Raw genomic sequence first — 56,430 nt, 5'->3', positions numbered from 1 at the left:
GGCCGCCGACGGTGTTCTCGCGACCGTCCTGATCGAACGGACCCCAATTACCGCCGACATTGTCGGCACCGTCGCCGTCCTTGTTCCAGACGTTGTTGTCGTTGCCGTTCGGCAGGCCGTCTTCGTCGATGGTGACCGAGGTCGTGCTGAGGTGATGCTTGACCAGCGGTTCGCCGTCGAGCACGTCGATCTCAAGCTTGGCCCAGTCGTAATCGCCGTCCACGTCCTCGAGGGCGTAGTGCAGCTTCTCTTCGATGCACAGCTCTTCGCAGGTCTTCACGCCGACCAGCATGAAATCCGAATTGTCGGAACCGTTCTGGCCGTTATTGACCGCATGCAGTTCGACGGTGTCGAACTCGACGCCGAGGTTGATGTAGAAATCGACCAGGCCGTCGGCATCGCCGAAGATCTTGCCGCGGCCGACTTCGACGCCGTTGTCGAAGGCAACCCATTCCAGCACTTCGGCGTTGTTGTTGTCGAAGTTCTCGATGCCGTCGCCGTCAACCGAGTTGAACAGCGTGCCGACCGTGATCTTGGCCGCCTGGGTATCGCCCGGCAGCTTGATGGTGAGCACTTCGCCACCGTCGACCTCGGCGCCGACCTGGCCGCCGCCGATGCCGATGCCGGCATAGGTCTTGCCGCCGACGGTGATTTCCTTGGTGCTGAACGAACCGCCCGACGCTTGCAGATCAAGGCCGTTCACTTCGAACTTGGCAAGGACCGCATTGAGGCTGCCCGGCAATTCGGTGCCGTTGGCATCCTGCTTAAGGCCGTAATATTCCTTCTCCGAGTTGTTGCCCGGATTGGCGGTGTATTCGTAATAGCCGAGCTCGTTGGTTTCCCACGAATTGTCGCCCGGGGCCACCGGATCCGCATGATCGGCATCCACCACGACCTTGAAGTGGCCGTGCGGGGTGTCGAATTCGACCACGCCGTTCACCAGCGTGACATTGCTGACGTCGCTGGTGGCTCCGTTCGGGAACACCGTCGTCGTCGCCGTGCCGGTGTCGAAGTCGAAGGTGATGATGGTGTTGCCATACTTCAGGGCCGAGATGGTGTGGTCGTGATCGACCGACAGCTTGTCGCCCTTGTTGTCGTTGTTGATGCCGTCATTGCTCTTGCCGAGCACCAGATTGCCGGTGACGGTGTTGAGCGTGCCGTCGGGATAGTACGATTCCTCGTCGAGGACCGCCTTGTCGTCCTTGGCGTCGGGGGCGTCATCGATGACCGCGACTTCCAACTGCGCCTGCACCGAGTCACCGTCGAAATCGGTCGCCTCGAAGAACACCAGGGCCTTGCCGTTGGCATCCTTCAGGGTCAGCGGATCGTTGGCCGAATTGTCCCAATCCGGGCTGGCGGCGTTGCCGTCATTCGGGTTGTTGATCTGGTGATACTGGACAAAGGTCAGCTCGCCCGAGCTCGGGTCGAGATGCAGCACGAACACCGGAACGGCCGTGCCCGTGCCATCGAGGCAATACTCGCCTTCTTCGTTCTGGACGAAACGGGCCGTATCACCGCCGCCATTGCCCTCGTCTTCGCTCGGCGGGGTCGCCATGCCGATGATGGTGTTGGCGTCGAGCTGGTAGGCCGTGACCTGCACCTGCACCGGCTGGCCGTCCACCATGATGGTGATGAACCAGTTGGTGAGCGAGCTGTTGATCACGTCGCCCTGGTTCTCGCCCGACTGGCTCTTCATGAACAATTCGAAGGCGCGCTTGTCGGTGCCGTCCTTGGGCGCCAGCGGCGTGCCGTCGGAAGCGTTGTTCCAGTTGCTCCAATCCTTGATGTTCGGATCGTCGACGTAATTGCCGTCCTTGTCGGTCGGCGTCGAGTCATCCTGGTCGAACAGCGTGTCGCCGGCCTGGTCGTTGCCGCGGGCCTTGCCGTCGGCACCGAAGCTCACCGACAGGGTGGTCTTTGCGGCACCCAGCGGATCGGCGCAGAAATTGCCGTTCTGCATGAATTCCGGGGCCAACTGCGACAGGATATCCTGCTGGTAGCCGATGTCGACGTTCTCGCCGCTGGCATCGCCATGGCCGATACCGTCCAGCATATCGTCGACGGCGTCGGCGGCTTCGCCGGCCTCGCCATTGTCGAGATCGTCGGTGTTGTTCCAGCCGCCGATCAGGTTGCCGTTGGCATCGTAAAGGGTGTGCTGCTCGCCCTTGCTCTCGTCATGGCCGAGCGTGAGGTCGGCCTTCACGATCGCGATCGGCACGTCGAAGCCACAGAAGCTCGCGTAGCAGACTTCGCCCAGGAAGGGCTTGTCGTCGATCTGTTCGAAGGTCAGGGGCGTGGGGAAGTTGGACGGCACGGGGCCGCTATCGCTGTCCTGCAGGAAGAACGGCACGTCGATCGAGAGGATGTCTTCGCCCTCATCCGGGTGATCGACCACGCCATACATCGTGTAGGTGATGCCGATCTCGGAATTGCCCGATTCAGTCGGCTCGGCGCCCGTGAACACATCGTCGTTCACGCCGATGGTGAAGACCACCACGTTGTAGGCGCAACCGTTGAACATCACGGTGTAATAGGCGACGACCATCTGGCCCTGGCCGTCATTGGCGCCCGGCGCGCTTTCCGGCACTTCCGGCAGCAGCGCATAGGTCAGTTCATGGCCATGCGAGGTCAGGCCCTTGGCAACCAGCTGATCGATCAGCGGCACATCGCCCGGGCCGTCATTGACGCCGTTGCCATTGGCATCGAGCACCAGCTTGCCGGGCAGATCGCCGAAGAAATTGATCTCGACCACCGCGGTGACCGAAAGCGGTTCGCGGTCCTGGTCGATGCCGCCCGGGAACGGGCCATTGTTGTCGTCGGAGATGAAGGGGAACAGGCCGCTCTTGCCGTCCGCGTCGCTGCCGAACCAGGTGTCGGTCTGGCTGCCTTCTTCATGGTCCTTGGTGTCGAACGGATCGTTGCCGTCGTCATATTGCTTGCCGAGCACCCATTTGGGCTCGCCACCTTCGCCCTCGCGCGCCAGCGAGGGGAGCTGCTCGCCACCCTCTTCTTCCTTCGGATTCAGGCGATCCAGCAGATCTTCATCGCAGCGCGGACCGTGCAGGTCGTCTTCGTTGACCGGATTGGCCTGGCGAATGTTGAGAACGATCGGATCGGTATCGCCGTCTTCCTCGACTTCCTCGAAGATGATGCCTTCGCGCTCGATCAGGCGATATTCAAGGGCCGTCGGGTCGAGACCGCCGATGCCGTTGAGGCCACCGATGCCCGCCAGCGGATCGAAGGGCGAGAACACGCCGCCATTGTTGTCCGGCCCCGCGCCCTGGTCACCCGCACCCGGGCCGGCTGCCGTTTCGATATCGAGGTTGGGATCGGTCGCTGCCACCACCGCGGCGACGTCGATCGACTGGCCATTCACGTCGATGAGGTTGACATCCGCTTCACCCGTCGCCGCGACGTAACCCTGCAGGATGACGGTGATGTCACCGACCTTCACCGCGAGGTTGCCGTTGCCGTCGTCGAGGCGCGCAACCATCGCGTCCTGCGGGAACGGCAGCTGGATCGTCTCGCCAGGCGTCACCTGGATGCGAACAACGTTCTCGCCCTGGGGCAATTGGACCTGGGTCGCACCCTGGGTCAGGTTTGCCCGCTCGACCTCGCCTTCGCGCACGGTCGTGGTTTCGGTCGAAATACCGGTGGTGTCGGTGGCCATGTCTCGCTCCCCAGAAAGACGAATATCCCAAAACTGCGAGCCCGGCGGTCGCGCTGGCGGCGTCAGGGACGCAGCCGGCAATGACAGCCTCTCGTTGCATGGGATACTGCCGGGGTCCCCCTGGAGAGTCTCCGGCCTTTTTAAGGAATTAAGATAAAATGGTGTGAGTATTTTAGTTTATTTTCGAAGACTCGTCGAAAAAGTGACTTGTTGCCGCAGATTGTTCTTAATTCTGACCGATTGGTTGGGAATTTTCCGAGAAAGTGATCGAAGCGGTTCATCACACCTTTTGGTCGAGAGATTCATGGATCGTGGGTGTAGTCGTGTAGAAATGAACTCCTTAATAATTGAATATCTACCTCTCTCTTCCCATCCTGAAAATGGCTTCAGCGCCCGATGGGCGCCTTGAAATCGGCAAAGACGTCTGGGCTGGAGACGAGATAGTTTGCGCTGTTGCCGCCAAGGAATGACCATGACCCAGGAAGATCTTAGTTTCAGCGCCGCCGACGATGCCGAAGATGCGCCGGACGCGCCGCCGCCAGGCACCAAGAACTACATCACACCCGCCGGCCTCGCCCGGCTGCAGGCCGAGCGGCAGCAGCTCTGGCGCGTCGAGCGGCCGGAGATCGTGCGCGTGGTGGAATGGGCCGCCGGCAATGGCGACCGGTCCGAGAACGGCGACTACATTTACGGCAAAAGGCGGCTCCGCGAGATCGACCGTCGCCTCCGCTTCCTCGACAAGCGCATCGCCGCCGCCGAGCCGGTCGATCCCGCGCAGCAGAAGAATCGCGCTCAGGTCTTTTTCGGCGCGACCGTCACCTATGCACGCGAGGATGACCGCGAGGTAACGGTCACCATCGTCGGTATCGACGAAACCGAGAGCGGCAAGAACTGCATCTCGTGGATTTCCCCGGTGGCGCGCGCCTTGATGAAGGCGCGCGTGGGCGACGTCGTCACCCTGCGCTCGCCCACCGGCATCGAGACCCTGGAAATTCTCGCAATCAGCTATCCGCCGGTTGAATCAGTGGGGAGCTGATCAGACCCAGCCGCCATCGACAGTGAATTCCTGGGCCGTACACATCCTGGAATCATCGGCAGCCAGAAACAGAACCATGCGGGCAAGATCGACGGGCATGACGCGGCCGGCGAGGCATTGCTGGCGGTCGATCTCCGCATCGCTCTCGGCATTGACCCAAAGCTGCAACTGGCGCTCGGTCATGACCCAGCCGGGCACCACCGTGTTGACGCGGATATTGTCCTTGCCGACATCGCGCGCCATGCCGCGGGTGAGGCCGTGGGTCGCCGCCTTCGAGGTCGTATAGGCCGGCATGCCGCCCTGCTTCGCCTTCCAACTCATCGAGCCGGTATTGATGATGGAACCGGCCTTTTTCCTGATCATGCCCGGCAGCACCGCCTGCATGCAGAAGAAGTATTGCTTGATGTTGATGGCGGTGCGGTCGTCCCAGTATTCCGGTGTCACATCTTCCCATTTGTGGCGCTGGTCATGGGCGGCATTGTTCACCAGGACGTCAATATCGCCGAGGGCTGCCGCAATATCCTTGACCGCCTGCCGCAGGGCATGGGTGTCGGTGAGATCGCATTTGATGAACAGCGGTTTGACGCCATATTGCGCCTGCAGATCTTCGACCAGCTTGGTGCTGCCTTCGACATTGACGTCGACGAAGGCGACCTTGGCACCCTGATCGACAAAGGATTCGACGATCGCGGCACCGATGCCGCTGCCACCGCCGGTAACGAACACCACCTTGTCCTTGAGCGAAGGGTAGTGGCCGAGATTGCTGAGATCCATTTTATTGCCTTGTGGTCTGGAATCGGTTGAACGGAGCTTCTTTAAGCAGCCGCGACGGGGCGGCGGGTGGTGGGTCGTTTCCGGCTGGCCGCCACCAATTGCACGATTCGTCGGGTATCGCGCAACAGGCCGCGGACGGCAAGCCGCGCCGCTTCCGGCTTGCGTGCGCGGATGGCCAGCAGAATCTTGCGGTGCCCCGGCAGCGTGCGGCCGATATCGCCGCGCTGGCTGGCAGTATAAGTGAACATGCTGCCCAAAGCGGATTCAATAACGAGGCCCAGCGGCGCCAGCAATTCATTGCCGGCGGCGAGCAGGATCGCCTGATGAAACAGAACATCGGCATCGTTCCAGGCGCTGAGGGTTTTCGCCTCAGCCATCTGCTGGAAGGCCGCCTCGATTTCCATCAATTGGTCCGCCGTGCGATTGGCGGCGGCGAGCGCTGCCGTCTCCGGCTCCAGGATTTCCCGCACTTGCTGCATGTGCACGAGAAAATGCACCGGATTTGCTGCGGCGCAATACCAGCGGAGCACATCGCGATCCAGCAAATTCCATTGCGCCCGGGGCAGCACGCGCGAGCCGATTTTCGGCCGCGACTGGATCAGGCCCTTGGCCATCAGCATCTTGATCGCCTCGCGTACCGCGGTGCGGCTGACGCCGAAACTTTCGCACCATTCCGCCTCATTGGGCAGCAAGGTACCGGGCGCGAACTCGCCATTCAGAATGCGCGCGCCGATATCCTGGGCCAGGCCGCGGTGCAGGCTGCCACGCACTTGCGGCAGCGCCGCGGCGCTGCCTTTAATTTTTTTTCTGACCCCTGACATAACTCCCAGTTTCCCTTTATTCGCGGGCGTTTCTTTTTCTTTGCCCGGCCCCTGATCGATCTTGAATCACGCCTGTATAGCACGCGCCGGCGAGAGCGCCAGACAGCATCGAAAATACTCTCTACACCCCGGTTATTTATCATACAAACGAAGATTGCCGCTCCATATTTTGTATGATAAAAGCCAAAATCAAGTCGGCTTAAGCGCCCATAAAAACCGGGCGCGGCCATCCTCCGGGAGGAACCATCATGAGGTCAGTGCGCCAGCGGCGCCGGCGCGGCGCCCCGATTTTCTCGCCCCTGATTTTTTCACGGGGAGAACCTTCTTCAGCAAAATATTTCAACCGCGGCGTCGCGATCACCGGAATGTGTCGCGCGGCGCGCCTGGGTTGTCCCTAAGATCACCCAATTCTACCGGACCATAACATTCGCCTATCAACACTTGGGAGGAACAACGTGAAGAAACTGCAAACTTTCCTGGCGGCGGCCGCTGTCGGCCTGATGGCCATGACGGCACCGGCGATCGCCCAGGACAAGGGCACGATCGGCATTTCCATGCCGACCAAATCCTCGGCGCGCTGGATCGATGACGGCAACAACATGGTGAAGGTGTTCACCGACAAGGGTTACGGCACCGATCTGCAATACGCCGAAGACGACATCCCGAACCAGCTCGCCCAAATCGAGAACATGATCGCCAAGGGCGTCAAGGTCCTGGTGATCGCGGCGATCGACGGCACCACGCTCAGCCAGGCGCTGCAGCAAGCCGCCGATTCCGGCATCAAGGTGATCGCCTATGACCGCCTCATCCGCGATTCCGGCAATGTCGATTACTACGCGACCTTCGACAATTTCCAGGTCGGCGTCCTCCAGGCCACCACGCTTACCGACGCGCTGGGCCTCAAGGACGGCAAGGGCCCGTTCAACATCGAGCTTTTCGGCGGTTCGCCGGACGACAACAACGCCTTCTTCTTCTATGACGGCGCCATGTCGGTTCTGCAGCCCTATATCGACAGCGGCAAGCTGGTGGTCCAGAGCGGCCAGATGGGCATGGACAAGGTCGGCACGCTTCGTTGGGACGGCGCCGTGGCGCAGGCCCGCATGGACAATCTGCTTTCGGCCTATTACGCCGACAAGCGCGTCGATGCCGTGCTCTCGCCCTATGACGGCCTCTCGATCGGCATCCTCTCCTCGCTGAAGGGTGTCGGCTATGGCAGCGCCGATATGCCGATGCCCTATGTCTCGGGCCAGGACGCGGAAGTCCAGTCGATCAAGTCGATCCTCGCGGGCGAGCAATATTCGACGATCTTCAAGGACACCCGCGAACTCGCCAAGGTGACGGCCGAGATGGTTGACGCTTTGCTGGCCGGCAAGGAAGTCCCGGTCAACGACACCAAAACCTATAACAACGGTGTCAAGGTCGTGCCGTCCTACCTGCTGAAGCCGGTGGCCGTCGACAAGACCAATTGGGAAGAAATCCTGATCGGCAGCGGCTACTACACCAAGGATCAGGTTCAGTAACAATTCGACCAGGTGCGCTCGGCCGGCATGGCCGGGCGCACCTGTTTTCTTTGATTGAATTCTGGGGCCAGCTCTGTTGTGGTGAAAGTCGACCAGGAATATTGGCCGACTTTTTTCGTTTAGGCTGGCTGGGACAAACGCCACCAATGGACACATTCGCAGACCGCGCCGGTACGGCGCCCATCCTTGAGATGCGGGGAATCACCAAGACCTTTCCCGGCGTCAACGCTCTCGACAACGTCAATCTCAGCATCCGCGCCGGCGAAATCCATGCCGTGGTGGGCGAAAACGGGGCCGGCAAATCGACCCTGATGAAGGTCCTCTCCGGCGTCTATCCCCATGGCAGCTATTCCGGCGAAATTTATTTCGAGGGCGAGGAGCGGCGCTTCCGCGACATCGGCGACAGCGAGAAGCTCGGCATCATCATCATCCATCAGGAACTGGCTTTGGTGCCCCTGCTCTCGATCGCCGAGAACATTTTCCTCGGCAACGAGCCGGCCAGGAACGGCATCATCAACTGGCCAATTGCCTTCAAGCGCACGCAGGAGCTGCTGAAGAAGGTCGGCTTGAAGGAATCGCCCGACGAGCTCATCACCAATCTGGGTGTCGGCAAACAGCAATTGGTCGAGATTGCCAAGGCGCTGGCCAAGGAAGTGCGCCTCCTCATCCTCGACGAGCCCACGGCCAGCCTCAACGAAAGCGACAGCGACGCGCTCCTCGCTCTGCTGATGGAATTCCGCCGCCAGGGCATCTCCTCGATCCTGATCTCGCACAAGCTCAACGAGATCATGAAAGTGGCCGACCGGGTCACGGTGTTGCGCGACGGCGCCACGGTCGATCTGATGGATTGCCGCGGCGAAGAGGTGAACGAGGACCGCATCATCCGCTCGATGGTCGGCCGCGAATTGAAGGACCGCTATCCGAAGCGTGACCCCAAGATCGGCGAACCGATCCTCGAGGTGAAGAACTGGGTAGTCTATGACGCCCAGCATGCCGACCGGCAGAAGATCAAGGGCGTCGATTTCCACGTCCGCCGCGGCGAAGTCGTCGGCATCGCCGGCCTCATGGGATCCGGCCGCACGGAACTTGCCATGAGCCTCTTCGGCCGCTCCTATGGCCAGAAGATCAGCGGCGAGGTCGTCATGCACGGCAAGCCGATCGATGTCAGCACGATCGAAAAGGCGCTGAAACACGGCATCGCCTATGCGACCGAGGACCGCAAGACCTACGGCCTCATCCTCATCGACGACATCAAGCGCAACGTGACTCTGGCCAATCTCGGCGGCGTCTCCACCCGCGGTGTCATCGATGACGGGCGGGAACTCACCGTCGCCAACAAATACAAGCGCGAGCTCAATATCCGGGCACCCTCGGTGTTCCAGCAGACGGTCAACCTCTCGGGCGGCAACCAGCAGAAGGTCGTGCTCTCGAAATGGCTCTTCGCCGAGCCGGAGATCCTGATCCTGGACGAGCCCACGCGCGGCATCGATGTCGGCGCCAAATACGAGATATACACCATCATCAACCGCCTCGCCGAAGCCGGCAAAGGCGTCATCGTCGTTTCATCCGAGATGCCGGAATTGCTGGGCATTTCCGACCGCATCTATGTGATGAACGAAGGCAAAATGGTCGGCGAGATGCCAGCCAGGGAAGCGTCGCAGGAAAAGATCATGCGCGCCATCATGAAGTCTTGGGAAGATTGATATGACTCAGCAAACGGCCACCAGCGAAGACACGCGGCACGGCAGCCTCGGCGCCTTCATCAAGAGCAACATCCGCGAATACGGCCTGCTGTTGTCGCTGATCGTGATCATGGTGTTCTTCCAGGTCGCAACCAACGGCGCGCTCTTCAAACCGCTCAACCTCACCAATATCGTCCTCCAGAACAGCTACATCGTCATCATGGCGCTGGGCATGCTGCTCATTATCGTGACCGGCCATATCGATCTCTCTGTGGGCTCGGTGGCGGGCTTCATCGGTGCGGTAGCCGCGGTCCTCATGGTCCAGCAGGGCATGCATTTCGTGCCGGCGGCCATCATCTGCCTCGCCGCCGGTGCGCTCATCGGCGCAGCGCAGGGCTATTTCGTCGCCTACCAGAAAATACCGTCCTTTATCGTGACGCTGGCCGGCATGTTGGTCTTCAAGGGCCTCGCGCTCTACATCCTGGAAGGAAAGTCGGTCGGTCCCTTCCCGCCGCAATTCCAGCTCCTGAGCTCGGGCTTCATTCCGAATTTTCTGCCGACCACCTTCCACACCACGTCGATGCTGATCGGCATCGCCGTCACCCTGCTGGTACTTTATTTCAATCTCCAGGACCGGCGCGGGCAGCAGGCCCATGGCCTTGCCGAGGAACCGATGCTGTTCTTCGTCGGCCGCAACGCTTTGGTGGCCATCGGCTTCATTCTGTTTTCCTATCTGCTGTCCTCCTACAAGGGCCTGCCGAACGTGCTCATCGTCATGTTCGCCCTCATCGCCCTCTATGCCTTCATTACCTCCTCGACCACGATCGGCCGGCGCATCTATGCGCTGGGCGGCAACGAAAAGGCGGCGCGGCTGTCCGGCATCAAGACCGAACGCCTCACCTTCTACACCTTCATGAATATGGGCGTGTTGGCGGCCCTGGCCGGCCTCATCTTCGCCGCCCGCCTCAACACGGCGACACCCAAGGCCGGCCTCGGCTTCGAGCTCGACGTCATCGCCGCCGTCTTCATCGGCGGCGCCTCGGCCTCGGGCGGCGTCGGCAAGGTCATCGGCGCCGTGATCGGCGCCTTCATCATGGGCGTCATGAATAACGGCATGTCGATCCTGGGCATCGGCATTGATCTCCAGCAGCTGATCAAGGGCCTGGTGCTGCTGGCCGCCGTCTTCCTCGATGTCTATTACAAAAAGAAATCGTAAGGGTCACCGACATGCGCCTTATCCAATTCAACAAGAACGGCCGGCGCGGTGTCGCGCGCATCGAGAACGCAAATGCCATCGTGGTACCGCTGGCGGACCGGGTGATCGATCTCGCCAATGCGGCCCTGGCCGATCGCCGCGGCCTCGCCGCCGAAGTGACGGCACGGGGCGATGGCGAGACGCTTGATTACGCAGCTTTGCTCAAGGACGGCGCCGTACTCTCGCCGGTCGATCATCCCGATCCCACCCATTGCCTCGTCGCCGGCACCGGCCTTACCCATCTGGGCAGTGCCGATACACGCGACAAGATGCACCAGAAGGTGGCGGGCGCCATCGAAGACCTCACCGATTCCATGAAGATGTTCCGCATGGGCCTCGAGGGCGGCAAGCCGAAGGGCGGCAAGCCCGGCGTGCAGCCGGAATGGTTCTACAAGGGCGACGGCTCGATCGTGGCCAAGCCCGGCGCGGCGCTCGACTTTCCCTCCTTCGCCCTCGATGGCGGCGAGGAGCCGGAAGTCGCCGGCATCTATCTCAATGACATGCAGGGCAAGCCCTGGCGCCTCGGCTTTGCCATCGGCAACGAATATTCCGACCATGTGACCGAGCGGCAGAACTACCTTTATCTCGCCCATTCGAAATTGCGCGCCTGCGCCATCGGCCCGGAATTGCTGCTGGGCGATCTTCCCGACAGCGTCGAAGGCGAAAGCCGCATCTGGCGCGACGGCAAACTGCTGTGGAAGAAACCCTTCGTCAGCGGCGAACGCAACATGTCGCATACCATCGCCAATCTCGAATACCACCACTTCAAGTACAAGCAATTCCGCCGCCCGGGCGACCTTCATATCCATTTCTTCGGCACGGCGACATTGTCGGTGGGCGACGGCATCGTGACCCAGCCCGGCGATCTGTTCGAGATCGAGGCACCGGTTTTCGGTGCCCCCTTGCGCAATGCGCTGGGTGCCAAACCGAATGACGATTTCCCCCTGGGCGGGGTCGGGTCGCTCTAGCGTGTCCATCGCCTGCATCGCGGTCGATTGGGGCACCAGCAACCGCCGCGCCTGGGCGCTGGATGCCGGGGGCAATGTGCTGGAACGCCGCGCCGATGATCAGGGCCTGATCGCGATCGGTGCCAATGGCGACTTCAAGGGCTCGCTGCAGGCCTTCACCCAAGGCTGGCTCACCGGCGCCCCCGTGATCATGGCGGGCATGGTGGGCAGCCGCGCCGGCTGGCGCGAGGCACCCTATCTCGAAACCCCCGCCCGGCTCGACGATCTCGCCACCAGGCTGATCGCGGTTGACGGCATTCCGGGGACAGAGATCCGCATCGTGCCCGGGATGGCCAGACGCGATGCCGGCCAGCCCGATGTGATGCGCGGCGAGGAATGCCAATTGCTGGGCGCGAAACTGACCCGCGGCATCGAGGACGGCATCTTCCTGCTGCCCGGCACCCATGCCAAATGGGCGCGGGTGGAAGGCGGGCGCCTCACCGATTTCCGCACCTACATGACCGGCGAACTCTTCGGCCTGCTCAGCCGCCAGGGCAGTTTGTCCCAGGTGATCGGCGGCGACACGCTCGATGCCGCCGCTTTCGATCGCGGCCTTGCCCGAGCGCAGCACAGCGAGGACGGCGCCCTCACCCATCAATTGTTCGGCGTGCGCAGCCTCTCTCTGTTCGGCGAGTTGGCGCCGGGCAATGCGGGCTCCTATCTCTCAGGCCTGCTGGTCGGCACCGAAATGCAGGATGCGCTCACCTGGCTGCGCCGGCATTCCAGCATCTCCCATCTCATCGCCATCGGCTCGGCCTCGCTGCTTGCGACCTATGCCGCCGCATCGGCGAGGTTCGGAATCACCCTCGAGCGGCTCGACAGTGATACCATCCTGCCGCCCGCTTTGTTCGCGCTCGCCAAGCGCGCGAAGCTCTGTTGAGGACCATCGGAATGAAAGATCTGCGTGCCTGGTTCCAGGATTTGCCTCTGATCGCGATCCTGCGCGGCATCACCCCTCCGGAGGCCGATGCCGCTTTGGAGGCACTCGAAGAGGCGGGCTGGCGGGTGGTCGAAGTACCGCTCAACAGTCCCGACGCCCTCACCACCTTGAAGCGCATGGTGGCCAAAGGCGGCGACAGGCTGCTGGTCGGCGCCGGCACCGTGCTCACCACCGATGAGGTCTCAGCCATCGCCGATGCCGGCGCCCGATTGATGGTGGCGCCCAATTGCGATCCCGCCGTGATCAAGGCCGCCAAGGCGCGCGGCCTGTGGACCGCGCCCGGCGTCGCCACGCCGAGCGAAGCCTTCACGGCGCTCGCAGCCGGTGCCGATGCCCTGAAGATGTTTCCCGGCGAATCCATGCCGCCCCAGGTGGTGAAGGCCTGGCGCGCCGTGATGCCGAAGGGCACCTTGCTGCTGCCCGTAGGTGGTGTGAAGCCCGACAACATCACCGCCTATACCCAGGCGGGCGCCAATGGTTTCGGCATCGGCACATCGGTCTACAAGCCCGGCATGACAATCTCCGACATGGCCAGGGCCGCGCGTGATCTCGCCACCGCCTATCGCCAGGCCGTGGCTGGCCTCGACAGATGAGCGTCACCCGCTTCGGCCTCCTCGATGACGGCAGCGCGATCGAACGCGTAAGCCTTTCCGACGGTGGCCTTCAGGTAAACCTGCTCTCGCTGGGCAGCATCATCCAGGACCTCACTTTCGATGCGGGCAAGGGACCACAACGCCGCGTGCTGGGTTTCGAGCAGCTTGGCGATTACGTGGCTCATTCGCCCTATTGCGGCTGTGTCGCCGGGCGCTATGCCAACCGCATCGCCGAGGGGCGTTGCGTCATCGACGGCCAGACCTATCAATTGACGCGCAACGAAGCCGGCCGCACCCATCTCCATGGTGGCGAGATCGGGTTCAGCCACCGTGTCTGGCAGATCCTGGATCACGGCCCGCAGCATGTGACGCTGGAGCTTCTCTCGCCCGATGGCGAACAGGGTTATCCCGGGAATCTCGCCGCGCGCTGCACCTATCGCATCACGGGCGAGGGCGAACTGGCAATCGAACTCTCGGCAACCACGGATCGGGCCACCATCGTCAATCTCGCCACCCACAGCTATTTCAATCTGGATGGCACGGAAGACATCCTGGATCATGTGCTGGAGGTGCCGGCCACGCATTATCTGCCGGTGGATGCACACCGGATTCCCACCGGCGAGATCGCCCCGGTCGACGATACCGTCTTCGATTTCCGCACCGGCCATGCGCTCCGCGCGGCACCGGGCAAGATCCAGCCGGCCTATGATCACAATTTCGTCCTGGGTCGGGCGCGCAGCATGGCGCCGCGTCTGGCTGCCCGCCTCATTGGCCCCTTGAGTGCCACGCAACTGGAAATCCGCACCACCGAGCCCGGCCTCCAATTCTATGACGGTGCCCGAATCGGCCCGCTGGTGCCGGGCCATGGCGGCCGGCGCTACGGCGCCTATGCGGGACTGTGCCTGGAGCCGCAGATATTTCCGGATTCACCCAACCACGCGAACTTTCCCGATGCCGTTTTGCGGCCCGGCGAAACCTACCGGCAACTCACCCTCTATCGCTTCAGCCGCGTCTAGGCTGCGTCCCAGGCCGGGGCGAGGCCAAGCGGGCTGACGATGCGGCCCTTCGGGTTCGCCAGTTTATGGATCGCCGCCATGTCTTCGGCGGAAAGTTCGAAATCGAAGATCGCGAGATTTTCCCTGGCCCGTGCCTCGCTCACGGTCTTCGAGAGTGCAACGACACCCTTTTGCTGGATGAGCCAGCGCAAGGTCACCTGCGCGGCCGACTTTCCATACTTCTTGCCGATCGCCTGGAGAATCGCATCTTGCGGCACCTTGCCGTCGGCCATGGCGTAATAGGCCGTCACCGACATGCCGGCGGCGCGCGCGGCATCGAGCACGGGGGTCTGGTCGAGATAGGGATGATATTCGATCTGGTTGGTGACCAGCGGCGCCGCACTCAGCTTCACGGCCTCCGCGATCAAAGCGCGGTTGTAATTGCTGACACCGATATGCCGCGTCTGGCCCTTCTGCCGGACCTCGTTCAAGGCGCCGATCTGCTCGGCCAAAGGCACGTCATTGTTCGGCCAGTGAAGGAGCAGGAGATCGACGTAATCGGTCTGGAGCTTCCCGAGGCTGTCATCGACCGATTTCAGGAAATTGGCATGGCGGAAATTCTTCACCCAGACCTTGGTGGTGAGGAAGATGTCGGCGCGCGCGACGCCCGACGCCGTGATTCCTTCGCCTACATCGGCCTCGTTGTTATAGGCCTGCGCGGTATCGATATGACGATAGCCGATATCGAGGACATGCTTGACCATGCGCCGGGTGTCGCCGGCATCGACACGGAACACGCCGAAACCGAGGGCCGGAATATCCGCGCCGTTTGCGGTGACATTGAACATCGGGCAACTCCGTTCGTGAATTTATTCGGCCGGGCAGGCGGCGGCGATTCTCGCGGGGCGAAAATCGAGGCGCCAGCTAATGAGCGCCACGGCAAGACCGCCCAGACTTATCAGAGCCGCGAGCCAGAAGACAGAGGTGAGGCCGGCTCCCTGGTCGATCGCGAAGCCACCGGCCCAGGCGCCGATCGCATTCCCGAGATTGAAGGCCGCGATGTTGAGCGCCGAGGCAAGATTGGGCGCCCCACCTGCTTTGCCGAGGACTCGCATCTGCAAGGGCGGCACGGTCGCGAAGGAGGCCGCCCCCAGCAAGGCGACGCCGATGATGGCGGGGATGGTTTCATGGGCGCCCCAGACCATCGCCACCAGCACCGCGGAGAGCGCCATCAGCGTGCCGACGAGGGCCGGCATCAGCGCGCGATCGGCGAGCTTGCCGCCCAGCAGGTTGCCGGCGATGAGACCGAGGCCGAACAACAGCAGAATGGGCGCCACCCAGCTTTCGGGGAGGCCTGTGACCTGCGTCAGGATGGGGGCGATATAGGTGAAGGCGGTGAAGAGGCCGCCGAATCCCAGCACCGTCATCAGGAAGCCCAGCAGTACCTGGGGCTGCAACACGGCGCGGAGTTCGTCCTTCAAGCGTGGTGCCTGGCCGCTATCCTTGGCCGGGACCAGCAAAGCAGTCGCCGCCATGGCAACGAGGCCGATCGCGGTCACGGCCCAGAAGGTGGCGCGCCAATCCAGGGTCTGGCCCAGCCAGGTCCCGAAGGGCACGCCCAGGATGTTGGCCGCGGTGAGGCCCGTGAACATGATCGCGATGGCACTGGCTTTCTTCTCGGCCGGCACCAGCGAGGTCGCCACCACCGAGCCCACGCCGAAAAAGGCGCCATGGGCGAAGGCCGCGACCACGCGCGCTGCCATCAGCGACCAGTAATCCGGGGCGAGGGCGCAGGCGAGATTGCCGATCGTGAAAAGCGCCATCAATCCGAGGAGCACCTTCTTGCGCGGCCAGGTGCCGGTAAGAACGGTGAGAAGCGGGGCACCCACCACCACGCCAAGCGCATAGCCGGTGATGAGGAGGCCGGCGGCGGCGATGGTGACGCCGAGATCGTTCCCGACCTCGAGCAGCAGGCCCATGATGACGAATTCCGTGGTGCCGATGCCGAAGGCACCGGCGGCGAGGGCATAGAGAGCGGCTGGCATGATGCGATTCCTGACGAAAATGGCTCGACCTGCCGGGGAAGATGGACGTTCCGGCCAGTTTCGACTACAGTTCGCAAGATAAAATCACTTATGAAACAAATTCCTCAATCTTATGCTGCAGAACAAGGCCGCCGAAATGGAGATTTTCGTCCGGGTCTATGAGACCGGCGGCTTCTCGGCGGCGGCGCGTTCCCTCGGCCTCACGCCCTCGGCCATCGCCAAATCCGTGGCGCGGCTCGAGCAGCGTCTGGGCACCACCCTCTTCCAGCGCTCGACAAGGAGCCTGCGCGCGAGCGCCGAGGGCGAGATCTATTACGAGCGCGCTCGCGCCATCCTGAGTGAGATCGAAGCCGCCGATAGCAGCGTCGGCCAGCAAGCGGTGGCGGCGCGCGGCCGCATCCGCGTCAATTCCACGATCCCCTTCGGAACCCATGTGCTGCTGCCGCATCTGGGGGAATTCCTGAAAGCGCATCCGCAGGTGACGCTGGATCTCAGCTTCACCGACGATGTCGTCGATCTGCTGGCGGAACGGACCGATGTCGCGATCCGCGTCGGTGCCTTGAAGGATTCGCGACTGATGAAGCGGAAGCTCGGCTCATCGCCGCTGCTGCTCGTGGCCGCTCCGTCGTATCTGAAAAAGATGCCGCCCTTGCGCAAACCCGCCGACCTCGCGCGCCACAACTGCCTCAACTTCAATTTCCGCCGACAGGTCGGCGAGATCACGCTACTCGAGAACGGCACCCGCAACACCTATCCGGCGCCGGGCAACATCCTGGTCAATAATGGCGAGACCATGCGTCATTTGATCCTGGCCGGGATCGGCATCGGCCGCCTCGCGCATTATCATGTGGCAGCGGATCTCGCCGCGGGCCGACTGGCGCGAGTGCTGCCGGATGTCGATCCGGGCGAGCGCGAGGACATTCACGCGGTCTTTCTGGGCGCCGGTGGGCGTTTCTCGCTCCCCGTCCGCACGCGCCTCTTCATCGATTTCGTGGCCACCCAGGCACGTCTGTGCCTGGGCGGAACCACGTAACCACACTCATTTTTTCGCGGTTTCAATCCGCACCAGCACATCTGTCGGCTGCGGCTCGTGCGGGGCCAATGTCGTGCGGTTCATGTCGGCCCAGCTTGCCAGCTTGACGATGTTGCAGGTGGCGGTGCCGTCTGGGAGATCGCCAGTCTTCTCGACGATCTCGAGACCTTCTTTGTCCAGGAAATAGGTGTGATGGCCGAAAAGGGGGATAAGCTCGGCCATCATCGGATGGTCTTCGGGCAAGGCCTGGGCGCTGATCTGTTCGGTGGTGTCTTCGATCTGTCGGGCGGACAGCTTCATGCAAGATCTCCGTCGCGGGATGTGGTTGACGTTTCGGGGAAGGTGTTCCCCCATGTCGCCCGACCCCATCATCGCGCCGGACTTAGGTGTTAGGTGGAGTCCGTATCTCTTCGATCAACCCCGGGAGATGTGACTTCGGGACCGGCGCGCATCACCGCCTTGTCACCGCAAGAACATGCTCACCCATGCAGCGCGAGCCCCTTGGTCACCTTGTCGATATCCTTGCGCGCGGCATGGAAACCCAGGCCGACCAGATCGAGTGCATCCGTGATGACTCCCGCCACGGCGGCGCGGTTATCCGCATCATGGCCGGTCGTGAATAGTTCCGCCGTATAGAGCGAGCAATCGAGGCCGCGCTCGATCGCGCGCGACAAGCTACGGGTGAGTTCCGACCCGGTTGCCGCGAAGATCAGGATCGGCTGGCGCACCAGCGGCCCGTAGAGCCGTCCGGAGCCATCCCGATAGCGCTCGCCTGCCAGTTCGGGATAGGATCCGACCAGGCCACCCGCCAGGAAACTGGCGACGTTGAGCTTCTGCCAGATAGCGAGATCGTCGCGCACGATGATGGCGATCTTGGTGTCGAAACGCATTTGCTGCCCCGTGGATGACCGATGTGGATGACCGATGTCGCGAGAACCTGCCGCGCCGACAAATTCCGATCTTGAACGATCCTGCGGAAATGCGGGCAGGAGCTGGCTGCGCCTCGGCCCGTCGGCCCCCGGCATCGAGCGCATCGAGGCCTTCTTCACCGGCCATGCCTATGACGATCATCGCCACGATACCTACGCCTTCGGGCTCACGCTCTCCGGTGTGCAATGCTTCGATTATCGCGGCGCCCGGCGCGATTCCATCACCGGGCAGGTCATCGTCCTTCATCCCGACGAATCCCATAACGGCCGCGCCGGAATCGAAGAGGGCTTTCGCTACCGCATGATCTATGTGGCTCCGGATCTCATCGCCGATGCGCTGCAGGATCGCGCCCGGCATCTGCCGTTTCGGCGCGACGTGGTGAGCGATGATGCCCGGCTCTTTACTGCCTTGCGCGATGTCCTGGGCGATATCGACCAGCCGCTCGAGGAACTCGCCTGCGATCACGTCATCGCAACTCTGGCCGACGCCCTGCTTGCGACCGATCAGGCGATGCGCCGGCCGGTTCGCGGCCGGCCGCTCAAGGTGGACATCCAGGCCGTCGACCGCGCCCGGGAATTTCTCGATGCGCATCCGATTGGCTCACCGGATTCCGCCACCCTCGAACAGGTGAGCGGCCTCGACCGTTTCACTTTGGCGCGGCAATTCCGGCGCCGCCTCGGCACCAGTCCCTATCACTATCTGATCATGCGCCGCCTGGAACGCGCGCGGCACCGGCTGCAGGTGGGCGCATCTTTGGCCGATGCCGCCTTGGCCGAGGGCTTCGCGGATCAAAGCCATTTCACCCGGCATTTCAAACGTGCCTTCGGCCTGACACCCGGCGCCTGGCGCGGGCTCGCCAGGCGCGCACCCTGATCAGGCGCCCACCCAGAGCCCGCGTTAGCGCAGTGTCTTCAGATAGGCGATGATGTCGGCGCGCTGCGTGGCATTGGTGATGGCCACCGCCATGCTGGTGCCGGGTACGGCTTTCTTCGGATTGGTGAGATAGGCGTCGAGCTGCGCCTCGTCCCAGGTGATGCCGGCGGCCGGCAGGGCCTGCGAATATTTTGCGCCCTCGACGCTGCCGGCGGCGCGGCCGAGGATGGCGGAAAGATGCGGCCCCATCTTGTTCTGCCCGGCTTCGACACTGTGGCAGGCGGCGCAACGCTGCTTGAACAGGGTCTCGCCCTTGGCGGCATCCTGGGCCAAAGCCGATCCTGCGATCACTGAACCCGCACTCATCGACAAGGCGGCGGCAAGAACAAGGCGGGTAACGGGCATGCGGGCTCTCCTGCTGGCATAGGACGGCGGAAGAGCGATATGGCGGCAGCCGCCGGTACCGGCAAGGGGCCGCCATCGCAGCGTCACATGAACGGGCAAATCAAACCGAGAATCGGGCAAGACCCGGTTCAGATATTGAACCCGCCATCGATGGTCAGCGCCGTCCCCGTGATGCCGCGTGCCTCTGGTCCGGCGAGATAGGCGACGCCCCCGGCGATCTCGGCCGGTGTCGCAAAACGCGGGATGGACATCTGCCCCAACTGCCCCGCCGCCATCGGCCCATCGGCCGGATTCATGTCGGTATCGGTCGAGCCCGGCTGCACCAGATTGACCGTGATGCCGCGCGGCCCCAGATCCCGCGCCAGGCCCCTGGTAAGACCGATGAGCGCCGTCTTGCTCATCGTATAAAGCGTGAGGCCGGGAAACGGGATGCGGTCGGCAAGGTTGCTGCCGATGGTGATGATGCGGCCGCCATCGCTCATGACCTTGGATGCCGCCTGCGATGCCAGGAACACGGCCCGCACATTCACGGCCATCAGCCGGTCATATTCCGCGACCGGAATTTCGCCAAAGGGTGTCATGGTGGCGATGCCGGCGGAATTCACCAGGATGTCGAGCCGTCCCATTTCGCGGACAACCCGGTCGATGCTGCCGGTCACCGCTTCGGGTTCCCCGCTATCGGCCTGGATCGCCAGCGACCGGCGGCCGGCCTGCCCGATCTTCTCCTCCACCGTTCGCGCCCGCTCGGGCGAGGCATGATAAGTGAACGCCAGATCGGCGCCTTCCGCCGCCAGGCGTTCCACGATGGCGGCGCCGATGCCACGGCTGCCGCCGGTCACCAGGGCCACTTTTCCAACCAGACGGGACATGTCTCTCTCCTTTATGTATCGTTTGATACATAAATAGCTAGGGGCCTTGCCCAGGCTGGTCAAGTGAATTATGTATCGACAAGAACAAAAATCGGATGGATTTGAGCGAACATGGCTGAAAGAGGCCGCCCCCGGGCTTTCGACCGCGATCTCGCTCTCCGGCGCGCCATGCGGGTGTTCTGGGAAAAGGGCTATGCCGGGGCCAGCCTTGCCGATCTCAAGGAAGCCATGGGCATCAACGGCCCCAGTCTTTATGCCGCCTTCGGCTGCAAGGAAGCCCTGTTCGAGGAAGCCGTCGATCTTTATGCCGATCTCGAAGGCACCCAGCTCTGGGCGCATTTCGGAGAAGCGCCAACAGCCCGGGAGGGCATGGCCGCGCTCCTCAGGGCCTCGGCCGAAACCTATACCGACCCGGCGCGGCCCCATGGCTGCATGGTCGTGCTTGGCGCTCTTGTCGGCGGCGAGGCGGAAGCCAAGGTCGCGGCCGGCCTCGCCCGGCGGCGCCAGGACGGCATCGCCCAGATGACGGCGCGCCTCGCCGCCGATGTGGCCGCCGGTCGCTTGTCGGCCGGCATCGATTGCCGCGCGATCGCCACCTTCTACACCACGGTGCAGATGGGTATGTCCTTGCAGGCCCGCGACGGCGCCAGCCGCGAAACGCTCCTCGCGGTGGCCGATGCCGCCATGGCCGCCTGGGACAATCTCGTCCGGCCGGTCGACCCCTTCAAGCCTCGCATATTTCCCGCTTGATTTTGGGGGGCTGCGCCCCCACTTTGCGCGCCGGAATCCTTACCCCCGATAGCTGGCGAGCGAAGGCCTGACGATGAGCATCTCGGACACCAAATACTGGCTGAAGACGGCGCAGACCCTCACCGAAGCTCTGCCCTATATGCAGAAATATGCCGGCAAGCGCTTCGTCATCAAATATGGCGGCCATGCCATGGTGGACAAGGAACTGGCCCGCGTCTTCGCCCGCGATGTGACGCTTCTGCGTCAGGTCGGCATCCTGCCGGTGGTCGTCCATGGCGGCGGCCCGCAGATCGGCAACATGCTGAAGCGGCTCAACATCGAATCGCGCTTCGTCGACGGCTTGCGCGTCACCGACGCGGCGGCGATGGAAGTGGTCGAGATGGTTTTGGCCGGCTCGATCAACAAGGAAATCGTGGCCGCCATCAACGAAGCCGGCGGCAAAGCGGTCGGCATTTCCGGCAAGGACGACAATCTGCTCCTCGCCCGCAAGACCGAAATGACCAAGGACGGCGAGCGCATCGATCTCGGCCTCGTCGGCGAACCGGACAAGGTCAATCCCGGCATCATCCGCTCGCTGGAACAGGCGGGCGTCATCCCGGTCATTGCCCCGGTGGGCTTCGGTCCCGATGGCCAGACCTACAACATCAACGCCGATACCGCGGCCGGCGCCATCGCCGCAGCGATCGGTGCCGCGCGTCTCCTGATGCTGACCGATGTTCCTGGCGTGCTCGACAAATCCGGCCAGCTCGTCCAGCAGCTCACCGCCGGCGAAGTGCGCGCACTCGCGGCCGACGGAACCATCTCCGGCGGTATGATCCCGAAACTGGAAACCTGCCTCGCTGCGGTCGAGAGCGGTGTGGAAGCCGCCGTCATCCTCGACGGCCGCGTGCCGCATTCGATGCTCCTGGAAATCTTCACCCCGCAGGGCATCGGCACGCTGGTCACCCGCGGCTGAGAACGTCAATAAGGCGTGCTGGGCTGCAGACCGTAATATTCCAGCACGGCGACATAACCGCCGTCATTGCGCTTGCGGCCCAGGACAGATTCGAAATCGCCCAGCCTGTTCCGATGGGGTGACGTCTTGCCCAAGCACAGCACATATTCGAACGTATCCAGCACCAGCGGCAGCATGATGAGATCTTCCGCTAGCCCGAGTTCCTTGAGGTAATATCCACCAGAGGTCGGCGTCACCAGGGCAATATCGCCGCGACCGAGAGCCAGTCCTTTCAGATGTGACGCATAATCGTCGGCAAAGAAGACGTCGAAACCGGCCCTCGCCAGATTTTCCTTCGCCCAGCCATTGCCGAAATAGCTGATGAAGCTGTAGCGCCGCAGATCCTCAAGATTTCCGGCCGCTTCGATTGCCGCCAGTGATTTATGCCCCCGCCGCAAGAGGGGATGGAGCGGGGCGCGAAGCACTGGCAAGGTCCCGCAATCGGCATATGCACGGCGTTCCGCGGTCGAGACCGTGATGAAGCCGTCGGCCTCGCCTCGGCGCACCATCTGTTGCGCGCGTTCCCAGGGATAGGTTCCCACCTCGACCGCCAGGCCTAACTCGCGCTCGAAAATATCGGTGGCGACGTCGACCAGAATGCCGCGCGTTTCGCCATTATGGTCGAATGACAGCGGCGCGAGGCTTTCGGCAAAGACGAGACGGATCGATGTATCGGCGAGAGCCGGCCCGGTAAAATGGAACATGGCCGGAAGCAAGATCGCCAGGATCGCCAAGCGGGCGAGCAGCGAATTTGTCACAAGCGACCTTTGCCATGTCCGGGACATCGTCCACCCTAGCAAAGGCATGCCCATCGGTAAATTGACTGTGTTCAATGCGGCGCAGGGGGGCGGTCACACGATCGGGCTTTGCGGCGATGCAGCGGAGGTGGTTATAGTACGGCCACCGCCTTGCCACTGCTTCGGAGCCGCAGAGCACCTTGGAATTCATCAACCAGATCATCTTCCTGGGTGCCGTTCTCGCGGTCATCAGTATCCTGCTGGGGCAGCTCTCGTCCCGTTTGGGTGCTCCCTTGCTGCTGGTCTTCCTGCTGCTGGGCATGCTGGCAGGCGAGGACGGACTCCTAGGACTGCCCTTCGATTCCTACCGTGCCACCTATGCCGTCGGCTCGATCGCGCTTGCGATCATTCTTTTTGAAGGCGGGCTGCGGACGCCGCGCGAAGTGGTGCGCCTGGTCTTCTGGCCCAGCATCACCCTGGCCACCATCGGCGTGGTATTGACCGCCCTCTGCACGGCGGGAATCGCCGTGGCCCTTCTCGACATGACGCCGCTGGAAGGCATCCTCATGGGGGCGATCCTCGCTTCCACCGATGCCGCCGCCGTCTTCATGCTGCTCCACGGCCAGGGTGTGGCAGTTAATGCTCGCGTCGGCGGCACGCTGGAACTCGAATCCGGCATGAACGACCCGATGGCGGTGATCCTGACATTGACCGCCGTCAAACTGCTGCAGCTCGAAGCCGCGTTCAGCGGCTGGCAGGAAGCCGGCATCTTCGTTCTCCACATGGCAGGTGGCGGCCTCATCGGCGCCGTCGGTGGCTATGGCCTGCGCTGGCTGTTGCAGCGTCTCAATCTCTCCGCCGGCCTCTATCCGGTGCTGGCCACTGCCGGTGCGCTCCTCATCTTCGGCGGTGCCAACGTTGTCCATGCCAGCGGCTTCCTCGCGGTCTACGTGGCTGGCGTCATGCTGGCCCGGGCCCCCTACCGGGCGCAGCAGGTCATCATGCGTTTCCTGGATGGTCTCGCCTGGCTGGCGCAGATCGCCATGTTCCTGATGCTGGGCCTTCTGGTGACGCCCACGGATCTGCTCTCCGATCTCCTGGCAGCCCTCGTCCTCTCCGCCGGCCTCATTCTGGTGGCACGGCCGGGAGCCGTGCTCCTTTGCCTGCTGCCCTTCCGCTATAACTGGCGCGAACGCGGCTTCGTCGCCTGGGTGGGCTTGCGCGGCGCGGTACCGATCTTCCTCGCCTCGATCCCGATCCTGGCCGGTGTCGAGAATGCGCAGATTTATTTCAACGTCGCTTTCGTCGCCGTCATCACCTCGCTCCTCATCCAGGGCTGGACCGTGAGCCGCGCCGCGCGCTTCCTCGGCCTCGAAGTGCCGGCGACCTCGCCCGGCGATATGGATCTCGATATCAGCCTCGGCCATGGCGCCACGCGCGAGCTCGCCGGCTTCCGCGTCGCGGCGGGAGCCCGCGCCCTCAATCACAATTACGGCGATCTCAATCTCCCCAGCCTGGTCGAGATCGTGAGCGTCATCCGCGAATCCAATCCCATCGCCGATTTCCGCGCCACGCGGCCCAGGATCGACGATTACGTGATCGCCATCGCGCCGCCCGCCGAGATCGCGGGCCTCCATCAACATTTCGTCCACCGCGATTCGGAGGTCAGTTCCGGCATCGCCGGCTTCGGCGAATTCGTCTTCGGCGCCGAAACCCCTGCCGACGATCTCGCCCTCATGTACGGCATCGATCTCGGCCCCACCGCCAAGGGCCGCAAGATCGGCGATGTGCTGCATGACGAAATGGGCGATCAGGTCGTCGCCGGCGACCGATTGAAATTCAACGAGATCGAACTGGTCGTGCGCGAAGCCAAGGACGGCCGCATCCGCCGCATCGGCCTGGAGCTTGAAGACACCCGCATTCATCTTCCCGTCACACGGGCGCTGCGGAAGCTGAAGCATCCCCTGAAAAGCTGGCGCGCCTTCCGCCGCCTCAGCCGGATGTGACGTCAAGAGATGTGACGGTGGTCGCACCTTCGGCGTGATCGCCGATGCGTTTGTGTCCGCCGTCACTGAACCTTTTCCGAATATGCCCCAGATGGAACTGACCGGCCGCCGGTTCGGCGGTTCGCTTGTCAGGAAAATCATGTTTTCCGGCCGTATCGGCTTCGTTGCCATCCAGCAGGGTCTCGGTCTTTTCGGCCAGGCCCAAACCGAATACCAGAATGAAGATTACCGCGCCGCCGCCGAAGCGGCCAATGAGATCTTGGCGGATCCGCCGCCGGCCAAACCATCGGACCGGGCCCGCCATCTCTTCGTCAGCCTGCTCGCAGCGGTTTTCTGAGCCTCAGCCGGTGAAGAGTTCCAGCTGCCATTCCATCTCGCGCTCGGTCAGCGGGTAATCGCTGCCGCCGCGGGGATTCAAGGCCTGGTGCGGCGGAATGCCCGCGATCTTCAGCTGCAATTGCAGGGCCTGGCGCATGCTGAGCTTGGCTTTCCAGGCCAGCGCCGTCACCGCCTTGGCGCTCATCGAGCCGATGATCTTCTTGACGATCACGGCATTGAGGGCCGCATCGCGGGCCAAAGCGGCCAGCACCTGATCGCTTTTGCCGCCAGCGATGGCCGCCGACATCGCCTCGGCATCGCCGGGCGGCGGCGGCGCGCTGCTCCCGGCGGCGTCGCGCTGCTTCGCCTCGGCGGCGAGGCGCTTCTTCACTTGCTTGGCAACCGCCTTCGCCGTCGCCTTGTCGAGATCGGGCCGCGCCTGCAGCAGGTCGAAGAGCGAAGACGAGACGAAATCGGCGAGGCGCCGGATCGCATTCATCGGCAGAAAGGGCCGCCGCACCAGCGGCTCCTGCCAGACCTCGATCGCCGGTGCCCGCTCGAGGATGAGGTCCAGCGTCTCCTCCCGGATCTGGGTGCTGCCATTGTTGAGCAATGCCGTGATCGTGTCGGTTTCCTCGGGCGCCTCGATCGCCGCCGCGACGATCGCATCCGCCAGGCGGTCGCCGACATGGCGCCGTTTGGCGATGGCGGCCAGCGCGCCGTGGATCGGGCCGCTGCTGATGATTTCCAGCAAATCCTCGTCGGTGAGGATCGGCGAATATTGCAGCACCGGGCCGGCGACGCGGATCTCCAGATCCCGCGCCAGTTCCTGGATGACGTGATGGGGCGCGTTGGTGAGATCCTTCAAGGCCTCGGCAACGATGCGCCGGACTTTCACCGCCTCGTCGCGCGCCAGCTTCTCCAGCACCTCGATGGTGAGATCGCGGATCTGGGCACGCGTCTCCTGCGGCAGATTGGGGGCGAGCCGCGCGATCTTGGCGGCCAGCAATTCCCGCACGCCCTCATCCTGATCGCCGGCCAGAAGCAGATCGGCCTGGCGCGGCGTGGCATTGTTGCCGGCAATGGCGCGACGCACCTCGCGTGACTTGTCCTCGGCCAGGAAATAGAGAAGTTCCGGACGCAAATCGTTGCGGCCGGCGAGTTCCCGGCGCTCGCGTTCGTTGCCGGCGGCGGCCAGCTTCTTTGCTTCTTCGTATTCCATCATTCCACCAGCACGAAGCCGCCCTTTCCGCCATGCTTGATCCGGTACATCGCCTCGTCGGCCCGGGCCATCAACGTCTCGATATTGTCGTCCTGTCCCGCATCCTTGCGCAGCAAGGCGATGCCGATGGAAAAGCCGAGCTTCTTTTCAGCACTCGGTGCGAAGCGCCAGAGGGCCGTCGCCGCCCGCTGCAGATCGACGGCCTTGGCCTTGGCTTCCTCCGGCCCCAGACCTTCGAGCCAGGCCACGAATTCATCGCCGCCCAGGCGCCCGATCGGATCGCGGGTACGCAGGTTCTCGCGCAGGATGTCGGCCGTGGCGACCAGGGCGGCATCGCCCTGGGCATGGCCGAAGCGGTCATTGACCTGTTTGAAATTGTCGAGATCGACATACATCAAGGCCCCGGCATGACCGTCGAGCCGGGCCCGCGTCACCGCGCGCGCCAGCACGCTTTCGAAGCCGCGGCGGTTGAGAAGGCCGGTGAGGGCATCGGTGGTCGAAAGATGCCGCAGCGCCTCCTGCCCTTTCAATTGTTCGATCAGCACGGCCAATTGCTCGGCAAGCTCGCCCAGCAGGAAAAGATCGTCGGCCGCCCAGGGGCCGCGCACGGCCTTGCGCCAGAGGACGAGCAGGCCGACGCCGCGCCCTTCATACCGGCACAGGAGGGCGATGCCCAGGCGATGCCCGGCATGCCCCATGGCGAGGCCGTTATCGGATTCGAGTGCCGTGGCGATGAGGTCATCGTCGGCGGGATCCGGCTGACCGGTCAGGCATTCGGCCAGTACCCCGTCCGGCCCCACGCGGCGGACATGGCCCAGTTCGGCGCCCACGGCCTGCATCGCGGTATTGAGCGCGGTGGCGATCGCCGCCTCGGGATCGATGGTCCGGCGCAGCGAGCGCATCAGATGCAGCACCAGGCGTTCGCGGTGGCGTGCTTCGGCAAGATCCGTCTCCCGCGCCTTTTGCGCGGTGATGTCGCGGGCAAGGCCGCGCGCACCCCGGAACGGGCCGCTCCCCGTGGCGTTCCCCGGGATGTTCCCCGAGATATTCAGGGGCTGGCCCTGGACCAGCAGGCAAAGCGGCCTTTTATCCGGCCCCAGCATCCAGATTTCGCTCCCCGCCTGCGGACCGGCGCCGGAAAAGGCCGCGGCGACGTCTTCCGAGATCGCAAAATCCTGGGGCGATTGCCCGACGAGATCGGCGGCTGCGCGGCCCAGGGGCGCCTCGCCGGCAACGAAGCTGAACCGCCCCGCATCATCCACCTCCCAGGTGAAATCGGCGGCGCGGTCGATGAGATCCTTGAAGCGCTGCCGGGAATCGATGAGGGCACCCCGGAGGGCGCGTTCCAGGCTGATATCGCGCCCGAGCAGCAGGATGGCATCGCCGCTGGGCAGCAGGGAAAGATCGAGCGAGACCGGCTTGCCGCTTTCGTCCAGGCCATCGAGGGCCGCCAGGCGCCGCGGCTTGCCCCTACGCGCCTCGCCCAGGGCCTGCCCTAGTTCGGCGGGTGGCCGTGCCAGCATCAGGCGCAAGGTGCCCGCCGCTTCATTGGCGGCCAGCACCTTGCCGTCATGGGCCAGCAGCAGGGCCGGATTGGAATCGAGGGCCAGCGGCCCGTCCGGCGCAAAGAGCCGGAGCGCGGCTTTGATCGAATCCTCGGTCGTCTCTGGCGGGGTTGGAAGAGTGGGCGGGCTCATGGCGCCTGAGGGTGCCGCAGCATCCTTAATTCCATGTTAAGTTCCGAAGAGGAACACGCGCCCTCATTGGCCCCTTGCCACCCCCAGCTTCCAAGCCATAAGGTCGCCCGCGCGTTTGATCCATGCTGGAAATGACTGAATCCCGGACCCGAATATGCCCCCGAACATGCCATCGGCCGTGACATTTTCCAGGGCGCTAGCGTCTGCCGGGGCGCCTATCGGGGCGTCTGGCGGACAAAAACCGGTCGGTACCTGGATTTTCGACCTCGACAATACCCTCTATCCTGGCTCCTGCCGGCTGTTCGACCAGGTACAGGTCAAGATCCGGCAATTCATCCGGGGGCATCTGGGCTTGGACGAGGCCGGCGCCCTTGATCTGCAGAAGCGGTATTTCCGGGAACACATGACCACCTTGCGCGGCCTGATGATCAATGACGGTGTCGATCCGCACGCCTTCCTGGGTTACGTCCATGACGTCGATCTGTCCGGCGTTCAGGCCGATCCCGCCCTCGATCGCGCCATCGCCGCTTTGCCCGGCCGCAAGGTGATCTTCACCAACGGCTCGGTCCCGCATGCGACGCGCATCCTGGAAAAGGTCGGGATCGGCGATCATTTCGACGGCATCTTCGACATCGTCGCCTCGGATTTCATCCCCAAGCCGGATATGGGCGTCTATCGCCGGCTCTGCGGCGCCTATGCGATCGAACCCGAGACCGCCGTCATGATCGACGACATGCCGCGCAATCTGGTGCCGGCGCATACCCTCGGCATGACCACCGTCCTCATCCAGGACGGCGACGTCTTTGCCACCCTGGACGATGCCGCCGCGATGGCCGAGAGCATCCATCACAGCACCGGCAACCTCGCCGAATTCCTCGCCGCCTATCTCGCAACCCGACAGGTGGCAGCACGCAACACAGCGACAGTGGAGAGTTGAGACATGAGTGACCTTGTGAGCGTCATCGACGCCGCCTGGGAAAACCGCGCCGAGATCAATGCCGGCACCAAGGGCGCCGTGCGCGACGCCGTCAACATGGCGCTGGCCAAGCTGGACGAGGGCAGTCTGCGCGTGGCGGAGAAGATCGGCGGCAAGTGGCAGACCAACCAATATCTGAAGAAGGCGGTGCTGCTCTCTTTCCGCCTCAACGATTCCTATATCGTGACCGGCGGCGGTTCCTTCCCCGGCGGCGAGGCGACCTGGTTCGACAAGGTGCCCTCGAAATTCGCCGGCTGGGACCAGGCCAAGTTCAAGCAGGCCGGCTTCCGCGCCGTCCCCGGCGCCGTCGTGCGCCAGAGCGCCTATGTGGCCCCCAGCGTCGTTGTGATGCCGAGCTTCATCAATGTCGGCGCCTATGTCGACAGCGGCACCATGGTAGATACCTGGGTGACCATCGGCTCCTGCGCCCAGGTCGGCAAGAACTGTCACATCTCCGGCGGCGTGGGCCTCGGCGGCGTACTCGAGCCCCTGCAGGCCGGCCCCGTCATCATCGAGGACGATTGCTTCGTGGGTGCCCGCTCGGAAGTGGTCGAGGGCGTCGTCGTCGAGACCGGCTCGGTCATCTCCATGGGCGTCTTCATCGGCGCCTCCACCAAGATCATCGACCGCGCGACCGGCGAAGTGCATTACGGCCGCGTGCCCGCTTATTCCGTGGTGGTGCCGGGTTCGCTGCCGGGCAAGCCGCTGCCCGACGGCACGCCCGGCCCCAGCCTCTATTGCGCGGTCATCATCAAGCGGGTCGATGAAAAGACCCGTTCGAAGACCTCGATCAACGATCTGCTGCGGGATTGAGCATTTTGGATCCGGTTGAACTCGCGCGCGATCTCATCCGCCGGCCCTCGGTCACCCCGAAGGACGAAGGCGCCATCGGCGTGCTCGAAGCGGCGCTGAAGCCCCACGGCTTCGTCGCCCACCGTCTGGGCTTCGAGGCGCCGGGCACGACGCGGATCGAGAATCTCTACGCCAAGGTGGCGGGCGACCGGCCGGGGAAAAATCTCTGTTTCGCGGGACATACCGACGTCGTGCCGCCGGGCCGGGTCGATGCCTGGAAAGTCGATCCCTTCGCCGCCCAGGTGATCGATGGCGAGCTTTACGGTCGCGGTGCCGCAGATATGAAGAGCGCCATCGCCGCCTTTGCCGCGGCTGCGGCGCGTTTCGTCAAGAAACGTGACGGCAAGTTCGCTGGCGCCATCTCGCTCCTCATCACCGGCGACGAGGAAGGTCCTGCGGTCAACGGCACCAAGCCGGTGTTGAATTGGCTGAAGGAACAGGGCGAGAAGCTTGATGCCTGCATCGTCGGCGAGCCCACCAATCCGATGAAGCTCGGCGAGATGGCGAAGATCGGAAGGCGGGGCAGCTTCACCGGTCGCCTCACCGTGCACGGCATCCAGGGCCATACCGCCTATCCGCATCTGGCCGACAACCCGATCCATCGCCTGGGTAGCATGATCGCGGCTTTGACCGAGCCGCTCGATCACGGCTCGGCGCATTTCCCGGCGACGACCTTGCAATTTGCGACCGTCGATGTGGGTAACCCCGCCAACAACGTCATCCCGGCGGAAGCCAAGGCGGTCTTCAACGCCCGCTTCAACGACCATTACACGGCCGCGAGCCTGGAAGCCGAGATCCGGCGCCGCCTCGATGAAGTGGGCGGGCATTATGATCTCACCTGCGAATGCTCCGGCGAATCCTTCCTCACCCCGCCGGGCCCGCTCTCGGATCTCCTGGTGGCGGCGGTGAAGGCCGAGACCGGCCTGATGCCGGAGCTTTCCACCACCGGCGGCACCTCGGATGCGCGTTTCATCAAGGATTTTTGCCCCGTGATCGAATTCGGCCTCGCCGGTTCCACCATGCACAAGGTCGACGAGCGCGTGCCGGTCGCCGATATCGAGGCCTTATCGCGCATCTATGAGCGCGTGCTCGACAGCTATTTCGATGCCTAGCTGGCAGGAGGCGCTGGCCGCCATAGAGGGCTTGAAGCGCCTCCTCCGGTTCGATCCCGGCTTCGCGCAATGGTTCGACCGCAGCGCTACCGGCGCCAAGCGCTCCTTCGGCCTGATGCTGCCGCTCCTGCCCTGCTTCCTGATCCGCTTCTTCGTCGGTGCCGATCTGCGGCCCGAACTCGATCCACTGCATGTCTTCGGCGCCGCGGCGGTCGCCTATGTCCTCAGTTGGGTGATGTTCCCGCTCCTGCTGATCGTCATCGGCCGCGCCATCGAACGCGAGAATCAGGCAATCGGCGCGATCACCTTCTACAATTGGTTTGGCGCCGCGTTTACGCTCGTGCTGACGGCATTGCACCTCATCGCCTCGGCCGGCATTTTCAGCGAATCGTTGCTCGTCCTCACAAACATCCTGGTGCTGGCTTCGCTGGTCTTCGAAGCCTTTGCCCTGCGTGTCGTGATGGGAATCGGCTATGGCGGCGCGATCCTGCTCACCGTGCTCGACTTCATCCTCAACTGGAGCCTCTCGGTCCTGCTGCTGATGCCGCTCTATCAGCCGATAGCGACCTGAACGGTCTTACGCCGCCGCCCTTGCCTCACGCTTCGCGCGCAGCACACGGAGGCGGCTCTCGACATCTTCCTTGTTGAGATAGGCGCCGGCCAGGCGCCGGTAGCCGCTATAGGCATCGCGGGCGTGGAGCAGGCGCCAATTGTCGAAGAGGACCAGCGAGCCCGGCGCCAGGCGGCGGCGGTATTGCAGGGAGCGATCATTGGCGTGATGCGCGAAAGCCGCATAGGCGGCGGCGAACAGTTCCTGGCGGATGGGCTCCAGCGCAAAGGGTGCGCGGTCGAGATTGTTGAAGCTCACCTGCGCGAGGCGTCCGGTCGCATCGAGCCGCAGCAAGGGCCGCCGCGCCATCAGATGGATGCCGCGCTCATGGTCGATATATTGCCCCGGCACCTCGACCTCGGTCAGCACGCGGTAAAGCTCCGGCGTTTCCCGCCGCATGATCTCGGCGATGCGGAAACCGTCGACGAAGACATTCTCGCCGCCCACGCCGTCGAAGGCGAGGCAATGAAACATCTGATAGCCGGGCGCGTCGAAGCTGTAGGTGCCGTCGGTATGCGGCCCGATCGCCAGCGTCGTATAGGCCGTGTCCTTGTGCTCCATATTGGCGGTGAAATCCCAATAGCCGCCGAAGATGGTCTCGCGGATATAGGCGATGCGCTTCGCCACCGCCTGGGTCGCTTCGGGTGTCGCGGGGGTGCCCTCGACGAAGCAGAAGCCGAAGCGTTCCAGCTTGTCGAGATAGGTTTCGAGCGCGGCGTCGTCCCCGATCACCGCGTCATAGGGCATCTGCGGGAAATCCACCGCGATCTCGGCATCGTTCCAGGTGGTGATATCGCTGGCGAGAAGGCCGACCGGCGACAGGGCCGCGAAAAGATCGGCCGCCTCAAAGGCGCTGCGATGACCGTCCGACCAGGTCACGTCCAGGATTCTGCCGCCCGCGCCCAATTCGATCGCGGTGGCCAGTAGGCCAGCGGGTAGTGCAAAAGTATCGAGCAGCCGTTGCTGGGTTTCGGGGTGGCGGCACTGTGTACAGGTGCAATGATCGCGCAGCCAGGTCTGGGTGAAGACGTGAATCGTATTGCTGGCAAACGCGATCTCGATGCCGTCCCGCTGGATCGCGGCATGGGTGATGTGGATCATGACGAGCTACCCTTGTAAAAAATGTCGACACAAGGATTATTATACGTTTGTATAATACACAAGCAGATTTTATTCAGGTATGGATGAAACCGATTCACGGCATATGAAAAACTGAGGATGGGCTCCGTTGGCTGACAAGGCACCGAAATTCACCCGCGACCTGCCGGAGGCACGGCGCAGGCAATTGATCGAGGCAACCGCGCGCTCGCTGGCGCGCCATGGCCTGGAAGGCACCACCGTGCGCGTGGTGGCGGCGGAGGCCGGCGTTTCGCCCGGCCTCGTGCGGCACCATTTCGCCGGCATGCACGATCTCATCGCCGAGACCTATCGCTGGACCGGCAAGGAGCTCGACAAATCCCTGCGCGCGGCTTTGGCCGCCGCGGCGCCGACACCGGAAGGCCAGCTCCACGCCTTCGTCGATGCCAGTTTCTCGGAACCGATGCTGGACACGGATCTGCTGGGCGTCTGGCTCACCTTCTGGAGCCTCACCCGCACCGATTCCGAAATCCATGCGATCCACGGCAAGGTCTATGCCGGCTATCGGCGACGGCTGGAGGAATTGCTGGGCGCACTCGCCGCCGAGAAGAAGCTCGGTTTCGATCCCCGCCTCGCCACCCTCGCCTTCACCGCCCTGTTGGACGGCCTCTGGCTGGAGCATTGCCTCGATTCCACCACCTTCACCGCAAGGGAAGCAGCATTGATCGCCCATGACTGGCTGGATTCCCTCATCGCCGGGAACTTCATGGCCAGGGCAAGAGTGAAGGCCTAATACGTAACCCGCGTGAGGTAGAGTCCGTCGGGCGGCGCGGTCGGGCCACCTTTGGCGCGGTCGCGTGCCGCCAAAGCGGTGCTCACGTCATCGGCCGACCATTTCCCCTCGCCCACCAGGCGCAGCGTCCCCACCATGTTGCGGACCTGATGATGGAGGAACGAGCGCGCTTCGACCGCGCAGCGTATCTCGTCGCCCACGCGCGTGATGTCGAAGCAATCGAGGGTCTTCACCGGCGATTGCGCCTGGCAGAGGCTGGCGCGGAAGGTCGAAAAATCATGCTTCCCGACGAGGTGTTGCGCTGCTCTGTGCATCGCCGCCGCATCGAGTTCGGGCGCCACCCACCAGACATGGCCGCGTTCGATCACCGGCGGCGCGCGGCGGTTGACGATGCGGTAGAGATAGGCGCGCCCCGTTGCGGAAAAGCGCGCATGGAAATCATCGGCCGCGATTGCGCAGGCCGTGATTGCGACGGGGTTGGGCTTCACATGGAAATTGAGCGCCGCCATCAGACGGGCTGGCTCGATCTCCTTCAGGATATCGACATGCGCGACCTGGCCGGTGGCATGGACACCCGCATCGGTGCGCCCGGCGCCATAGACATGGGTCACTTCCTGCACCGTCGCCAGCACGGCTTCCTCCAGGCATTGCTGCACGGAAAGGCCGTTCTCCTGGCGCTGCCAGCCGACGAAGGGGCCGCCGTCATATTCAAGCGTGAGGCGGAAGCGGGTCACGCCCCACTCCTCATGACAACACGCTGCCCCGGACGAGCTTCACCCCGCGCTGGAACTCGTCGGCGCGCATCGGCTTCTTGCCGGCCTTCTGCACCAGCAGAAGACGCAAGGCGCCCGACCCGCAGGCCACACTCAGATTGTCGTCGAGCAAGGTACCCGGCGCACCGGAACCCGGCACCATCTCGGCTTCCAGCACCTTGAGCCTTTCCCCATCGGGCAGCAGGCACCAGGCACCCGGCACCGGCGCGAAGGCGCGCACCGCACGCTCCAGCATCGTCGCTGAAATCTTCCAGTCCAGCTTCGCCTCGGCGGGCGAAATCTTTGCGGCATAGGTGACGCCGTCCGCGGGCTGATCCGTGGCCGGCAAAGGCAACTCGGAAAGTGTCTCGACGATGAGCTTTGCCCCCAAACCGGCCAGCGCGTCGTGCAACGCGCCCGCATTCATCTCATGCGCGATCTTCACCACGCCGCGTTTCAGCATCGGCCCGGTATCGAGGCCCACATCCATCTGCATGATGGTGATGCCGGTCTCGGTATCGCCCGCCAGGATCGCACGCTGGATCGGCGCGGCCCCGCGCCAGCGCGGCAGAAGCGAGGCATGAATATTGAGACAGCCGAATTTCGGTGCTGCGAGAAGCACGCGCGGCAGCAGCAATCCATAGGCCGCAACCACGGCGACATCGGCCCGGTGCGCCACGAAAGCGGCCTGCGCCTCTGCGTCTTTCAGCGAGTGGGGCGTGAACACGGCCAGGCCGTGTTTCTCGGCCAATTGCTGCACGGGTGATTTGCGCAAGCTCTGGCCGCGGCCCGCCGGTCGCGGCGGCTGCGCATAAACGGCGACGATTTCGTGGCCCGCCTCGATCAGCGCTGCCAGAGCGGAAGCCGCGAAATCCGGCGTGCCCATGAGGACCACGCGCATCGGCGACGTCGCCTGGGCCGTCATCAGGCCGGCACGCCGGCGCCGAGCTTCTTCGCCTTCACCAATTTCCGGAGGATGATGTTGCGTTTCAGCGAGGTGAGATGATCGATGAAGAGCACCCCGTCGAGATGGTCGATCTCGTGCTGCACGCAGGTCGCGAGCAGACCCTCGGCCGCCAACTCCTTCACCTCGTTGTGCTCGTCGAGATAGCGCACGCGGCAGGCGGCCGGTCGCACCACATCGGCGTAATGTTCAGGCACCGACAGGCAGCCTTCGTTGTAGCTGGCATCGTCATCGGAAACCCAGACGATTTCCGGGTTCGCCATCTTCAAGGGGGCGGGCGCCTCGCCCTCGGGGGCGATGTCGAGCACGATGACGCGCTTCAAGACACCGACCTGGGGGGCTGCGAGGCCGATCCCGGGCGCCTTGTACATGGTCTCCAGCATGTCGGCCATGAGCTGCTGGATCTCGGAATCCACCGCGACGACGGGTTCCGATTTTTTCAGCAGCCGCGGGTCCGGTGCCACAAGGATGGGTAGCTGGGCCATGATGGGGTCTGATGCTCCTCGCTTTCGGGCTTTACCTATGGATTCCCGGGGCTATCGTCAAGCGGAGCGGGGCCGAATCGGGCCGCCGCCCATATAGCCACACCTGTGCTTGAGAGGAAAACGCCATGGAATCCAGCCCTATTCTGCTGGTCCTGCTGGGGATCATCACCCTGCTGCTGGTGGCGGTATTGGTGGTGGTTTTCCGCCGCAATCAGGCCCCGGCAGCGGCCCCAGACCCACGCCTCGACCAATTGGCGGGCCAGCTTCAATCCCTCTCCGCCGCCCAGGCCGCCGCCCAGGCGGCGATCGACCAGCGCCTCGACCAGCGCCTCAATCTGCTCTCCGACCGTGTCCATGAACGCCTCGCTTTGTCGGCGACCGAGGCCGGCCAGTCGTTGGGCGAGCTCAAGGAGCGCCTGGCCGTCATCGATGCCGCCCAGAAGAACATTGCCGAGCTCTCGACCCGCATGGTGAGTTTGCAGGACATTCTTTCCAACAAGCAGGCGCGCGGTGCCTTCGGCGAGGTGCAATTGGCCGACATCGTCCGCACCGTGATGGCGCCGGTGAATTACGAATTCCAGGCCACACTCTCGGGCGGCAAGCGCGTCGATTGCCTGCTGAAACTGCCCAACCCGCCCGGCGCCATCGGCATCGATTCCAAATTCCCGCTGGAATCCTACCGGGCCATCCGCGATTCACAGGACGATGCCGCGCTGGTGCAGGCGCGGCGCGAGTTCTCGGCGGCGATCCGCCTTCATGTGCGCGCCATTGCCGAGAAATACATCGTCGCCGGCGAGACCGCGGATTCGGCCCTCATGTTCGTGCCCTCGGAAGCGGTCTATGCCGAGATCCACGCCAATTTCCCGAACCTGGTCGAGGAAGCCGGCCGCGTCCGTGTCTGGATCGTCTCGCCCACCACCCTGATGGCGACGCTCACCACCATGCGCGCGGTCTTGAAGGATGTGCGCATGCGCGAGCAGGCCCATGTCATTCAGGCCAAGGTCGGCGAACTGGCCAAGGACATCGAACGCCTCGACGAACGCGCCGGTCGGCTGCAGAAGCATTTCGACCAGGCCGTCGACGACGTGCGCCAGATCCGCATCTCCACCGACAAGGTGGTGAAGAAGGCCGACGATATCGAGAAAGTCGGTCTCGAGGCGCCGGAAGCGGCGGCCGGATTGGAGAATCCCCTGCCGAAAATTCCGGTCGCAAGCTGAAGGCGTCGCGCCAGTTTCACTTGCAACCGGCGCAAAGCCCCCTACATTCTTGAGGCGGTCGGTCGCGATCTGGCAGATCGATGCGTTATGGGGGATTTTATGGTCATGAGCACCTTTGCGATTTTCGTCATCGTCCTGCTGGTCCTTGCAATCCTGCTGGTCTTCATGGGCATAAAATCGGTGCCGCAGGGCCGCGAATGGACCATCGAGCGCTTCGGCCGCTATACCCAGACCCTGCGCCCGGGCCTCAATTTCATCATCCCCTTCGTCGACCGCATCGGCGCCAAGATCAACATGATGGAATCGGTGCTCGACGTGCCGACCCAGGAAGTGATCACCAAGGACAACGCGATGGTCAGCGTCGACGGCGTCGTCTTCTATCAGGTGCTGGACGCCGCCAAGGCCGCCTATGAGGTGAACGATCTCGAGAACGCGGTCCTCAACCTCACCATGACCAATATCCGCACCGTGATGGGCGGCATGGATCTCGACGAACTCCTTTCACTGCGCGACAAGATCAACGCGCAGCTCCTCCATGTGGTGGATGATGCGACCCAGCCCTGGGGCATCAAGGTGACGCGCATCGAGATCAAGGACATCGCGCCGCCGAAGGATCTGGTCGAAAGCATGGGCCGGCAGATGAAGGCCGAGCGCGACAAGCGCGCCGCCATCCTGGAAGCCGAAGGGTTGCGGCAATCAGCGATCCTGAAGGCCGAGGGCGAGAAGCAGGCCGCGATCCTGCAGGCAGAAGGCCAGCGCGAAGCCGCCTTCCGCGAAGCCGAAGCCCGCGAACGTCTCGCGGAAGCAGAAGCAAAGGCAACCGCGGTCGTCTCGGAATCGATCGCCAAGGGCAGCGTCCAGGCGGTCAATTACTTCCTCGGCCTCAAATACACCGAGGCATTGCAGAAGATCGCCAGCGCCCCCAATCACAAAGTCATCCTGATGCCGCTCGAAGCCAGCAATGTGCTGGGTGCGCTGGGTGGCATCGCCGAGCTCGCGAAATCCGCTTTGGGCGATCGCAGCGGCGGTGCCGGCGGCACCGGCCCCTGGCAGAAACCTTGAGCTGGGCGAGGGCATGATGAACGAGGTGACCTTCGTCTTCGAACTGGAATTCTGGCACTGGATGATCCTGGCGGCTTTGCTCGCGGGACTGGAAATCCTGACGCCGGGCTTCTTCTTCCTGTGGCTGGGTGGGGCAGCACTCCTCACCGGCATCGTGGCGCTGATCGTGCCCAGCCTCGGCTGGGATGTGCAGGTGCTGATCTTCGCCATCCTCTCCGGCGCCTCGGTCCTCGCCTGGTACAAATTCCGCCACAAGCTGGTGATCGCCAGCGACGACAACACGCTCAACCGGCGCGGCGAGCAATTGCTGGGCCGTGTCGCCACTTTGTCGGAGCCGATCGTCAACGGCCGCGGCCAGATCCATATCGACGATACCGTGTGGCGCTGTGAAGGCGCCGACATGCCGGCCGGCACCCGCGTCAAGGTGACCTCCGTGCGCGGGAGCATGCTGTCGGTCGAAGGGAGCAACTAACAGGCGCGGCCAAGACGCCGTCAGAGATGGGGCGCCATCTATTGAGAGGGAATGTCGAAGCATGAAGATTCTTGTCGCCACGGATTTGTCGCCGCGCTCGGACCGCGCCCTGGATCGCAGCTATGCGCTGGCCCGGGAACTGAAAGCCGAACTGACGATCCTCTACGTGGTCGATACGGATCTGCCGCTGGAACTGAAGACGCATTCGATCGAATGGGCGCGCGCCGCACTCGCCAAGGAAATCGCGGCGCAGGCCGCCAAGACCGGCATCACCGCCCATGCCACGGTTCTTGCCGGACATCCCAAGACCGACATCGCCCGTCAGGCCGCCGCCATCAAGGCCGACCTCATCGTCCTCGGCGTGCACAACCAGGCGGCCATGCCGACACCGCGCTCCTTCGCCGCGACCACCGCCGGCCAGATCGTGAAATCAAGCCACCTCCCGATCCTGCTGGTCAAGCAGGAGGCCGACCGGCCCTACCGCCAGGTCGTGATCGGCGTCGATTTTTCGGTCTATTCCCGCGCCGCCTTGCGGGCCGCGATGAAGCTGGCCGAGGGCGCCCAGTTCCATCTGGTCCATGCCTTCCACGTCCCCTTCAAGGGCTTCATGGCGAGCAATGCCGCGGCCGAGGAAGTGGCACTCGACCAACGCCTCGCCTTCGACACCTTCCTCGAAGATGAAATGGAGATCCTCGCCCGGCGCGGTCAGGAGAGCGGCATTCCGGCCGCCAGCCTCACCAAGGTCGTGCGCGAGGGCGAACCGCATATGCTGTTGCCGGCCGCCTGCGCCGAGCTCAATGCGGATCTGCTGGTCATCGGCACCCATGGCCGCACCGGCGTCTCGGCGGCGATCTGGGGCAGCGTCGCCACCGATATCCTCAATCACCCGCCCACCGACATCCTGGTGGTGAAGGCCTTCTGAAAAGTGAAATAGCGAACCACCATAGATAGTTAGCGCCTGTTTTGGCGGGTCTCTACGAACACCGGGCGGCCACTCGCCGGCCGTCATCCCGGCCTTTTAATCTTTCTTCACTTTCTTGCCCGAAACTCACAACCCACCGATCCGGGGATGGCCGCCCGCCAGCAGCCACGCCGATCCGGGACCGGGGAACAGGGAGAGTGAAGCGTGGTCAAAGTCATTGGTGCCAATGCCGACGAATTGGCGCAGCGGGACGAACTCGAATTTCGCGACGAGGCGACTCAACATATTGCCGAGATGAACCGCCTGCTGGACGAGATCGCCACCCAGGGGCCGCAGGACTCGCTGCTGGAAGATTTCCGCCGCCACGGCCATGAATTGCAGGGCGCCGGGCGCAGCTTCGGCTATCCCGTCCTCACCATGATCGCCCATCGCCTCGGCACCTATCTCGACGACATGAACGAATGGCAGGCGCGCAGCCAGGCCGATCTGCAGACCTTCGTCGACAAACTGGGCGAGATGCTGGAACGGCGCACTCAGCCCGTCGACGAGGAAATCGCCAGCATCGTCCGCGCCCTTCCCTCGATCATCAATCAATCCTTCTCCGAGAACGACGTCGAGATCCGCAATGTCGAAATCCTGCTGGTGACGCCCGCCCGCGCCGTCGCCAAGCTGATCGCCCAGCAGATCAAGGCCTGCGGCTTCCGCGTCACCACCCTGGCCGATCCGGTGGAGGCACTCGCCATGACGCTTCGCCTCCGCCCGGACATGGTGCTCACCTCGCAGGTGATGTCGGGCTTGAACGGCGTCGATCTCCTGCGCGCCCTCAAAGCCATCGAGGTGACCGAGAAAATTCCCGGCGCCGTCCTCACCAGCCAGGACCTCGCCGCCGCCGCCTTCAGCCGACTGCCCGAAGGCACCGCCATCATCCGCACCGGCGGCAATTTCGCCGACGATTTCGCCAAGGTGGTGACGCAATACGGATTGGGGTGAGGACGGGGGCAAGGCCGGCCTCTTGAATAAAAACTGTGCGAACGTTTATTTTTCCGGAAACAAACTCCTCACTCGCTCGAATGGGTTCCTATATTCGGAAGCGTGTCGAGCTTTTTCCGTAATGATAGCGGGCAAAGAAATACAGCGGCGAATCGCATCATAAATATCCATACCATCCATCATGATAATGCGACGAGCCGTGAATGCTTTCAGCGCACCCTCAGTGAATCCTTCATAGCTAACAAATAAACCTCGGGTCCACTGAGGGCGTTCCTCGATCTTTCCCTGAAAGGCGTGAAGAGTGGATGCTTCCGTTCGCGTGTTATGCCATTTCGCTTCGACTAGATAAGTAGCGCTATCATGTTGGAATGAGCCGTCAATCTGCTCCCCCACAACCCTGAAACCGGCGCGTGCATCCATTCCCCAAGCGTCAAACAACTTAGTAAGGAATTTCTCAAAGGCATAGCCTCTCGCCTGAGGCGCCATGCCATGAAGAGCCAGAAAATCAGCATCCAACTGCGCTATCTGCGCTGCACTCGGTCCCTTTGATTCGGACTTCGATTCTTGCTCGATGGCCTCACCATATTCAGGACGCTGGATGCCACCGAGCCTTTCAACAATTGCACTGAGTCTTTGGCGGGCTCTGGTGACAGTTTCTGCTTTCTCTTGGTTAATCCTCGCGTTCTCTCTGTACTCCCAGAGAGCAGTGAGTGCTTTGACAATCGCTACTCGCTGACCAATCTGCAGGAATGATCGCAGCCGCTTTCCTTTTGAATTACCAATGGCAGCATATGCGTCGTCATAAATATTCACGCCAACCTCAGATCGAAAAAATTCAGCAAAGGTCGCGTTCGTAAAATCCAACACGTATCCTGAACTCATTCCGGTAAGTTCATCCACGAGCCTTAGCTCTATGGGACGAAGCGCCTCACTGCCTTGCCGTTCTGTCATAGTGACTTCTCGTTGGAGTTAGGCTCCGGAAGGATGATGCTATGCGACGTCAGCCCCGCTAACGAATGCTGATCGATATAACCCTAGTTAGATTCGTCTGATTCGACCACGTTGAGGGGCGGTCCGTCGCCGAGAGTGTCATGGGCTAAAGTCAGCCTAGCTGTCCTTTTCTCTCACCTCCCCCACCAATATTCCGTTAACCATTCCTTTGCCTAAAAGGCCGGAGAATGGGCATGATTGCGGGCGGCCCGGAGACCGGCCGTGTGCCCGAGTCGGGCGTTGCTGTCGCCGCCATTGAAGAAGCGGCACGGCGCTTCGGAAGGAACCCATGGAGATTCCAAGGGAGACAAGGATGCCGTCGGGGGTGGGGGCGAGTGCCGGGGTGCCGGTCTGGATCGGCGCCTATCCGCCGGGGGTCGATTGGGCGGCAGCGATTGCGCCCAAGCCCGTCTATGCGCTCCTCGACGAGCAGGCGGCGCTCCATCCCGATCATGATTGCGTCGATTTCCTCGACAAGCGTTATTCCTATGCCGAGATCAAGCGCCTCTCCGATCGCATCGCCAAGGGATTGCAGGCGATCGGCCTCATGCCGGGCCAGCGCCTCGGCCTCTTCCTCCCCAATTGCCCCTATTTCGTCGCCTTCTATCACGGTGCCTTGAAGGCCGGGGCGTGCCTCGTGAATTTCAACCCGCTTTACGCCGAGCCGGAGATCGAGCGCCAGATCGCCGATGCCGAATGCGATTTCATGGTGACGCTCGACGTCGTCCAATTGCTGCCCAAGCTCGATGCGGTGCTGCCGAAATGCCGGGTGAAATCGGTCATCGTCTGCCCGATGGCGGACCAGCTCCCTTTTCCGCAGAACATGGTCTATCCCTTCGTCATGCGCTCGGCCCGCGCGCGGATGAAAATCGACAGCCGCCACATCGCCTTGAAGGATCTCATCGACAATGACGGCGCCTATGCGCCCGTGACGGTCGACTGCCAGAACGACGTGGCGCTCCTCCAATATACCGGCGGCACGACCGGCGTGCCCAAGGGCGCCATGCTCTCCCACGCCAATGTCTATACCAACGCCATCCAGGCGAAGCGCTTCTTCTATTCGGTGGACAGCCCCAAAGCGCGGGTGGTGGGCGTATTGCCGCTCTTCCACGCCTTCGCCATGACCTGCGTCATGAACTGGACGCTCTCAGTCGGCGGCTGCATGATTCTGGAACCGAAATTCGACACGCAGAAGCTCCTGAAGCTCATCCACCGCAAGCGCCCCACCGCATTGGTCGGTGTCCCGACCTTGTTCAACGCTCTTCTGAACGCGCCCAATCTGGACGATTTTGATCTTTCCTCGCTGCTCTTCAGCATTTCCGGCGGCGCCCCCTTGCCCACCGAAGTGCGCAAGAAATTCGAGGCGAAATCAGGGACCCATCTCATCGAAGGCTATGGCCTCTCCGAAGCCTCGCCGGTCTGCTGCTGCAACCCGGTCCATACCGGCGGCAAAACGGGCTCGATCGGCCTCCCCTTCCCGCTCACCACCTGCGAGATCGTCTCGCTCGACGATCCGCACAAGGAGGTCGCCCCCGGCGAGAAGGGCGAGATCTGCTTCCGCGGTCCCCAGGTGATGCTGGGCTATTGGAAGCGCCCCGAAGCCACGGCGGAAGTCATCTATGACGGCCGCCTCCATACCGGCGATGTCGGGCATATCGATGAGGACGGCTATGTCTTCATCACCGACCGGTTGAAGGAGATGATCAACGCCTCCGGCTTCAAGGTCTATCCGCGCGTGATCGAGGAAGCGCTTTACGAACACAGCGCCGTCAAGGAATGCGCGGTGATCGGTATCGACGATCCCTATCGCGGCCAGACGGTCAAGGCCTTCGTCGTGCTGAAGGACGGCATGCAGGCCAGCGCCGAGGAAATCGATGCCTTCCTGGAAAACCGCCTCTCGAAGATCGAAAAACCGCGCCTATATGAATTCCGTACCGAATTGCCGAAGAGCATCATCGGCAAGATCCTCAAGAAAATCCTCGCCGACGAGGAAAAGGCGCGCGCCGCCGCCACCAAGGAGATCAGACCATGACCGATGTCGTCATCGCGGGCTATCAGCGCTCGCCCTTTCATTTCGCGAACAAGGGCGCGCTGATCAAAGTCAGGCCCGACGATCTCGCCGCTTATGTGGTCAAGGGTGTCCTTGAGAAGACCAAGGTGATGACCAGCGATCTCGAGGACCTCATCGTCGGCTGCGCCTTTCCGGAGGGCGAGCAGGGCTTCAACGTGGCACGCCTCATCGGCATGATCGCGGATCTGCCGCAATCGGTGGCCGGCGCCACGGTGAACAGATTTTGCGGCTCCTCCATGCAGGCCATCCATATGGCGGCCGGCTCGATCTTGATGGGGGCGGGCGAGGCCTTTCTCTGCGCCGGGATCGAGAGCATGACACGGGTGCCCATGCTGGGCTTCAACCCGATGCCGAACCCGGCTTTGGCCGAGCGCCTGCCCGCCGCCTATGTCTCGATGGGCATCACCGCCGAGAACGTCGCCAACAAATACAAGATCAGCCGCAAGGAGCAGGAGGAATTCGCTGTCCTCAGCCAGCAGAAAGCGAGTGCCGCCCGCGCCGCCGGGAAGTTGAAAGACGAGATCGTCCCCATTCAGGCCGGGAAGGATCTGGTGAGCGAGGATGGCACCATCCGCGCCGACACCACGCTGGAAGGTCTTGCCGGTTTGAAGCCGGCTTTCGATGCCAATGGCTCGGTGACCGCCGCCACCTCTTCGCCCCTGACCGACGGCGCCGCCGCCTGCCTCGTCACCAGCGCCGCCTATGCCAAGGCGCATAACCTGCCGGTACTTGCCAAGATCCGCAGCATCGCGGTCGCCGGCTGCGCGCCGGAGATCATGGGGATCGGCCCGGTCGTGGCGACACAGAAGGCGCTGAAACGCGCCGGCCTCAAGATCGAGGATATCGACATCATCGAGTTGAACGAGGCCTTCGCCTCGCAATCCCTTGCCTGTATCCGCGACCTCAAAATCGACATCGCCAAGGTCAATCTCGATGGCGGCGCCATCGCGCTCGGCCATCCTCTGGGTGCCACGGGTGCGCGCATCACCGGGAAGGCCGCATCGCTCTTGAAACGCGAGGGCAAGAAATTCGCCTTGGCCACCCAATGCATCGGCGGCGGCCAGGGCATCGCCACCATCCTGGAGGCCGTCTGATGGCGATAAAAAAGGCCTGCGTCATCGGCGCCGGTGTGATGGGCAGCGGCATCGCCGCCCAGATCGCCAATGCGGGCGTGCCCGTTCTGCTGCTCGACATCGTGCCGAAGGAAGGGGCCGATAGATCGGCCATCGCCAAGGGCGCCATCGAGAAATTGCTGAAGGCAGATCCGGCGCCGCTCATGTCGAAAGCGGCGGCCAAGCTGATCACGCCGGGGAATACCGAGGACGACCTCGATCAGCTGGCCGATGTGGATTGGATCGTCGAGGCGGTGATCGAGCGGCTCGACATCAAACAGGCGCTCTATCAGAAGCTGGAGGGAAAACGGAAGAAGGGCTCGATCCTCTCCTCCAACACCTCGACCATTCCTCTGGCCACCTTGATGCAGGGCCTGCCCGACAGCATCCAGGCCGATTTCTGCATCACCCATTTCTTCAACCCGCCGCGCTATATGCGCCTCCTCGAAATCGTCGGCGGGGCGAAGACGCGGCCGCAAGTGATCAGTGACGTCAGCGATTTCGGCGACCGCATGCTGGGGAAGACGATTGTTCGCGCCAAGGACACGCCGGGTTTCGTCGGCAACCGCATCGGCGTCTTCTGGATGCAGGCCGCGGTGACGGCGGCGCTTGATCTCGGCCTCACCGTGGAGGAAGCAGATACGATCATGGGCCGCCCGATCGGCGCGCCCAAGACCGGTCTCTTCGGCCTCCTGGACCTCGTCGGCCTCGACCTCATGCCCCATGTCGACAAATCGATGGCGAGCCTGCTCGCACCCGACGATGCCTATATGAAATTGCGTCGCCCCTGGCCGCTCCTCGAAAAGATGATCGCCGACGGCTATACCGGCCGCAAGGGCAAGGGCGGCTTCTATCGCCTCAACACAGCGGGCGGGGCGAAGGTCAAGGAATCAATCGACCTCAAGACCGGCGAATATAGCCCCAGCGACCGCGCGCGGCTCGATTCCGCCGATGCCGCCAAGGGCGGTTTGAAGGCCCTGGTCGGGCACAAGGACAAAGGCGGGCAATATGCCTGGCGCGTCCTCTCCCAATTGCTCTCCTATGCCGCTTCGCTGGTCCCCGAGATCGCCGATGACGTGGTGGCGATCGATCAGGGCATGAAGACCGGCTACAATTGGAAGCGCGGCCCCTTCGAGATGATCGACCAGATGGGCGCCGCCTGGTTCGCCGAAAAACTCGCCGCCGAGAAAATGCCGGTGCCGCCTTTCCTCGAAAAGGCTGCCAAGGCCGGCGGCTTCTACAAGACCGAGGCTGGCCGGATCCAGCATCTCAAACCCGACGGTAGCTACACGCCGCTCACGCGGCCCGACGGCGTGCTGCTGCTTTCCGACATCAAGCTCGGCACCAAGCCGATCATGAAGAACGGTTCCGCCTCGCTCTGGGATATCGGCGATGGTGTCGCCTGTCTCGAATTCCACAGCAAGATGAACGCGCTCGATCCCGACAGCCTCGGTCTCGTCAAACAGGCGGTGGATCACGTGGGCAAAAAGATGAAGGCCCTCGTCATCCATAACGAGGCCGAGAATTTTTCCGTGGGCGCCAATATCGGCCTCGCCCTCTTTGCCGCCAATATCGCCATGTGGCCGATGATCGACGACATGATCGGCACCGGCCAATCCGCCTACAAGGCGGTGAAGTTCGCGCCCTTCCCCATCGTGGGCGCACCTGCCGGCATGGCTTTGGGCGGCGGCTGCGAGATCCTGCTCCATTGCGCGGCGATCCAGGCCCATGCCGAAACCTATATGGGTCTGGTCGAAGTCGGCGTCGGCCTCATTCCCGGCTGGGGCGGCTGCAAGGAGATGCTGCTCCGGTACCAACCCGGCGCGCGCGATCCCAAGGGGCCGATGCCGCCGGTGGCGCAGGCCTTCGAGACGATCTCCCTGGCCAAGGTCGCCAAATCCGCCCATGAGGCGAAGGAGATGCGTTTCCTCCGCCAGGACGATGCCATCACCATGAATCGCGACCGCCTGCTTTACGACGCCAAGCAGAAGGCACTGGCCTTGGTGGCCGCCAACTACCAGCCGCCGGCGCCGCAGGAATTGCGCCTCCCCGGTGCCACCGGTCAGGTGGCCTTGAAGCTCGCCGTCGAGGGCTTTGCGCAGCAAGGGAAGGCGCTGCCCCATGACGTCACTGTCTCGGGCGCGCTCGCGGAGGTACTGACCGGCGGCAAGACCGACATCACCGAGATCGTTACCGAAGACCAGATCTCGAAGCTGGAGAAGAGGGCCTTCATGCATCTGCTGCGCACCAATCCCACGCTGGCGCGGATGGAACACATGCTCACCACCGGCAAGCCGCTCAGGAATTGATTGCGCAGGGATCGATTGCCCGACATCGGAGACACATATGCCCGCCTATAAAGCGCCCTTGCGCGAGATCAAATTCATCCTGACCGAGGTTCTGCGCGCCGAGAACCTGCCGCAGCAAGTTCCCGATTTCGCCGATGCGACGCCGGATGTGATCGACGCCATTCTGGAAGAGGCGGCGAAGTTCTGCGAAGAGGTCCTGCAACCCCTCAATCATTCCGGCGACGAGGAAGGCTGTCATTTCGAGAACGGCGCGGTGACGACGCCCAAGGGCTTCAAGGAAGCCTATAAGACCTTCATCGAAGGCGGCTGGACCGGCCTGCCCTGCGACCCGGAATATGGCGGCCAGGGCTTGCCCAAGCTGGTCAATTTCGCAGTCGAAGAAATGATCTGCTCGGCCAATCTCTCCTTCGGCATGTATCCCGGTCTTTCCAACGGCAATTACAACGCCATCCATGCCCATGGCAGCGACGAACAGAAGGCGCTCTATCTTCCCAAGCTCGTCGACGGGACCTGGACCGGCACGATGTGCCTCACGGAGCCCCATTGCGGCACCGATCTTGGCCTCTGCAAGACGCGGGCGGAAGCGAATCCCGACGGCTCCTACAAACTCTACGGCACCAAGATCTTCATCTCGGCCGGCGAGCACGATCTCACCGAGAACATCGTGCATCTGGTGCTGGCGCGCCTCCCTTATGCGCCCGCCGGCATTCGCGGCATCTCGCTCTTCGTCTGCCCGAAATTCCTGCCCGATGCGGACGGCAAGCCGGGTGCGCGCAATCCCGTGGTTTGCGGTTCGATCGAGAAGAAGATGGGGATCAAGGCCTCCTCGACCTGCGTCATGAATTTCGACGGTGCGCAAGCCTGGCTGGTGGGTCGCCCGCACAAGGGCATGTCGGCGATGTTCACCATGATGAACACGGCGCGCCTTGCCGTCGGCATGCAGGGCCTCGGCATTGCGGAAGCCGCCTATCAGGGCGCCGTCACCTATGCGCGCGACCGCTTGCAGATGCGCGCATTGACCGGCGCCAAATTCCCGGAAAAGCCGGCCGACCCCATCATCGTGCATCCGGACGTGCGGCGCATGCTGCTCACCATGCGCAGCATCACCGAGGGCTGCCGCGCGCTCTCCTACTGGATCGGCTACAACCTCGACGTCTCGCTGCATCATCCCGAGATCGAGAAGCGGCAGGAAGCCGACGATCTGGTGGCGCTGATGACGCCGATCGTCAAAGCCTTCCTCACCGATCACGGCTTCAACGCCGCCAATCTCGGCGTGCAGGTCTATGGCGGCCACGGCTATATCCGCGAATGGGGCATGGAACAATTGGTGCGCGATGCGCGCATCACCCAGATCTATGAAGGCACCAACGGCATCCAGGCCCTGGACCTCGTCGGGCGCAAATTGCCCACAGGAATGGGCCGCCTCGCCCGCCGCTTCTTCCATCCGGTGAGCGACTACATCGAGACCGCGAGCGAGAACCCGGAGATGGCGGAATTCGTCCTCCCCCTCGCCAAGGGTTTTGCGAAATTGCAGCAGGCCACCGCCTGGATCGCGCAAGCGGGCCTTGCCAATCCCAACGAAGCGGGAGCGGCCGCCACCGATTACCAGCGCCTCTTCGCGCTGGTGGCCTTGGGTTATATGTGGTGCCGCATGGTCGAGGTGGCGCTTGCCAACAAGGATCAGGACCCGGACGGCTTCTATGCGGCGAAGCTCCAGACCGCGCGCTTCTATTTCGCGCGCATTCTTCCGGAGACCAATTCGCTCTTCACCATCCTCATGGCCGGCTCCGATTCGCTGATGGCCATGCCGGCGGACTCATTCTGATCTTGTTTCGATCGTCTTTTCTGACGGTTATGTGACGGTCTTTACGTCACATCACAGCAATCTCACAGGCTGCGAGATTCTTCTCACAACGGAACTGTCGCATTCTAAGCGCATTCTGATCCCCAGGAGTTGCACCGAGTCGAAAGGCTCCTGCGACTGCATTACGGGGACGACACATGATGACGCGTTGGGAAACGACCCGACGGACGGCGCTTTGCGCCGCTTCCGCAGTGATCTTTGCGGCCCAAATTTCCATGGCCGGCAGCGCCGCCGCCGACAGCATTGATGCCGGCAATCTTGCGCTCGGCTATCCGCTCGGCATTTCGCTTGAGGAATTCACCGCGATGCCGTTGCCCTTCGACGGCTTGCCCAAGGGTGCCACGGTGAAATGCGGCGACGATCCGGATTTGCGCCAGCGCATGGTGGGCTATGTGGCCGATAACGAGGCGCGCTATGAAAAGGTCGGCGTCAAAAGCTGCCGCGTGGTGGCGCCCGATCCTGCCAATCTCTCCTGGTGGCGCCCGGTCGAAATCGATGTCGACGGCGTCAAGGCCCGCATCCGTTTCGACTTCATGGAGGTGTCCGACGCCTCGAATGACGGTTTCGACGATACCGGCTTCAGCGACGCCCTCTATGGCGGCAACGATCTCGGCGCCGCTGGCGGCGGCTATGCCCTGGTCTCGGCGCGGTTGAGCCCGGTAAAGACCAAGGACGGCTACAAGCTGCTCGCCAATCTGAACCAGCGCCTCGGCAACCCCAAGGTCGTCAAGGACAAGGTCGAGGTAGCACCTGGCATATCCTTCACCATGCCGGTCCACACCTGGCGTACCGGGCCGGTCAGCGTCGCCGCCTGGGACCCCTCCGAGTTGGGGCATTACGACCTGGTTTTCACCCTGACCGATGCCAAGGCCGATCTCCAGGCCCGCCTCGACGACATCAACTGACGGGAAAATCGCGCTTTATCAGCGTGTTGCGCGAATTGTGGAAAGATCGGGGCATTGTGACCCCGGTCACTGCAAAGGGGATCGGGAACGCCTATATCAATAGTGTCGATGGATGGGCTTCCCTCCCTCCCATCGGGAGTTTCCCTAAGTTTGCGATTGAACTTTGCTACTTGAAAAGCAATCGGGTGCAACGGAATGACGGGTCGCAACGATCCTGTTCCAGCACCCCGCCGGCGGGCCATCCGCCCCCCTTAACTGCCCGTCGGCGCCCTCTTTTCTTTCCCTTTCCCCCTCTTTCCGTTTCCCACGACATCAAAACGTCATCAGCATGCCATCTTCGGGACAAGACGATCCTGTATCCCTCCCAGCCAATGAAACTGATTCCCGATTCGCAGGTGAAAGCATGAACGTCACCGCCAAGCGCGACGACATTTTCGCTTTGCCGGTCCTGATCAGCATCCGTGGCTGGTTCGGCCGGCCGCTGGTGCAAGTGCGCTGCGGCCTCAAGGCCCTGCAGGCACCGCGGCGGATGCCGCGCCCCGCCAACGATCAATAGAACGCGCTAGTTCAGCCCGTCCTTGATCCCATAACCGATATAGGCGCCGCGCAAGTAGAGCGGCCGCAGGAAGGGCAGCGGGAATTTCGGCGGCACGCGCCGGATGAAGTTCGGCCGCTGATCGTCCTGGCTGCCCATCATCACGCGCGCGGCGGCGCGCCCCGACCAGGTGCCCATGGCAACACCATTGCCGTGATAGCACATGGCGAAATAGATGCCCGGATGATCGTCCCAGGCGCCCACATGTGGCACCAGATCCTGCGCGAGACAGAGCAGGCCGGACCAGCGATGGGTGATCTCGACCTGGCGCCATGCCGGATAATAGGCCCGGAAAGCCGCCTCGATATTGTCCTGCTGCGCGCGCAGCTTGCCGGGTTCGGCGGAAAGGCCGCCGCGGCCGCCGAACATCATGCGCCCATCGGGCAGCAGGCGGAAATAATGCAGCAGATAGCGGATGTCATAGACCGGAATGGTGCTGGTCCAGCCCTGTTCCTGGCGTTCGGCTTCGGTGAGCGGCCGCGTCACCACGATCGATGAGAGGGCGGGCAGGATGCGCCCCGCGTAATCGGGATGCAGATCCTCACCCGTATAGCCAGCCGTCGCGATCAGCACCTTGTCGGCGCGCACGCGGCCGCGCTGGGTGGTGAGCACATGTTTCGCGCCCTCGCGCGCCCAGTGAATCACCTCGGCATTGGCGAAGATGCGCGCCCCGGCCTTCTCGGTAGCGCTCGCAAGGCCGGTCACATATTTCCAGGGATTGAGGCCGAAGCCCACCGGATTGGCGACGCCGGCATAGAGGCCCGGCGAGTTCATCCCCTGCGCCATCAGATCTTCTTTCGACATGAATTTCTCGGCGGCACCGAAAGTCCTAGCCATGAATGCGGCCTCTTCCTTCAACCCCTCGACCAGGCTCGGCTTGTGGGCGAGCGAGATTTCGCCGGTGCCGGTCTTGTCGATGTCGAGATTTTCGCGCTCGGCGATCTCGGCCACCAATTCCACGGAATCCTTCTGGCTGCGCCAGAAGCTCTGCGCTTCTTCGAGGCCGAATTTCGCGATCATCTTGCTCCAGGGCATCTTCGACGAGCCCATGCAGCAGAAGCCGCCATTGCGGCCCGACCCACCCCAGCCCGGATAGGCGCGTTCCAGCACGATGGCGCGGATGCCGTGATCCCTGGCCAGATGATAGGCGGCGGAGAGGCCGGTGTAGCCGCCACCGATGATGGCAACCTCCGTTTCGATATCGCCTTCCAGCGCCGGATAGCTCGGCACATCGGTCTTGGTCTCGCGCCACCAGCTTGGCACCGGTATCGCGGGATCGAGTGCGGTCGGATGATAGAGGTGTTTCATGATCTTACCCGTTCACTCCCAGCGCCCACCGCGTTCCTGATAAAACGCCGCGTCATAGGGATACCACCAGGATTGCAATTCCGCCTTGGGATCCATCATCACCATCTTCGACTGGCGAAAGGCATTGAGGCCGAGACGTGACAGAGCTCGGCCCAGGCCCGAGAGCTTCCAGCCGCCAAAGGGCAAGGCATCGTTGTCGCCCAGCACATTGTTGACCCAGACCATGCCCGCTTCAAGCCGGTCGATGGCCGCCATGGCCTCGTCCAGTTTCGCCGTGAAGATGGCGGCACCCAGGCCGAATTTGGATTGGTTGGCAAGCGCGATCGCCTCCTCGAAATCGCGGATGCGGATGATCGGCGCGACTGGCCCGAACATCTCGGCTTGCATCAGATCCATCTCGGGCATCACATCGGTGAGGATGGTCGGTTCATAGAACCAGCCGGTATTGTGGTCGGGCGGCACGCGGCCGCCGCAGGCGATCTTCGCGCCCTGCACTACCGCCTGATCAACGAGGCGCATCACCTTCGCGCGCGCAGCTTCCGAGACCAGCGGCCCGATCTCGACATTCTTCAAGCCGTTGCCGATCCTCAGCGCCCTGGTCTTGGCGATCATCGATGCGACGAAGGCATCATGCACCTTCTCATGGACGAAGATGCGCTCGGTCGAGGTGCAGATTTGGCCGGAGAGATGGAAGGCGCCGGTCACTGCCGCCGCCGCCGCGATATCTGGATCGGTCGAGTCCATCACGATCATCGGATCGGACCCGCCGGCCTCGATGACGCAGGGCTTGAGCAATCGCCCGCAGGCCGCAGCCACCTCGCGGCCCGCTTCCACCGAGCCGGTAAAGGCGACGGCCCCGATGCGCGCGTCGGCAATGAGGGCCTGGGCGGTATCAATGCCGCCGGTGACGCAGGCGACCAGCCCCGCGGGCAGCACCTTGAAATTTTCCATGAAGGCCAGCGTCGAGAGCGAGGTCGCCGGGGCCGGCTTGATCACCACGGCATTTCCGGCAGCAAGCGAGGCCGCCACCGTGAAGGCCATCAGGATGATCGGAAAATTATAGGGAACGATATGGCCGGTGACACCATAAGGGTACCAGCGCGCGTATTGCAGCGATCCAGGCGAGGTGGGGGCCGCGACGAAGCCGCCATCCTCGCGCGCCAGTTCCGCGAAATAACGGAAAATCGGGGCGACGTTCATCAACTCGCCCGCCGATTCGGTAAAGGGCTTGCCCATCTCGCGCGTCATCAATTCGGCGGCCGGGCCGGCCGTTGCCGCTTCCATCGCATCGGCGAGGCGATGGAGCGCCCCGGCACGCGATTTCCCGTCCAGCGCCGCCCAAGCCTTCTGCGCGACGACAGCTTTCTTCAGCACCTCGTCCAAAGCCGCCGGCGCACATTGCGCGATGCGCCCGACGACGGAAAGATCGGCCGGGTTCTTTACCTCGGTCAACGGCGCATTTTTCGCCGCCACGTAATCATTGGCGACGAAGATCTGGCCGGCGGATGGATCGAAGGCGGGCATGGCGGGACTCTCTGCAATACTGTCATGGCCCGCGCAGGCGGGCCATCCACGAGTTTGTGGGCAACTGAAGACAACTCGTGGATCCCCCGCCTTCGCGGGGGATGACAAGAAGAAGTATCAACGAATCATATAGACCTTGCGCACGGTCTCGTGCACACGGCAGGTGCCTTTCCAATCCTGCGGAAAGAAGGCGATCGTGTCGGGATAGATCTCGATTACCTCGCCGCTTTCATGGGTGTAGGTGCAGCGCCCCAGCATGAAATGGCAGAACTCGTCGCGGGTCACGTGGCAGTTCCAGAAGCCCGGCGTGCAGATCCAGATGCCGGTCTCGTTCTCGCCATTAGGACCTTTCGAGAGCAGCACGCCCGAGGTCATGGACTGGCCTTCGATCATGGTGGGGATCGGGCCCCAATCCTTGACCTCGGTGACGGATTTCGGGTTGTAGATGACGGGTGTGGTCACGGCTCGTTTACTCCTATCGCAGCATATAGACGTTCCGCAGGGTCTCGTGGACCGTGCAGATGCCGGTCCAGCCGGCGGGAAAATGAACGCAGGTGCCGGGACGAACTTCGATCACCTCGCCGTCGTCGCGCACATAAGTCGCACGCCCGCCGATAAAGTGACAGAACTCGTCGCGCGGGATCGAGAGTGGCCATTTCCCGGGCGTCACCACCCAGAGGCCGGTCTCCGGCGAATTGCCGCCGACGCTGGTATCCGGCCGCTTGAACAGCAGCCGGCCGGAAGAACGCGACGGTCCTTCCAGGCAATCCGGCTGTTCGCCCCAATCGGCAAGATCGTCGAAGGTCTCGGCGTTGTAGATATGCGGCGCCGATGAATCGAGTTTCGATTTGTTGCTCACGGTTTGAACGTCCCGGTATTGGCGATCTCGGCCAAAATATTGGCGGCCTTCTCGGTGCCCTTGGCGGCCTGCATGTGCTTGGCCACCTCGTTCAAGCGCTGCTTCATCGCCTTGTCCTTGAGCAACCGGTCGATCGTGGCGGAGAGTTGTTCCTCGGTCCAGGTATAGCGCGGCAATTGCTCGCCATAGCCGGTATCGTGGATGCGCGCCGCGTTGTCGAGGCCGTCCCAGCAGAACGGCATGATGATCGCGGGCTTCCCGAAATAGAGCGCCTCGTTGAAACTGTTATTGCCGCCGTGATGGATGAAGAGGTCCACATGCGGAATGACCGCCGGCTGCGGATACCAGCTTTCCAGATGCACGTTGCCGGGAACATCTTTGTACTCGCCGATGTAATCGCCGACATTCATCAGGAAGCGGTAGGGGAGTTTCGCAAAGGCCTTGATCAGGTTTTTGTAGAGATCGACATCGGCCGCGCCCAGCGAACCATAGGAGACATAAATGAGCGGCTTGTCGTTATGGAGCGCGAAAGTCGGCACGGTATAGCTGCCCTCATCACGCACACAGCCCTCGAGATATTGGAAGCGCTTCGGATCCAAAGGAGTCCGGCGCTTGAAGGCGAGCGGCTTCGGATAGAGCAGCAGATTCATGGTGGGCGAGGCCTCGAAGAATTCGCCCAGCGGATAGGGCGCATGGCCCTGACTCGCCAGGAATTCGTTGAAGCGCGCATGGGTGGGCTTCACCAGATCGAGGAAGCGGTCCTCGAAGGCCTTGAAACCGGCCTTGTCGTTCTCGTGGCAACCGGAGAGATGCGGCGGAATGTCGGGGTCCGGGATCTCATTTTCGGAACAGGAAATGATGCGCACCCAGGGACAGCCCGCCTTCTTGATCGCCGGGAACAGGATCACGTTATCGACCGCCACCAGATCCGGCTTGATGCGCTTCAAATGCGCCTGCAGGCCTTCTTCCGCGATGATGGCGGAATCGACGATCGCTTCCCAGACCGGGATCACATAGGTGGGCAATTGGTCGATCGGCGAGAGGCGGAAATGCGGCTGCTTCTCGGCGATGAAATTCGCCCAGAATTTGGCGATCTCCTCATCCGACATGCCACCCGACATGTCGACCAGGTTTTCCTCGAAGCCGTATTTTTCGAAGACACCCTTGAAACCTTTGTCGCAGACGAAGACCGGGTTGTGGCCCATGCTCTTCAGGCGCTGCGCGATGCCCACGCAATTCAAGGCCGGGCCAAAGGCTGCCTCCGGAAACAGGACGATCGTCTTCCCCATATCTCTCTCCCTCACACGCGAATTCTATTCGGACAGTGTCAAACCTTCGGCATCACGCCGACAGTATCAAACCCGTCGGCGTCAAGCCGACAGTATCAAACTATGCGCCGCCGGCCAGTCGCACCAGACTCGCAGGCCTTGGGCGAAATCGGCGCTCTGCGGATTGGCGGCCGGCACGCGGGCGATCAGCGGCGCGGCGCGCCCGGCCAACTTCAGATGCAGGATGAGATCCTGGCCGAGATAGGCAAGACCATCGATCTCGGCCGCGAAGACACCCGGCTGTTCCTGGAGATAAAGCTGCACCCGTTCCGGCCGTACGGCCAGACTTGCGCTGGCGCCGAGCTCGATCTCGGCGAGGTTGAGGGCATCGAAGGTGCCAAGATTCGGCACGGCGAAACCATCGGCCTGGCGCATGCCGTCGAGGAAATTCATCTGGCCGATGAAATCGGCGACGAAGCGTGAATTGGGGCGCTCGTAAAGGGCGCGGGGCGCATCCAGTTGCGCGATGCGGCCGCTGCGCAGCAAGGCGATGCGGTCTGCCATGGTGAGGGCTTCTTCCTGATCATGAGTCACGACCAGGAAGGCGATGCCGGTTTCCTGCTGCAGGCGTTTCAATTCGATCTGCATCTGCTCGCGGAGTTTCTTGTCGAGGGCCCCCAAAGGCTCGTCGAGCAGCAGCAATTTCGGCCGCTTCACCAGCGCGCGCGCCAAGGCCACGCGCTGCTTCTGGCCGCCGGAAAGCTGCGCGGGCTTGCGCTTTGCGAGCGCCGTCAATTGCACCAGCGCCAGCACCTCGTCGACCCGGCGCGACAGCTCCGCCCCGCGCACCCCTTCCATCTCCAGGCCATAGGCGACGTTGCCCGCCACATCCATATGCGGAAAGAGCGCATAGGACTGGAACATGAGATTGATCGGCCGGCGATTGGCCTTCACGCCGGTGATGTCGATTCCATCCAGGATGATGCGTCCCTGATCCGGCACCTCGAACCCCGCGATCATGCGCAGCAAAGTGGTCTTGCCGCAGCCCGACGGGCCCAGCAGCGCGAAGAATTCGTTCTGGCCGATGGCAAGGTCGATCTTGTCGACCGCGGCGATGGGGCCGAAGCTTTTCGAAACGCCGGCGACTTCGAGGAGCGCGCTCATGCCGC

At 62.9% G+C, this 56,430-nt stretch carries 54 protein-coding genes (2 of these 54 running past the window's edge); 30 read left to right on the top strand and 24 right to left on the bottom strand.

What is annotated here, in order from left to right; all coding sequences use genetic code 11:
- Positions 1–3,670: part of a DUF5801 repeats-in-toxin domain-containing protein coding region (locus ACE3PR_RS16235; RefSeq protein WP_374374008.1), annotated on the bottom strand (this coding region is incomplete at its 3' end). Its footprint begins 1,907 nt before the window's first position; the window shows 3,670 of its 5,577 annotated nt.
- 472 nt (positions 3,671–4,142) lie between these two features.
- On the opposite strand from ACE3PR_RS16235, the gene greB reads away from it, so the two are divergent.
- On the top strand, positions 4,143–4,706 hold the full coding sequence (gene greB / locus ACE3PR_RS16230) for a transcription elongation factor GreB (RefSeq protein ID WP_374374006.1): 564 nt from the start codon (positions 4,143–4,145) through the stop codon (positions 4,704–4,706).
- On the opposite strand, the gene ACE3PR_RS16225 is transcribed toward greB, so the two are convergent.
- Positions 4,707–5,480 carry an SDR family NAD(P)-dependent oxidoreductase gene (locus tag ACE3PR_RS16225; protein ID WP_374374004.1) on the bottom strand — a complete coding sequence of 258 codons (774 nt, stop codon included), beginning with the start codon at positions 5,478–5,480 and terminating at the stop codon, positions 4,707–4,709.
- A gap of 41 nt (positions 5,481–5,521) precedes the next feature.
- Positions 5,522–6,301: a FadR/GntR family transcriptional regulator gene (locus tag ACE3PR_RS16220; protein ID WP_374374001.1), complete on the bottom strand. Its 780-nt coding sequence runs from the start codon at positions 6,299–6,301 to the stop codon at positions 5,522–5,524.
- 500 nt (positions 6,302–6,801) lie between these two features.
- Here ACE3PR_RS16220 and chvE point away from each other — a divergent pair, with 500 nt between their 5' ends.
- From chvE to ACE3PR_RS16185, 7 genes are all read left to right on the top strand, one after another.
- Positions 6,802–7,821: a multiple monosaccharide ABC transporter substrate-binding protein gene (chvE, locus tag ACE3PR_RS16215; protein ID WP_374374023.1), complete on the top strand. Its 1,020-nt coding sequence runs from the start codon at positions 6,802–6,804 to the stop codon at positions 7,819–7,821.
- 146 nt (positions 7,822–7,967) lie between these two features.
- Positions 7,968–9,524 carry a multiple monosaccharide ABC transporter ATP-binding protein gene (gene mmsA / locus ACE3PR_RS16210; RefSeq protein ID WP_374373999.1) on the top strand — a complete coding sequence of 519 codons (1,557 nt, stop codon included), beginning with the start codon at positions 7,968–7,970 and terminating at the stop codon, positions 9,522–9,524.
- Between the two features lies 1 nt (position 9,525).
- Positions 9,526–10,719: a multiple monosaccharide ABC transporter permease gene (gene mmsB / locus ACE3PR_RS16205; RefSeq protein ID WP_374373997.1), complete on the top strand. Its 1,194-nt coding sequence runs from the start codon at positions 9,526–9,528 to the stop codon at positions 10,717–10,719.
- 11 nt (positions 10,720–10,730) lie between these two features.
- Entirely contained in the window at positions 10,731–11,726 is a 996-nt protein-coding gene (araD1, locus tag ACE3PR_RS16200) for an AraD1 family protein (RefSeq protein ID WP_374373994.1), read from the top strand.
- A 1-nt stretch (position 11,727) separates the two neighbouring features.
- Positions 11,728–12,645, top strand: a complete 918-nt coding sequence (locus ACE3PR_RS16195; protein WP_374373992.1) for a 2-dehydro-3-deoxygalactonokinase — start codon at positions 11,728–11,730, stop codon at positions 12,643–12,645.
- Positions 12,646–12,656: 11 nt separating this feature from the next.
- Positions 12,657–13,298 carry a 2-dehydro-3-deoxy-6-phosphogalactonate aldolase gene (locus ACE3PR_RS16190; protein WP_374373989.1) on the top strand — a complete coding sequence of 214 codons (642 nt, stop codon included), beginning with the start codon at positions 12,657–12,659 and terminating at the stop codon, positions 13,296–13,298.
- Positions 13,295–14,314 (top strand): aldose epimerase family protein, encoded by a 1,020-nt coding sequence (locus tag ACE3PR_RS16185; protein WP_374373987.1) that lies wholly within the window; start codon positions 13,295–13,297, stop codon positions 14,312–14,314. Before ACE3PR_RS16190 ends, ACE3PR_RS16185 begins: the two co-directional genes overlap by 4 nt.
- Here the strand turns inward: ACE3PR_RS16185 and ACE3PR_RS16180 are convergent.
- Together ACE3PR_RS16180 and ACE3PR_RS16175 are read right to left on the bottom strand one after the other, a co-directional pair.
- Positions 14,311–15,141: an aldo/keto reductase gene (locus ACE3PR_RS16180; protein ID WP_374373985.1), complete on the bottom strand. Its 831-nt coding sequence runs from the start codon at positions 15,139–15,141 to the stop codon at positions 14,311–14,313. The genes ACE3PR_RS16185 and ACE3PR_RS16180 overlap by 4 nt on opposite strands.
- Positions 15,142–15,162: 21 nt before the next feature.
- On the bottom strand, positions 15,163–16,338 hold the full coding sequence (locus ACE3PR_RS16175) for an MFS transporter (RefSeq protein WP_374373983.1): 1,176 nt from the start codon (positions 16,336–16,338) through the stop codon (positions 15,163–15,165).
- 112 nt (positions 16,339–16,450) lie between these two features.
- On the opposite strand from ACE3PR_RS16175, the gene ACE3PR_RS16170 reads away from it, so the two are divergent.
- A complete protein-coding gene (locus ACE3PR_RS16170; RefSeq protein ID WP_374373981.1) occupies positions 16,451–17,371 on the top strand; it encodes a LysR family transcriptional regulator in 921 nt (306 codons plus the stop codon).
- Positions 17,372–17,377: 6 nt separating this feature from the next.
- Here ACE3PR_RS16170 and ACE3PR_RS16165 read toward each other — a convergent pair whose 3' ends face one another.
- Positions 17,378–17,671 carry a hypothetical protein gene (locus ACE3PR_RS16165; protein WP_374373979.1) on the bottom strand — a complete coding sequence of 98 codons (294 nt, stop codon included), beginning with the start codon at positions 17,669–17,671 and terminating at the stop codon, positions 17,378–17,380.
- A 179-nt stretch (positions 17,672–17,850) separates the two neighbouring features.
- Entirely contained in the window at positions 17,851–18,261 is a 411-nt protein-coding gene (locus ACE3PR_RS16160; protein WP_374373977.1) for a DUF2000 family protein, read from the bottom strand.
- Positions 18,262–18,295: 34 nt separating this feature from the next.
- Here ACE3PR_RS16160 and ACE3PR_RS16155 point away from each other — a divergent pair, with 34 nt between their 5' ends.
- On the top strand, positions 18,296–19,174 hold the full coding sequence (locus ACE3PR_RS16155; protein WP_374373975.1) for an AraC family transcriptional regulator: 879 nt from the start codon (positions 18,296–18,298) through the stop codon (positions 19,172–19,174).
- 24 nt (positions 19,175–19,198) lie between these two features.
- Here ACE3PR_RS16155 and ACE3PR_RS16150 read toward each other — a convergent pair whose 3' ends face one another.
- Both ACE3PR_RS16150 and ACE3PR_RS16145 read right to left on the bottom strand, forming a co-directional pair.
- Positions 19,199–19,579, bottom strand: coding sequence for a c-type cytochrome (locus ACE3PR_RS16150; protein WP_374373972.1), 381 nt, complete (start codon positions 19,577–19,579; stop codon positions 19,199–19,201).
- A 128-nt stretch (positions 19,580–19,707) separates the two neighbouring features.
- A complete protein-coding gene (locus tag ACE3PR_RS16145) occupies positions 19,708–20,448 on the bottom strand; it encodes a 3-oxoacyl-ACP reductase family protein (RefSeq protein ID WP_374373970.1) in 741 nt (246 codons plus the stop codon).
- A gap of 111 nt (positions 20,449–20,559) precedes the next feature.
- On the opposite strand from ACE3PR_RS16145, the gene ACE3PR_RS16140 reads away from it, so the two are divergent.
- Both ACE3PR_RS16140 and argB read left to right on the top strand, forming a co-directional pair.
- Positions 20,560–21,198 (top strand): TetR/AcrR family transcriptional regulator, encoded by a 639-nt coding sequence (locus ACE3PR_RS16140; protein ID WP_374373968.1) that lies wholly within the window; start codon positions 20,560–20,562, stop codon positions 21,196–21,198.
- Positions 21,199–21,271: 73 nt separating this feature from the next.
- Complete coding sequence (gene argB, locus ACE3PR_RS16135; RefSeq protein WP_374373965.1) at positions 21,272–22,153, top strand: acetylglutamate kinase; 882 nt, start codon at positions 21,272–21,274, stop codon at positions 22,151–22,153.
- Between the two features lie 5 nt (positions 22,154–22,158).
- On the opposite strand, the gene ACE3PR_RS16130 is transcribed toward argB, so the two are convergent.
- On the bottom strand, positions 22,159–22,950 hold the full coding sequence (locus tag ACE3PR_RS16130; protein ID WP_374373963.1) for a substrate-binding periplasmic protein: 792 nt from the start codon (positions 22,948–22,950) through the stop codon (positions 22,159–22,161).
- A 179-nt stretch (positions 22,951–23,129) separates the two neighbouring features.
- On the opposite strand from ACE3PR_RS16130, the gene ACE3PR_RS16125 reads away from it, so the two are divergent.
- Both ACE3PR_RS16125 and ACE3PR_RS16120 read left to right on the top strand, forming a co-directional pair.
- Positions 23,130–24,935 carry a potassium/proton antiporter gene (locus tag ACE3PR_RS16125; protein WP_374373961.1) on the top strand — a complete coding sequence of 602 codons (1,806 nt, stop codon included), beginning with the start codon at positions 23,130–23,132 and terminating at the stop codon, positions 24,933–24,935.
- 34 nt (positions 24,936–24,969) lie between these two features.
- The gene (locus ACE3PR_RS16120; protein ID WP_374373959.1) at positions 24,970–25,272 is read left to right on the top strand and encodes a hypothetical protein; all 303 of its coding nucleotides are present in this window, start codon (positions 24,970–24,972) and stop codon (positions 25,270–25,272) included.
- 3 nt (positions 25,273–25,275) lie between these two features.
- Here ACE3PR_RS16120 and ACE3PR_RS16115 read toward each other — a convergent pair whose 3' ends face one another.
- Together ACE3PR_RS16115 and ACE3PR_RS16110 are read right to left on the bottom strand one after the other, a co-directional pair.
- Positions 25,276–26,478, bottom strand: coding sequence for a DUF2336 domain-containing protein (locus ACE3PR_RS16115; protein ID WP_374373957.1), 1,203 nt, complete (start codon positions 26,476–26,478; stop codon positions 25,276–25,278).
- Positions 26,475–28,172, bottom strand: coding sequence for a diguanylate cyclase (locus tag ACE3PR_RS16110; protein WP_374373955.1), 1,698 nt, complete (start codon positions 28,170–28,172; stop codon positions 26,475–26,477). Before ACE3PR_RS16110 ends, ACE3PR_RS16115 begins: the two co-directional genes overlap by 4 nt.
- 178 nt (positions 28,173–28,350) lie before the next feature.
- Between ACE3PR_RS16110 and ACE3PR_RS16105 the strand changes: the two genes are divergently transcribed.
- Genes ACE3PR_RS16105 through ACE3PR_RS16090 form a run of 4 tightly spaced genes read left to right on the top strand, consistent with a single transcriptional unit; the run spans position 28,351 to position 31,683 of the window.
- The gene (locus tag ACE3PR_RS16105; protein ID WP_374373953.1) at positions 28,351–29,109 is read left to right on the top strand and encodes a pyrimidine 5'-nucleotidase; all 759 of its coding nucleotides are present in this window, start codon (positions 28,351–28,353) and stop codon (positions 29,107–29,109) included.
- A gap of 3 nt (positions 29,110–29,112) precedes the next feature.
- Positions 29,113–29,961, top strand: coding sequence for a 2,3,4,5-tetrahydropyridine-2,6-dicarboxylate N-succinyltransferase (dapD, locus tag ACE3PR_RS16100; RefSeq protein ID WP_374373950.1), 849 nt, complete (start codon positions 29,113–29,115; stop codon positions 29,959–29,961).
- Entirely contained in the window at positions 29,958–31,112 is a 1,155-nt protein-coding gene (gene dapE / locus ACE3PR_RS16095; protein WP_374373948.1) for a succinyl-diaminopimelate desuccinylase, read from the top strand. The genes dapD and dapE overlap by 4 nt, the downstream gene beginning before the upstream one ends.
- Complete coding sequence (locus ACE3PR_RS16090; RefSeq protein WP_374373946.1) at positions 31,105–31,683, top strand: hypothetical protein; 579 nt, start codon at positions 31,105–31,107, stop codon at positions 31,681–31,683. Before dapE ends, ACE3PR_RS16090 begins: the two co-directional genes overlap by 8 nt.
- Before the next feature lie 6 nt (positions 31,684–31,689).
- On the opposite strand, the gene ACE3PR_RS16085 is transcribed toward ACE3PR_RS16090, so the two are convergent.
- On the bottom strand, positions 31,690–32,823 hold the full coding sequence (locus tag ACE3PR_RS16085; protein WP_374373944.1) for a trimethyllysine dioxygenase: 1,134 nt from the start codon (positions 32,821–32,823) through the stop codon (positions 31,690–31,692).
- 127 nt (positions 32,824–32,950) lie between these two features.
- On the opposite strand from ACE3PR_RS16085, the gene betI reads away from it, so the two are divergent.
- The gene (gene betI / locus ACE3PR_RS16080) at positions 32,951–33,592 is read left to right on the top strand and encodes a transcriptional regulator BetI (protein ID WP_374373942.1); all 642 of its coding nucleotides are present in this window, start codon (positions 32,951–32,953) and stop codon (positions 33,590–33,592) included.
- On the opposite strand, the gene truA is transcribed toward betI, so the two are convergent.
- The 3 genes from truA to def are packed head-to-tail and all read right to left on the bottom strand — an operon-like array spanning position 33,589 to position 35,793.
- Positions 33,589–34,326 (bottom strand): tRNA pseudouridine(38-40) synthase TruA, encoded by a 738-nt coding sequence (truA, locus tag ACE3PR_RS16075; RefSeq protein ID WP_374373940.1) that lies wholly within the window; start codon positions 34,324–34,326, stop codon positions 33,589–33,591. The genes betI and truA overlap by 4 nt on opposite strands.
- 10 nt (positions 34,327–34,336) lie before the next feature.
- Positions 34,337–35,245 (bottom strand): methionyl-tRNA formyltransferase, encoded by a 909-nt coding sequence (fmt, locus tag ACE3PR_RS16070; RefSeq protein WP_374374020.1) that lies wholly within the window; start codon positions 35,243–35,245, stop codon positions 34,337–34,339.
- Between the two features lie 23 nt (positions 35,246–35,268).
- The gene (gene def, locus ACE3PR_RS16065; RefSeq protein WP_374373938.1) at positions 35,269–35,793 is read right to left on the bottom strand and encodes a peptide deformylase; all 525 of its coding nucleotides are present in this window, start codon (positions 35,791–35,793) and stop codon (positions 35,269–35,271) included.
- Between the two features lie 125 nt (positions 35,794–35,918).
- On the opposite strand from def, the gene ACE3PR_RS16060 reads away from it, so the two are divergent.
- The 5 genes from ACE3PR_RS16060 to ACE3PR_RS16040 all read left to right on the top strand — a co-directional run bounded on the left by ACE3PR_RS16060 (position 35,919) and on the right by ACE3PR_RS16040 (position 40,456).
- Positions 35,919–37,010: a DNA recombination protein RmuC gene (locus ACE3PR_RS16060; protein WP_374373936.1), complete on the top strand. Its 1,092-nt coding sequence runs from the start codon at positions 35,919–35,921 to the stop codon at positions 37,008–37,010.
- A gap of 105 nt (positions 37,011–37,115) precedes the next feature.
- Complete coding sequence (locus tag ACE3PR_RS16055) at positions 37,116–38,072, top strand: SPFH domain-containing protein (protein WP_374373933.1); 957 nt, start codon at positions 37,116–37,118, stop codon at positions 38,070–38,072.
- 13 nt (positions 38,073–38,085) lie between these two features.
- Complete coding sequence (locus ACE3PR_RS16050; protein WP_374373931.1) at positions 38,086–38,544, top strand: NfeD family protein; 459 nt, start codon at positions 38,086–38,088, stop codon at positions 38,542–38,544.
- Positions 38,545–38,605: 61 nt separating this feature from the next.
- Positions 38,606–39,466 (top strand): universal stress protein, encoded by an 861-nt coding sequence (locus tag ACE3PR_RS16045; protein ID WP_374373928.1) that lies wholly within the window; start codon positions 38,606–38,608, stop codon positions 39,464–39,466.
- A 204-nt stretch (positions 39,467–39,670) separates the two neighbouring features.
- On the top strand, positions 39,671–40,456 hold the full coding sequence (locus tag ACE3PR_RS16040) for an Hpt domain-containing protein (RefSeq protein WP_374373926.1): 786 nt from the start codon (positions 39,671–39,673) through the stop codon (positions 40,454–40,456).
- Between the two features lie 45 nt (positions 40,457–40,501).
- Here ACE3PR_RS16040 and ACE3PR_RS16035 read toward each other — a convergent pair whose 3' ends face one another.
- Positions 40,502–41,356, bottom strand: coding sequence for a restriction endonuclease (locus ACE3PR_RS16035; RefSeq protein WP_374373924.1), 855 nt, complete (start codon positions 41,354–41,356; stop codon positions 40,502–40,504).
- A 403-nt stretch (positions 41,357–41,759) separates the two neighbouring features.
- Between ACE3PR_RS16035 and ACE3PR_RS16030 the strand changes: the two genes are divergently transcribed.
- From ACE3PR_RS16030 to ACE3PR_RS16005, 6 genes are all read left to right on the top strand, one after another.
- On the top strand, positions 41,760–43,478 hold the full coding sequence (locus tag ACE3PR_RS16030) for a long-chain fatty acid--CoA ligase (protein ID WP_374373922.1): 1,719 nt from the start codon (positions 41,760–41,762) through the stop codon (positions 43,476–43,478).
- A complete protein-coding gene (locus tag ACE3PR_RS16025) occupies positions 43,475–44,611 on the top strand; it encodes an acetyl-CoA C-acyltransferase (protein ID WP_374373920.1) in 1,137 nt (378 codons plus the stop codon). The genes ACE3PR_RS16030 and ACE3PR_RS16025 overlap by 4 nt, the downstream gene beginning before the upstream one ends.
- On the top strand, positions 44,611–46,938 hold the full coding sequence (locus ACE3PR_RS16020; RefSeq protein WP_374373918.1) for a 3-hydroxyacyl-CoA dehydrogenase NAD-binding domain-containing protein: 2,328 nt from the start codon (positions 44,611–44,613) through the stop codon (positions 46,936–46,938). The genes ACE3PR_RS16025 and ACE3PR_RS16020 overlap by 1 nt, the downstream gene beginning before the upstream one ends.
- A 37-nt stretch (positions 46,939–46,975) precedes the next feature.
- Entirely contained in the window at positions 46,976–48,763 is a 1,788-nt protein-coding gene (locus tag ACE3PR_RS16015; RefSeq protein ID WP_374373916.1) for an acyl-CoA dehydrogenase C-terminal domain-containing protein, read from the top strand.
- A 176-nt stretch (positions 48,764–48,939) separates the two neighbouring features.
- Complete coding sequence (locus ACE3PR_RS16010; protein ID WP_374373913.1) at positions 48,940–49,707, top strand: hypothetical protein; 768 nt, start codon at positions 48,940–48,942, stop codon at positions 49,705–49,707.
- Positions 49,708–50,110: 403 nt separating this feature from the next.
- Positions 50,111–50,263, top strand: a complete 153-nt coding sequence (locus ACE3PR_RS16005) for a hypothetical protein (RefSeq protein ID WP_374373911.1) — start codon at positions 50,111–50,113, stop codon at positions 50,261–50,263.
- 6 nt (positions 50,264–50,269) lie between these two features.
- On the opposite strand, the gene ACE3PR_RS16000 is transcribed toward ACE3PR_RS16005, so the two are convergent.
- From ACE3PR_RS16000 to ACE3PR_RS15970, 7 genes are all read right to left on the bottom strand, one after another.
- Positions 50,270–51,610, bottom strand: a complete 1,341-nt coding sequence (locus ACE3PR_RS16000; RefSeq protein ID WP_374373909.1) for an NAD(P)/FAD-dependent oxidoreductase — start codon at positions 51,608–51,610, stop codon at positions 50,270–50,272.
- A 12-nt stretch (positions 51,611–51,622) separates the two neighbouring features.
- Positions 51,623–53,134 (bottom strand): aldehyde dehydrogenase, encoded by a 1,512-nt coding sequence (locus tag ACE3PR_RS15995; RefSeq protein ID WP_374373906.1) that lies wholly within the window; start codon positions 53,132–53,134, stop codon positions 51,623–51,625.
- 117 nt (positions 53,135–53,251) lie between these two features.
- Positions 53,252–53,596, bottom strand: a complete 345-nt coding sequence (locus tag ACE3PR_RS15990; protein WP_374373903.1) for a cupin domain-containing protein — start codon at positions 53,594–53,596, stop codon at positions 53,252–53,254.
- Between the two features lie 13 nt (positions 53,597–53,609).
- Positions 53,610–53,993, bottom strand: a complete 384-nt coding sequence (locus ACE3PR_RS15985) for a cupin domain-containing protein (protein WP_374373900.1) — start codon at positions 53,991–53,993, stop codon at positions 53,610–53,612.
- The gene (locus ACE3PR_RS15980; RefSeq protein WP_374373897.1) at positions 53,990–55,282 is read right to left on the bottom strand and encodes a nucleotide disphospho-sugar-binding domain-containing protein; all 1,293 of its coding nucleotides are present in this window, start codon (positions 55,280–55,282) and stop codon (positions 53,990–53,992) included. The genes ACE3PR_RS15985 and ACE3PR_RS15980 overlap by 4 nt, the downstream gene beginning before the upstream one ends.
- A gap of 81 nt (positions 55,283–55,363) precedes the next feature.
- Entirely contained in the window at positions 55,364–56,425 is a 1,062-nt protein-coding gene (locus ACE3PR_RS15975; RefSeq protein ID WP_374373895.1) for an ABC transporter ATP-binding protein, read from the bottom strand.
- A protein-coding gene (locus ACE3PR_RS15970) for an ABC transporter permease (protein WP_374373893.1) crosses the window boundary here: on the bottom strand, positions 56,422–56,430 show its final stretch. Its footprint extends 762 nt past the window's final position; 9 of the gene's 771 nt are visible here — the last part of the coding sequence; its start codon lies off the right edge, out of view; the stop codon is at positions 56,422–56,424. Before ACE3PR_RS15970 ends, ACE3PR_RS15975 begins: the two co-directional genes overlap by 4 nt.

It is taken from the genome of Dongia sp., from assembly GCF_041909655.1.
Taxonomy (GTDB): domain Bacteria; phylum Pseudomonadota; class Alphaproteobacteria; order Dongiales; family Dongiaceae; genus Dongia.
This window is presented reverse-complemented; position numbering and strand designations above follow the sequence as displayed.

What these genes read in the sequence shown, in the direction of transcription:
- araD1 (WP_374373994.1), top strand. Translation starts at nt 10,731, where the DNA reads ATGCGCCTTATCCAATTCAACAAGAACGGCCGGCGCGGTGTCGCGCGC.
- ACE3PR_RS15995 (WP_374373906.1), bottom strand. Translation starts at nt 53,134, where the DNA reads ATGCCCGCCTTCGATCCATCCGCCGGCCAGATCTTCGTCGCCAATGAT.
- ACE3PR_RS16170 (WP_374373981.1), top strand. Translation starts at nt 16,451, where the DNA reads ATGCTGCAGAACAAGGCCGCCGAAATGGAGATTTTCGTCCGGGTCTAT.
- ACE3PR_RS16045 (WP_374373928.1), top strand. Translation starts at nt 38,606, where the DNA reads ATGAAGATTCTTGTCGCCACGGATTTGTCGCCGCGCTCGGACCGCGCC.
- ACE3PR_RS16145 (WP_374373970.1), bottom strand. Translation starts at nt 20,448, where the DNA reads ATGTCCCGTCTGGTTGGAAAAGTGGCCCTGGTGACCGGCGGCAGCCGT.
- mmsA (WP_374373999.1), top strand. Translation starts at nt 7,968, where the DNA reads ATGGACACATTCGCAGACCGCGCCGGTACGGCGCCCATCCTTGAGATG.
- ACE3PR_RS16090 (WP_374373946.1), top strand. Translation starts at nt 31,105, where the DNA reads ATGCCTAGCTGGCAGGAGGCGCTGGCCGCCATAGAGGGCTTGAAGCGC.
- ACE3PR_RS16150 (WP_374373972.1), bottom strand. Translation starts at nt 19,579, where the DNA reads ATGCCCGTTACCCGCCTTGTTCTTGCCGCCGCCTTGTCGATGAGTGCG.
- ACE3PR_RS16190 (WP_374373989.1), top strand. Translation starts at nt 12,657, where the DNA reads ATGAAAGATCTGCGTGCCTGGTTCCAGGATTTGCCTCTGATCGCGATC.
- ACE3PR_RS16175 (WP_374373983.1), bottom strand. Translation starts at nt 16,338, where the DNA reads ATGCCAGCCGCTCTCTATGCCCTCGCCGCCGGTGCCTTCGGCATCGGC.
- ACE3PR_RS15975 (WP_374373895.1), bottom strand. Translation starts at nt 56,425, where the DNA reads ATGAGCGCGCTCCTCGAAGTCGCCGGCGTTTCGAAAAGCTTCGGCCCC.
- ACE3PR_RS16220 (WP_374374001.1), bottom strand. Translation starts at nt 6,301, where the DNA reads ATGTCAGGGGTCAGAAAAAAAATTAAAGGCAGCGCCGCGGCGCTGCCG.
- ACE3PR_RS16155 (WP_374373975.1), top strand. Translation starts at nt 18,296, where the DNA reads ATGTCGCGAGAACCTGCCGCGCCGACAAATTCCGATCTTGAACGATCC.
- ACE3PR_RS16025 (WP_374373920.1), top strand. Translation starts at nt 43,475, where the DNA reads ATGACCGATGTCGTCATCGCGGGCTATCAGCGCTCGCCCTTTCATTTC.
- ACE3PR_RS16225 (WP_374374004.1), bottom strand. Translation starts at nt 5,480, where the DNA reads ATGGATCTCAGCAATCTCGGCCACTACCCTTCGCTCAAGGACAAGGTG.
- ACE3PR_RS16030 (WP_374373922.1), top strand. Translation starts at nt 41,760, where the DNA reads ATGCCGTCGGGGGTGGGGGCGAGTGCCGGGGTGCCGGTCTGGATCGGC.
- ACE3PR_RS16115 (WP_374373957.1), bottom strand. Translation starts at nt 26,478, where the DNA reads ATGATGGAATACGAAGAAGCAAAGAAGCTGGCCGCCGCCGGCAACGAA.
- greB (WP_374374006.1), top strand. Translation starts at nt 4,143, where the DNA reads ATGACCCAGGAAGATCTTAGTTTCAGCGCCGCCGACGATGCCGAAGAT.
- ACE3PR_RS16000 (WP_374373909.1), bottom strand. Translation starts at nt 51,610, where the DNA reads ATGAAACACCTCTATCATCCGACCGCACTCGATCCCGCGATACCGGTG.
- argB (WP_374373965.1), top strand. Translation starts at nt 21,272, where the DNA reads ATGAGCATCTCGGACACCAAATACTGGCTGAAGACGGCGCAGACCCTC.
- ACE3PR_RS16010 (WP_374373913.1), top strand. Translation starts at nt 48,940, where the DNA reads ATGATGACGCGTTGGGAAACGACCCGACGGACGGCGCTTTGCGCCGCT.
- ACE3PR_RS16160 (WP_374373977.1), bottom strand. Translation starts at nt 18,261, where the DNA reads ATGCGTTTCGACACCAAGATCGCCATCATCGTGCGCGACGATCTCGCT.
- ACE3PR_RS16180 (WP_374373985.1), bottom strand. Translation starts at nt 15,141, where the DNA reads ATGTTCAATGTCACCGCAAACGGCGCGGATATTCCGGCCCTCGGTTTC.
- ACE3PR_RS16140 (WP_374373968.1), top strand. Translation starts at nt 20,560, where the DNA reads ATGGCTGAAAGAGGCCGCCCCCGGGCTTTCGACCGCGATCTCGCTCTC.
- ACE3PR_RS16015 (WP_374373916.1), top strand. Translation starts at nt 46,976, where the DNA reads ATGCCCGCCTATAAAGCGCCCTTGCGCGAGATCAAATTCATCCTGACC.
- ACE3PR_RS16060 (WP_374373936.1), top strand. Translation starts at nt 35,919, where the DNA reads ATGGAATCCAGCCCTATTCTGCTGGTCCTGCTGGGGATCATCACCCTG.
- ACE3PR_RS16055 (WP_374373933.1), top strand. Translation starts at nt 37,116, where the DNA reads ATGAGCACCTTTGCGATTTTCGTCATCGTCCTGCTGGTCCTTGCAATC.
- ACE3PR_RS16050 (WP_374373931.1), top strand. Translation starts at nt 38,086, where the DNA reads ATGATGAACGAGGTGACCTTCGTCTTCGAACTGGAATTCTGGCACTGG.
- ACE3PR_RS16005 (WP_374373911.1), top strand. Translation starts at nt 50,111, where the DNA reads ATGAACGTCACCGCCAAGCGCGACGACATTTTCGCTTTGCCGGTCCTG.
- ACE3PR_RS16165 (WP_374373979.1), bottom strand. Translation starts at nt 17,671, where the DNA reads ATGAAGCTGTCCGCCCGACAGATCGAAGACACCACCGAACAGATCAGC.
- ACE3PR_RS16185 (WP_374373987.1), top strand. Translation starts at nt 13,295, where the DNA reads ATGAGCGTCACCCGCTTCGGCCTCCTCGATGACGGCAGCGCGATCGAA.
- ACE3PR_RS16085 (WP_374373944.1), bottom strand. Translation starts at nt 32,823, where the DNA reads ATGATCCACATCACCCATGCCGCGATCCAGCGGGACGGCATCGAGATC.
- fmt (WP_374374020.1), bottom strand. Translation starts at nt 35,245, where the DNA reads ATGCGCGTGGTCCTCATGGGCACGCCGGATTTCGCGGCTTCCGCTCTG.
- mmsB (WP_374373997.1), top strand. Translation starts at nt 9,526, where the DNA reads ATGACTCAGCAAACGGCCACCAGCGAAGACACGCGGCACGGCAGCCTC.
- ACE3PR_RS16020 (WP_374373918.1), top strand. Translation starts at nt 44,611, where the DNA reads ATGGCGATAAAAAAGGCCTGCGTCATCGGCGCCGGTGTGATGGGCAGC.
- ACE3PR_RS15980 (WP_374373897.1), bottom strand. Translation starts at nt 55,282, where the DNA reads ATGGGGAAGACGATCGTCCTGTTTCCGGAGGCAGCCTTTGGCCCGGCC.
- dapD (WP_374373950.1), top strand. Translation starts at nt 29,113, where the DNA reads ATGAGTGACCTTGTGAGCGTCATCGACGCCGCCTGGGAAAACCGCGCC.
- def (WP_374373938.1), bottom strand. Translation starts at nt 35,793, where the DNA reads ATGGCCCAGCTACCCATCCTTGTGGCACCGGACCCGCGGCTGCTGAAA.
- chvE (WP_374374023.1), top strand. Translation starts at nt 6,802, where the DNA reads ATGGCCATGACGGCACCGGCGATCGCCCAGGACAAGGGCACGATCGGC.
- ACE3PR_RS16110 (WP_374373955.1), bottom strand. Translation starts at nt 28,172, where the DNA reads ATGAGCCCGCCCACTCTTCCAACCCCGCCAGAGACGACCGAGGATTCG.